The organism is Novosphingobium sp. NFX11, from assembly GCF_057376415.1.
Window position 1 is genome coordinate 982,351 of record NZ_CP080385.1, and the last position, 55,999, is coordinate 1,038,349.

The 55,999-nt window shown below is 64.5% G+C and carries 49 protein-coding genes and 12 pseudogenes (2 of these 61 running past the window's edge); 27 read left to right on the forward strand and 34 right to left on the reverse strand.

Features of this window, described 5'->3' with window-relative positions; genetic code table 11:
• The 3 genes and pseudogenes from KZO24_RS22235 to KZO24_RS22245 form a co-directional block, all read right to left on the reverse strand.
• Positions 1–1,031 (reverse strand): annotated as a pseudogene (locus KZO24_RS22235) (RNA ligase RtcB family protein); it reaches 69 nt to the left of the window's first position.
• Positions 1,006–1,515 (reverse strand): hypothetical protein, encoded by a 510-nt coding sequence (locus tag KZO24_RS22240; RefSeq protein WP_486487230.1) that lies wholly within the window; start codon positions 1,513–1,515, stop codon positions 1,006–1,008. Before KZO24_RS22240 ends, KZO24_RS22235 begins: the two are co-directional and overlap by 26 nt.
• Positions 1,508–1,630, reverse strand: coding sequence for a hypothetical protein (locus tag KZO24_RS22245; RefSeq protein ID WP_271182279.1), 123 nt, complete (start codon positions 1,628–1,630; stop codon positions 1,508–1,510). The genes KZO24_RS22240 and KZO24_RS22245 overlap by 8 nt, the downstream gene beginning before the upstream one ends.
• A gap of 488 nt (positions 1,631–2,118) precedes the next feature.
• Here KZO24_RS22245 and KZO24_RS22250 point away from each other — a divergent pair, with 488 nt between their 5' ends.
• Both KZO24_RS22250 and KZO24_RS22255 read left to right on the forward strand, forming a co-directional pair.
• Positions 2,119–4,074 carry a hypothetical protein gene (locus KZO24_RS22250; protein ID WP_486487231.1) on the forward strand — a complete coding sequence of 652 codons (1,956 nt, stop codon included), beginning with the start codon at positions 2,119–2,121 and terminating at the stop codon, positions 4,072–4,074.
• Positions 4,068–4,607 carry a hypothetical protein gene (locus KZO24_RS22255; protein WP_486487232.1) on the forward strand — a complete coding sequence of 180 codons (540 nt, stop codon included), beginning with the start codon at positions 4,068–4,070 and terminating at the stop codon, positions 4,605–4,607. Before KZO24_RS22250 ends, KZO24_RS22255 begins: the two co-directional genes overlap by 7 nt.
• A 349-nt stretch (positions 4,608–4,956) precedes the next feature.
• On the opposite strand, the gene KZO24_RS22260 is transcribed toward KZO24_RS22255, so the two are convergent.
• Entirely contained in the window at positions 4,957–5,568 is a 612-nt protein-coding gene (locus KZO24_RS22260) for a glutathione S-transferase family protein (protein ID WP_486487233.1), read from the reverse strand.
• A gap of 104 nt (positions 5,569–5,672) precedes the next feature.
• Here KZO24_RS22260 and KZO24_RS22265 point away from each other — a divergent pair, with 104 nt between their 5' ends.
• Positions 5,673–6,377 (forward strand): helix-turn-helix transcriptional regulator, encoded by a 705-nt coding sequence (locus KZO24_RS22265; RefSeq protein WP_271182282.1) that lies wholly within the window; start codon positions 5,673–5,675, stop codon positions 6,375–6,377.
• Between the two features lie 261 nt (positions 6,378–6,638).
• On the opposite strand, the gene KZO24_RS22270 is transcribed toward KZO24_RS22265, so the two are convergent.
• Positions 6,639–7,733, reverse strand: coding sequence for an endonuclease/exonuclease/phosphatase family protein (locus KZO24_RS22270; RefSeq protein ID WP_309298980.1), 1,095 nt, complete (start codon positions 7,731–7,733; stop codon positions 6,639–6,641).
• A 300-nt stretch (positions 7,734–8,033) separates the two neighbouring features.
• Here KZO24_RS22270 and KZO24_RS22275 point away from each other — a divergent pair.
• Positions 8,034–8,396: pseudogene (locus tag KZO24_RS22275) on the forward strand (transposase); the annotation flags it as partial.
• Here KZO24_RS22275 and KZO24_RS22280 read toward each other — a convergent pair.
• The 8 genes and pseudogenes from KZO24_RS22280 to KZO24_RS22315 form a co-directional block, all read right to left on the reverse strand.
• On the reverse strand, positions 8,351–8,614 hold the full coding sequence (locus KZO24_RS22280; RefSeq protein ID WP_309298981.1) for a helix-turn-helix domain-containing protein: 264 nt from the start codon (positions 8,612–8,614) through the stop codon (positions 8,351–8,353). The pseudogene KZO24_RS22275 and the gene KZO24_RS22280 sit on opposite strands and share 46 nt — an antisense overlap.
• A 53-nt stretch (positions 8,615–8,667) precedes the next feature.
• A complete protein-coding gene (locus KZO24_RS22285; protein WP_271182284.1) occupies positions 8,668–9,447 on the reverse strand; it encodes an SDR family NAD(P)-dependent oxidoreductase in 780 nt (259 codons plus the stop codon).
• Complete coding sequence (locus tag KZO24_RS22290; protein WP_271182285.1) at positions 9,447–10,514, reverse strand: nuclear transport factor 2 family protein; 1,068 nt, start codon at positions 10,512–10,514, stop codon at positions 9,447–9,449. Before KZO24_RS22290 ends, KZO24_RS22285 begins: the two co-directional genes overlap by 1 nt.
• Positions 10,511–11,269: an SDR family oxidoreductase gene (locus KZO24_RS22295; RefSeq protein ID WP_271182286.1), complete on the reverse strand. Its 759-nt coding sequence runs from the start codon at positions 11,267–11,269 to the stop codon at positions 10,511–10,513. The genes KZO24_RS22290 and KZO24_RS22295 overlap by 4 nt, the downstream gene beginning before the upstream one ends.
• Positions 11,270–11,404: 135 nt before the next feature.
• A complete protein-coding gene (locus KZO24_RS22300; protein WP_271182287.1) occupies positions 11,405–13,681 on the reverse strand; it encodes a TonB-dependent receptor in 2,277 nt (758 codons plus the stop codon).
• Between the two features lie 134 nt (positions 13,682–13,815).
• On the reverse strand, positions 13,816–15,153 hold the full coding sequence (locus KZO24_RS22305) for an aromatic ring-hydroxylating oxygenase subunit alpha (protein WP_271182288.1): 1,338 nt from the start codon (positions 15,151–15,153) through the stop codon (positions 13,816–13,818).
• Positions 15,154–15,526: 373 nt separating this feature from the next.
• On the reverse strand, positions 15,527–16,210 hold the full coding sequence (locus KZO24_RS22310; protein ID WP_271182289.1) for a TetR/AcrR family transcriptional regulator: 684 nt from the start codon (positions 16,208–16,210) through the stop codon (positions 15,527–15,529).
• 444 nt (positions 16,211–16,654) lie between these two features.
• A pseudogene (locus KZO24_RS22315) lies at positions 16,655–18,288 on the reverse strand (family 43 glycosylhydrolase).
• A gap of 244 nt (positions 18,289–18,532) precedes the next feature.
• Between KZO24_RS22315 and KZO24_RS22320 the strand changes: the two are divergent.
• Positions 18,533–18,927: pseudogene (locus KZO24_RS22320) on the forward strand (IS5 family transposase); the annotation flags it as partial.
• 68 nt (positions 18,928–18,995) lie between these two features.
• Here KZO24_RS22320 and KZO24_RS22325 read toward each other — a convergent pair.
• From KZO24_RS22325 to KZO24_RS22335, 3 genes and pseudogenes are all read right to left on the reverse strand, one after another.
• Positions 18,996–19,316: pseudogene (locus tag KZO24_RS22325) on the reverse strand (FAD-dependent oxidoreductase); the annotation flags it as partial.
• Positions 19,309–19,664 (reverse strand): annotated as a pseudogene (locus tag KZO24_RS22330) (CoA transferase subunit A); the annotation flags it as partial. The pseudogenes KZO24_RS22330 and KZO24_RS22325, both read right to left, overlap by 8 nt.
• Before the next feature lie 65 nt (positions 19,665–19,729).
• A complete protein-coding gene (locus KZO24_RS22335; protein ID WP_271181306.1) occupies positions 19,730–20,944 on the reverse strand; it encodes a cytochrome P450 in 1,215 nt (404 codons plus the stop codon).
• A gap of 495 nt (positions 20,945–21,439) precedes the next feature.
• Here KZO24_RS22335 and KZO24_RS22340 point away from each other — a divergent pair.
• Positions 21,440–21,739 (forward strand): annotated as a pseudogene (locus KZO24_RS22340) (TonB-dependent receptor plug domain-containing protein); the annotation flags it as partial.
• A gap of 760 nt (positions 21,740–22,499) precedes the next feature.
• Positions 22,500–23,405: pseudogene (locus KZO24_RS22345) on the forward strand (TonB-dependent receptor); the annotation flags it as partial.
• 209 nt (positions 23,406–23,614) lie between these two features.
• Here the strand turns inward: KZO24_RS22345 and KZO24_RS22350 are convergent.
• A pseudogene (locus KZO24_RS22350) lies at positions 23,615–25,098 on the reverse strand (aldehyde dehydrogenase).
• Positions 25,099–25,201: 103 nt separating this feature from the next.
• Between KZO24_RS22350 and KZO24_RS22355 the strand changes: the two are divergent.
• Positions 25,202–25,945, forward strand: a complete 744-nt coding sequence (locus KZO24_RS22355; protein WP_486487234.1) for an SDR family NAD(P)-dependent oxidoreductase — start codon at positions 25,202–25,204, stop codon at positions 25,943–25,945.
• Positions 25,946–26,017: 72 nt separating this feature from the next.
• Here the strand turns inward: KZO24_RS22355 and KZO24_RS22360 are convergent, their stop codons facing one another.
• The 10 genes from KZO24_RS22360 to KZO24_RS22405 form a co-directional block, all read right to left on the reverse strand.
• Entirely contained in the window at positions 26,018–27,247 is a 1,230-nt protein-coding gene (locus tag KZO24_RS22360; RefSeq protein ID WP_486487235.1) for an aromatic ring-hydroxylating oxygenase subunit alpha, read from the reverse strand.
• 10 nt (positions 27,248–27,257) lie between these two features.
• Entirely contained in the window at positions 27,258–27,884 is a 627-nt protein-coding gene (locus tag KZO24_RS22365) for an acyl-CoA dehydrogenase family protein (RefSeq protein ID WP_486487236.1), read from the reverse strand.
• Positions 27,872–28,366: an acyl-CoA dehydrogenase family protein gene (locus KZO24_RS22370; RefSeq protein ID WP_486487237.1), complete on the reverse strand. Its 495-nt coding sequence runs from the start codon at positions 28,364–28,366 to the stop codon at positions 27,872–27,874. The genes KZO24_RS22365 and KZO24_RS22370 overlap by 13 nt, the downstream gene beginning before the upstream one ends.
• Positions 28,363–29,331, reverse strand: a complete 969-nt coding sequence (locus KZO24_RS22375) for an acyl-CoA dehydrogenase family protein (RefSeq protein ID WP_271181312.1) — start codon at positions 29,329–29,331, stop codon at positions 28,363–28,365. The genes KZO24_RS22370 and KZO24_RS22375 overlap by 4 nt, the downstream gene beginning before the upstream one ends.
• Before the next feature lie 11 nt (positions 29,332–29,342).
• A complete protein-coding gene (locus tag KZO24_RS22380; RefSeq protein ID WP_271181313.1) occupies positions 29,343–30,485 on the reverse strand; it encodes an acyl-CoA dehydrogenase family protein in 1,143 nt (380 codons plus the stop codon).
• Between the two features lie 33 nt (positions 30,486–30,518).
• Entirely contained in the window at positions 30,519–31,721 is a 1,203-nt protein-coding gene (locus KZO24_RS22385; protein ID WP_271181314.1) for an acyl-CoA dehydrogenase family protein, read from the reverse strand.
• A gap of 439 nt (positions 31,722–32,160) precedes the next feature.
• Positions 32,161–33,387 (reverse strand): acetyl-CoA C-acetyltransferase, encoded by a 1,227-nt coding sequence (locus KZO24_RS22390; protein ID WP_271181315.1) that lies wholly within the window; start codon positions 33,385–33,387, stop codon positions 32,161–32,163.
• Between the two features lie 12 nt (positions 33,388–33,399).
• A complete protein-coding gene (locus tag KZO24_RS22395; protein ID WP_271181316.1) occupies positions 33,400–34,173 on the reverse strand; it encodes an SDR family NAD(P)-dependent oxidoreductase in 774 nt (257 codons plus the stop codon).
• A 17-nt stretch (positions 34,174–34,190) separates the two neighbouring features.
• Complete coding sequence (locus KZO24_RS22400) at positions 34,191–34,967, reverse strand: SDR family oxidoreductase (protein WP_486487238.1); 777 nt, start codon at positions 34,965–34,967, stop codon at positions 34,191–34,193.
• A 98-nt stretch (positions 34,968–35,065) separates the two neighbouring features.
• Positions 35,066–35,533, reverse strand: a complete 468-nt coding sequence (locus KZO24_RS22405; RefSeq protein WP_486487239.1) for a PaaI family thioesterase — start codon at positions 35,531–35,533, stop codon at positions 35,066–35,068.
• Positions 35,534–35,625: 92 nt separating this feature from the next.
• On the opposite strand from KZO24_RS22405, the gene KZO24_RS22410 reads away from it, so the two are divergent.
• From KZO24_RS22410 to KZO24_RS22425, 4 genes and pseudogenes are all read left to right on the forward strand, one after another.
• Complete coding sequence (locus tag KZO24_RS22410) at positions 35,626–36,060, forward strand: Zn-ribbon domain-containing OB-fold protein (protein WP_271181319.1); 435 nt, start codon at positions 35,626–35,628, stop codon at positions 36,058–36,060.
• Positions 36,061–36,247: 187 nt separating this feature from the next.
• Positions 36,248–36,568 (forward strand): hypothetical protein, encoded by a 321-nt coding sequence (locus KZO24_RS22415; RefSeq protein ID WP_486487240.1) that lies wholly within the window; start codon positions 36,248–36,250, stop codon positions 36,566–36,568.
• On the forward strand, positions 36,568–37,275 hold the full coding sequence (locus tag KZO24_RS22420; protein ID WP_486487241.1) for a thiolase C-terminal domain-containing protein: 708 nt from the start codon (positions 36,568–36,570) through the stop codon (positions 37,273–37,275). The genes KZO24_RS22415 and KZO24_RS22420 overlap by 1 nt, the downstream gene beginning before the upstream one ends.
• Positions 37,275–37,460: pseudogene (locus KZO24_RS22425) on the forward strand (AMP-binding protein); the annotation flags it as partial. The gene KZO24_RS22420 and the pseudogene KZO24_RS22425, both read left to right, overlap by 1 nt.
• Before the next feature lie 8 nt (positions 37,461–37,468).
• On the opposite strand, the gene KZO24_RS22430 reads toward KZO24_RS22425, so the two are convergent.
• Positions 37,469–37,645: a hypothetical protein gene (locus KZO24_RS22430; protein ID WP_486487772.1), complete on the reverse strand. Its 177-nt coding sequence runs from the start codon at positions 37,643–37,645 to the stop codon at positions 37,469–37,471.
• Between KZO24_RS22430 and KZO24_RS22435 the strand changes: the two are divergent.
• Both KZO24_RS22435 and KZO24_RS22440 read left to right on the forward strand, forming a co-directional pair.
• Positions 37,637–37,852, forward strand: a pseudogene (locus tag KZO24_RS22435) (AMP-binding protein); the annotation flags it as partial. The gene KZO24_RS22430 and the pseudogene KZO24_RS22435 sit on opposite strands and share 9 nt — an antisense overlap.
• A gap of 41 nt (positions 37,853–37,893) precedes the next feature.
• Positions 37,894–38,787, forward strand: a complete 894-nt coding sequence (locus tag KZO24_RS22440) for a class I adenylate-forming enzyme family protein (RefSeq protein WP_486487242.1) — start codon at positions 37,894–37,896, stop codon at positions 38,785–38,787.
• A gap of 182 nt (positions 38,788–38,969) precedes the next feature.
• On the opposite strand, the gene KZO24_RS22445 is transcribed toward KZO24_RS22440, so the two are convergent.
• On the reverse strand, positions 38,970–39,530 hold the full coding sequence (locus KZO24_RS22445; protein WP_271181321.1) for a metallophosphoesterase family protein: 561 nt from the start codon (positions 39,528–39,530) through the stop codon (positions 38,970–38,972).
• Between the two features lie 85 nt (positions 39,531–39,615).
• Positions 39,616–41,131 (reverse strand): annotated as a pseudogene (locus tag KZO24_RS22450) (enoyl-CoA hydratase/isomerase family protein).
• Here KZO24_RS22450 and KZO24_RS22455 point away from each other — a divergent pair.
• From KZO24_RS22455 to KZO24_RS22475, 5 genes are all read left to right on the forward strand, one after another.
• Positions 41,112–42,083 (forward strand): NAD(P)H-dependent flavin oxidoreductase, encoded by a 972-nt coding sequence (locus KZO24_RS22455; RefSeq protein ID WP_271181323.1) that lies wholly within the window; start codon positions 41,112–41,114, stop codon positions 42,081–42,083. The pseudogene KZO24_RS22450 and the gene KZO24_RS22455 sit on opposite strands and share 20 nt — an antisense overlap.
• Positions 42,076–42,807 carry an enoyl-CoA hydratase/isomerase family protein gene (locus KZO24_RS22460; protein WP_271181324.1) on the forward strand — a complete coding sequence of 244 codons (732 nt, stop codon included), beginning with the start codon at positions 42,076–42,078 and terminating at the stop codon, positions 42,805–42,807. The genes KZO24_RS22455 and KZO24_RS22460 overlap by 8 nt, the downstream gene beginning before the upstream one ends.
• On the forward strand, positions 42,804–44,414 hold the full coding sequence (locus KZO24_RS22465) for a GMC family oxidoreductase (RefSeq protein ID WP_486487243.1): 1,611 nt from the start codon (positions 42,804–42,806) through the stop codon (positions 44,412–44,414). Before KZO24_RS22460 ends, KZO24_RS22465 begins: the two co-directional genes overlap by 4 nt.
• Positions 44,415–44,484: 70 nt before the next feature.
• The gene (locus KZO24_RS22470; RefSeq protein ID WP_486487244.1) at positions 44,485–44,748 is read left to right on the forward strand and encodes a helix-turn-helix domain-containing protein; all 264 of its coding nucleotides are present in this window, start codon (positions 44,485–44,487) and stop codon (positions 44,746–44,748) included.
• Between the two features lie 2 nt (positions 44,749–44,750).
• Positions 44,751–45,290 carry an IclR family transcriptional regulator domain-containing protein gene (locus KZO24_RS22475; protein WP_486487245.1) on the forward strand — a complete coding sequence of 180 codons (540 nt, stop codon included), beginning with the start codon at positions 44,751–44,753 and terminating at the stop codon, positions 45,288–45,290.
• A gap of 105 nt (positions 45,291–45,395) precedes the next feature.
• Here KZO24_RS22475 and KZO24_RS22480 read toward each other — a convergent pair whose 3' ends face one another.
• The 3 genes from KZO24_RS22480 to KZO24_RS22490 all read right to left on the reverse strand — a co-directional run bounded on the left by KZO24_RS22480 (position 45,396) and on the right by KZO24_RS22490 (position 48,657).
• A complete protein-coding gene (locus tag KZO24_RS22480; protein WP_271181327.1) occupies positions 45,396–46,199 on the reverse strand; it encodes an enoyl-CoA hydratase/isomerase family protein in 804 nt (267 codons plus the stop codon).
• A gap of 30 nt (positions 46,200–46,229) precedes the next feature.
• Positions 46,230–47,426: a cytochrome P450 gene (locus KZO24_RS22485; RefSeq protein WP_271181328.1), complete on the reverse strand. Its 1,197-nt coding sequence runs from the start codon at positions 47,424–47,426 to the stop codon at positions 46,230–46,232.
• 73 nt (positions 47,427–47,499) lie between these two features.
• Entirely contained in the window at positions 47,500–48,657 is a 1,158-nt protein-coding gene (locus tag KZO24_RS22490; protein WP_271181329.1) for an alpha-hydroxy acid oxidase, read from the reverse strand.
• A gap of 142 nt (positions 48,658–48,799) precedes the next feature.
• On the opposite strand from KZO24_RS22490, the gene KZO24_RS22495 reads away from it, so the two are divergent.
• The 8 genes from KZO24_RS22495 (at position 48,800) to fabI (ending at position 55,756) form a co-directional block, all read left to right on the forward strand.
• Complete coding sequence (locus KZO24_RS22495) at positions 48,800–50,143, forward strand: MFS transporter (RefSeq protein ID WP_486487246.1); 1,344 nt, start codon at positions 48,800–48,802, stop codon at positions 50,141–50,143.
• Positions 50,140–50,985 (forward strand): SDR family NAD(P)-dependent oxidoreductase, encoded by an 846-nt coding sequence (locus KZO24_RS22500; RefSeq protein ID WP_271181331.1) that lies wholly within the window; start codon positions 50,140–50,142, stop codon positions 50,983–50,985. Before KZO24_RS22495 ends, KZO24_RS22500 begins: the two co-directional genes overlap by 4 nt.
• A 159-nt stretch (positions 50,986–51,144) precedes the next feature.
• Positions 51,145–51,405: a mechanosensitive ion channel domain-containing protein gene (locus KZO24_RS22505; protein WP_486487247.1), complete on the forward strand. Its 261-nt coding sequence runs from the start codon at positions 51,145–51,147 to the stop codon at positions 51,403–51,405.
• Positions 51,406–51,431: 26 nt separating this feature from the next.
• Entirely contained in the window at positions 51,432–51,746 is a 315-nt protein-coding gene (locus KZO24_RS22510) for a mechanosensitive ion channel family protein (protein ID WP_430098931.1), read from the forward strand.
• Between the two features lie 75 nt (positions 51,747–51,821).
• Positions 51,822–52,940: an alpha/beta fold hydrolase gene (locus KZO24_RS22515; RefSeq protein ID WP_271181332.1), complete on the forward strand. Its 1,119-nt coding sequence runs from the start codon at positions 51,822–51,824 to the stop codon at positions 52,938–52,940.
• Positions 52,933–53,877, forward strand: coding sequence for a bifunctional enoyl-CoA hydratase/phosphate acetyltransferase (locus tag KZO24_RS22520; RefSeq protein WP_430098927.1), 945 nt, complete (start codon positions 52,933–52,935; stop codon positions 53,875–53,877). Before KZO24_RS22515 ends, KZO24_RS22520 begins: the two co-directional genes overlap by 8 nt.
• Positions 53,874–55,013 carry an acetate/propionate family kinase gene (locus KZO24_RS22525; protein WP_271181333.1) on the forward strand — a complete coding sequence of 380 codons (1,140 nt, stop codon included), beginning with the start codon at positions 53,874–53,876 and terminating at the stop codon, positions 55,011–55,013. Before KZO24_RS22520 ends, KZO24_RS22525 begins: the two co-directional genes overlap by 4 nt.
• Positions 55,010–55,756 (forward strand): enoyl-ACP reductase FabI, encoded by a 747-nt coding sequence (gene fabI / locus KZO24_RS22530; RefSeq protein ID WP_271181334.1) that lies wholly within the window; start codon positions 55,010–55,012, stop codon positions 55,754–55,756. Before KZO24_RS22525 ends, fabI begins: the two co-directional genes overlap by 4 nt.
• Before the next feature lie 17 nt (positions 55,757–55,773).
• Here fabI and KZO24_RS22535 read toward each other — a convergent pair whose 3' ends face one another.
• Positions 55,774–55,999, reverse strand: partial view of a hypothetical protein gene (locus KZO24_RS22535; RefSeq protein WP_370424472.1) — the final stretch only. The gene runs 452 nt beyond the window's last position; the window shows 226 of its 678 coding nt (coding positions 453–678); its start codon lies off the right edge, out of view — the gene reads right to left on this strand; it ends in the stop codon at positions 55,774–55,776.

Here is a 55,999-nt window from a genome sequence, read left to right on the forward strand (position 1 = left end):
CTCCAGATCGGCAATGACCATGCCGATATCCTTGTAGGCATCGGGAGCCTCTTCGAAGATCAACCTGCGATCCTCGCAGATCACATGACTGCCAAGGGCGGTGCGCTGCATGTCCGCGACGTTGAAACGGCGCGAAAGGCGGGCGTGGGCATCCTTGCGGCTCCACTTGCGGCCCGCGCCATGGGCCAGCGAATGGAGAGCCTTGTCGGCGTCGTCCACTATGGGTTCCACCAGATAACTGAAATCTCCTCGCGAGCCGGGGATGGTGACCAACCCCCGATCAGCAGGCGCAGCCCCTTACGGTGCAGCCACCCGCCTTGATGCGGCGTCACACTGTTATGGCAAATGTCCAGCACTGACCGGCCGTCGATGCCAAGACTTTCGCAAAAGCGCCGGGCGATGATCTGACGGTTCACAATCGCCCATCCCAGCGCGGCGTCATGCTCGGCAAGGTAGGCCGCGGCCTCCGGGCTGTCTGCAGGTATTCCATGGCTGATTTCCGGCTGTCGATGCGCTTGCAGGACGGCTTGCCCAAGGCCCCGCGAACCGCTGTGCACCATCATCCAGACCCTGTCGCGCCGCAAGCCAAGAACCGCGAAGCGCGTCTCGTGCTCCACCGTCTCGATCCGTTGGAATTCAACGAAATGGTTGCCCCCGCCAATGGTGCCCAGCGCAGGACTGGCCAGTTCGGGCGGCAATCCAGCCTCCTTCAAGGCTTCTTCGCCATCGCCCGACCAAGGAGCGTCCAACCCTTGCAGTTTGCGCGCCGCGCTGCCGAGCCGGAACTTACGCAATGGCGAAGTGGTCTCCCACAAGGTCATGCCGCAGCCGATGTCGCTGCCCACGAGATGGGGCCAGATGCGATCCGGTGACCAGAAGGCCGCCCCCACGGCAATGCCATTGCCTGCGTGGAGATCGGGAAGGCCGACAACGCGGGCCATACCCTCGTAATCTGCCGTTGCCTGGAGCTGGTCGAGTGACAGCGGATCGAACCGCGACGGATCGTTAGAGATCAGGGAGATCGGAGTCATTGCGCGCCTCCCTGGTCGTCGACCATTCCAGAGGTGAACATCGCCTCAAGTGCGGCCATGTCCTTGAGAACCCCGTCACGCGGATCGACGAACAGCTCGCGACCTGGGAACCACTCGTCCCGCCCCCGAGAACCTGCCCCTCGAACATCCACTCACCATAACGCCGGATAGAAATGCGGGTCAGCACGAAATCCTCGACATGTTCGCGCACGTGCATCTTGACCGTGCTACCCGTGTCGAGCTTGGCGCAGATCTCGCTGAAGACCGCGTCCCACCGGCGCCCGCGCTGACGCCGCAGGTAACGTACCAAGGGGGCGAGATTCTCGTTCAATGACTTGGTGTAGCGCGCACCGATGTGGGCATGGCGCTTGAGCCCGATATGGCGTGCGTCGGCGTGAGCCATCCTTTTCAATATGGGAGAAGCGGCGTGGCTCGCCCCCAAGCGGGAGCGCTCGACGATCACCTTGAACATGTCATCACGCATAAAAAGCCTCCCCGACGAGAGGTGCGACAACGACGGAAATTCTGGAAAAATCAGCGGCGCGAAGGCCGCGAAAAGCAATCAGGCGAGCGGTGTCGCCCTTGAGGCAGTTGCCCATGCAATCTGTTCCTGAACACAGGGAAATGAGAAGTTGTTTTCGTCGCGGTCAAATGCTGCGCGCATGGTCTTCTCCTTTCCTCATTCAAAAACAGGCCAGTGCTGGCTGGCGTCCATTTATTGGAGATTGTCGATAGGCGCAAGGCCCACATTCCATCGCGACCGTGGCCCGCTGCCGAAAGCGTTGTTCACCGATCTTCGGCCGCAAAAGTGCCGAGTTCCATTTCTAAGATGCAGCCCCACCGGTATTCGGATTCCGCCCACCAACTCTGGTCGCTCGCGGACGCGCAGCGTTCAAGCCCTCGGGAGAATACTGTCAAAACGTGATGCTGATGTTCAGTTCGCTCGTGGCAACATCGAAGCTTTCGAACTGTGATCTCGACATCGTATTGTGTCGCGTTAGTCTGTACGAACTGAATCATGGGATAAGATGGGCGGGGTAAATTGCAGAGATCAAATTCAAAATCAGGTCTCAGCCTGCTCGCTTTGATGTTTGCCATCGGCTTGTCTTCATCTGGAATCGCGCAAGACGATGCGAGCGTGGAAGTCGTCTCTGAGGAAGTGATGACCGGGTATGCCGGTCTCGACACATCCAAGAATCTTTTCGCAACCGATGATAAGACGCTTCGCAAAGGACTCCTGGCGTCGAAGAAGGATATTGCCAGAGGTATTCGAGCAACTGCACCGGATGCATTTCGCAATTGGACGAGTGCACTGCTCGCTTCGCTTAGCCGAAATGATCTTGATGCCGCCAGCCATGAAATGGCGCAGCGTTTCGGACTGCCCGATGGCCCCGTACGCCAGTTGCTGCGTAGCTGGGCTCTGGTGTGGACGCATAAGTATGAATTCTTTGGAGATGAGCCCGCTGACGTTCGCAACCGCGCGCGCCTGATCGCCGGGATCAATAAGGCGCTTGATCAGGCCGACCACGATCCCCTCTTGGTGCAATTCGCAGCTTTTACCCTCGACGAAGCCAATGTCTGTGACAACAGCCTCCTCACGCTGCCCGGCACCGGCGCGGACCGACCCGAAACCTTGCGTTCGATTGCCGCCATAACCGGTTGCAGCGGGCCGTTGCTGGAAACGATCCGAACTGATCCCATGCACAGGGTCGCCGATCTCGCCCTATTGGATAGCCTACTTCAGAAGCAAACCGCATTGACATTATGGCTTCTGCGGCCTGAGATCAAACAGCACCTCGCACAGCCCGATCAGCGCATGTTCACGCTGGCGCTTACGCGCGACGCGATTGCAGATGCGTTTGCGCGAGGCTCCAACGCACGCGGGCTTGCGCTATACGACGCGCTTGATCCAGCAGGGCGCCGAGCGATGCAGGATGACACGCAAGCAGGATTCACCGCCATGATCGATGGCATTCCCGTAATCTTCGTCCCTGCCAGCGACGTTAGCCTGACCACAAGCCTTGCTGCCGCGCTGTACTTGGCGGATCGCAAGGATGAGGCTCGCGTGCTCATCGATGCCGACCCCAAGCTACCGGTCCAACGCAGGCTGGTTGATTGTCTTTTTGCGGCCCAGACCGCAAAGGATGCAAGTAAGGCCGCGGAGGGCTGCGGAGAAAGTGGAAATGTCCACGGACGTGATCCGGACATCGACGATCTGATCTTGTCATGGGCTATCAATGGACAGCAAAGCGATCCTTATCCCATGCTGGAGACCGGTTTCAGCACGAGTGGTTCCAATGCGAATGCGCCGCTTGCCAGCCTCTATTGCAGGTTGTTCGACGTCAACGTGGCCGGCAGCGTCTGTGCCGATGCGAAGCGTTCGGTCGCCTATGATCTGAAACCCTCGTCGTATGGAGACGATGAGGAAGTCGCGGCTCGAAATGCGCTAAAGGCGCTCGATCTGCCCGAATGGGATTCTATAGCCACACTAATCGAAGACGAACGCACCGCCAGCCTTGCAGCCTTCGACACTGGCGACACCAATGTCGCCTACATGGAGCGACCACCGATCGAGCCAATCTATCCGGCGTTCGCTCAGCATAAACTGCCGTCACAACTGATCACTGCCCGCTCCGACGAAAGAGTGGCCGAAGCAGGGAAAAGCAAGTGGCCCAAAGGTTGGGCGGCATTGCCCCGGGGATTCGAGCCCGTGCGCTGGGAGAGTGATAGAACCCGTGCCGTTGCTATCAGCCAGTCGGGTGCTTTCGATCGCGGCGGTGAAGTTGGCGGCGGCGGGTACTGGGTACACCTGAGTAACGATGCCGGCAAGACATGGGGAGAGGCACTCTACACCGGGCTTTCCGTCCGTTTCCCCTACGTGATAGCGCCGGCATCCAAGCTGCCACTGCTGACGGGCGATCACCTTCAGATCGAAGTCACGTACGCATTGCTGGATACCTCCAGCATTTCCTATCCCCCGTGGGGCTGCGCACCTTGCGAAAAGAGGCGAACCTATGGCTGGATATTCCAATCGGAATGCTGAGCAAAGACAGTAATGGCGACGGTATTTCCGATCTGGTCTCCGCTCATTTGGGCGTGGACGGGCCCGTAGATGAAGCTCCCTTCATGTTAGGCTCGGATGTGGCCTCCTGCAAAAAGGACGCTACTGATCCGGTAGCAACGGTACGTCGAAAAGTTCTCCTGATGCTCACCGGCATCGATGAGGCGGCGATCCGCGAGCCAATCGACCGTAGTCCCGATGCACCGTTGCTTTCCGGGATCACGCGCGTTTCCACTGGCGAGAAATGGCCGCTGTTCGTCAAAGGGCGTCCCGCTGACTTGGCTTGCATGCCCCCCTTGCCGATGCCCGTACTGGTCTACGGTGGGAAAGGCGAAGAGGCCCTGCAACGGCGCTCGCCCGACTTCCGTCTAATCGAATTGCCCGCACTGGTCATGAACCGGGAGAAGTCGCGAGGCTACGCGATTTGGTCGACCGGTTGGACCGGCGGCACAATTTTGTTCTGGCTTGACGGCAATGAGTGGCACTTTGAGGCCATTTCAAGCTGGATCACGTGACGTTGCGAAGGAACCTGATCCGCAAGATTTTTAGGATACAAATGGCGATCTTGGCCAAACACTCTCTCGGTGCTGATTGGTAATTTCATTGTCTCCTGCGCTCCCGACCCTTTCAGCCGTTCTGCCGTTCTGCCGTTCTGCTTTCCCACTCTGGATGCCGAAAAGTGGCCGTAATGGACCGGAGGATGCCCGGATGCTAACTCCGGATCGTCGTCATTCGCTTGGGTTTAGCGCACCTCGCGAGTGATCGTCCTCTTCTGGTTGATGAACGCGAAGCCCGATCTGTAGGAGACGTAAACCGGTTCCGGCCCCCGCCACGCTGGGGGAGCCGGATGGCATCTGTTCTTAATCAGGCTGCAGCCTGCAGCCCCGATTGATCGTCCAGTTTCGCGCCCCGCATGGCCGCCGGGCGGTTTCGGCAACGCTCGACATAGGTATCAAGCGTATCGTCGGCCGGAAAGGCGCGACGACCGAAGGATAGCGCGCTGCCGATGAGCACGTCAGCCACAGTGAAATCGACACCCATCACATAGGGCCCTTGCGCCAGTGCGGTGCGCAACCGCGCCCGCACGGCGTCACGATTTCGCTGCGCCTGCGGTGCTCCTTGGAGAGTGCCCGACAGGCCTGCGAACAGCGCCTGCTCAAACTCTGTCGCATACCAAGCGATCCAGCCAAGGTATTCGCCGCGGCGCGGATCACCGATCGCCGGCGCGAGTGCCGCCTGTTCAAACGCGTCGGCCAGATAGAGCGCTATCGCCACGGCCTCTGTGATCAGCGCGCCGTCATGGACGATCGCTGGCACGCGCTTGTCGGGATGCGGGTTCGCCGGGTCGGGCAGCCCTTCGCCGGTCATGGGGCGGAAGATCGAGACCGGCCGGATTTCGTAAGCAGCTCCCAACTCCTCCAGCAGCCAGATGATCCGGGATGACCGCGATTGCGGAGCGTGGAACAGGGTAATCATAGATGTCTCCTCGACAAGCTTTCGCCCCGACACCGAGTGCGACGAGGCATTTCCCCTTGTATGGCCTCCTTACTGACAGCATTCTGTCAGCAGGAGGCCAGGGCATGCGCAGAGCAGACAGATTGTTCCAGATCATCCAGATTTTGCGCCGCTCGTCCGGTCCGGTGACGTCGGGCGAGATCGCCTGCGAACTGGAGGTATCGCAGCGAACGATCTACCGTGACATTGCGGACCTGATCGCCCAGCGGGTGCCTGTGCAGGGTGAGGCAGGCTTCGGCTATATCCTCGACGACGGCTTCGACATGCCGCCGCTGATGCTGACGCCGGACGAAATCGAAGCGGCCGTGCTCGGTGCACAATGGGTCGCTGGGCGGGGCGATCCGGCGCTGGCGAACGCAGCGCGCGATCTGATCGCCAAGATTACCAGCGTCGTGCCTGCGCGGCTTCGCCCGATCATCGCCCATCCCGCGATCGGAACACGGCCCATTGCAGCCCCGACACCGGACCGCATCGATCTGGCGCAAACCCGCTTATGGATCAGGGACGGTCGCAAGATCGAGATCGACTACCTCGACCAGCACGGCGCCAACACGGTGCGCATGATCTGGCCAATCATCCTGGGCTTTCTTGACGACACCCGCATGCTCGCAGCCTGGTGCGAGCTGCGTCAGGATTTCCGCCACTTTCGCGCTGATCGCATAATGGCGGCCAGATTTGTCGACGAACGCTACGACAGTCGGCCTGGAACGCTCCGCCAGCGGTGGAAACGGGATATGGAGAAGAGGCGAAATCTCGAGGGTAAAAGTTGAACCCTTCGAATGGCGTCACTCGCGACGCCCAGCTCTCATTCTGTCGTCGAACAAATCCCGCCTTTCAGATCACAAACTTCGTGACCCGACTGCAGAACGTCCATTATTCCAGCGGTGTCCGTCCTGATCAGCCTCTTATCGCGCGAGCCAAATGATGCAGTAACTGCAGGCGGCACTTTTAGCGCTATGCGTGATCGATGCTGCCATCACAGAGGGATCTCCCTCCAGTTCGCCGATCGCTTCATTTCAGCATCTCCGCTTTTAAGCATCAGGCTGGCTCCCGGCGAAGCATGTACTTGAAATCGCGAGATCCTTGATGTCATCCTTCCATGACAGTTCATACGTGACGAGGAAGCCGTCATGGTCAGATAGGCTCGGTCCGCTTGGCCCTCCATCGAACATCGCTTCGACCCGAACAGGTCGTATAGATACTGCATCGCCATTCCAGAAAAACTGCAAATCCTGCGTATCCATCCATGGTTCGTCACCGTCCCATGACATGCGTACATCGCAGCCAGATTGCGGATCCGCACAGACACGATGGACCAGTCTTAAGTCCTGATATCGTGAGAAACCTTCCCAGCGCGGCTCGGAATGACGCATGTTAAAGTCGCCGCCAAAGATCAACGGGAAGGCATCGTCATGTGTATTGTTGATGAATTGCGAAGCCTCCTGCGCCTGACGATCATGGGCTTCAAGGTTCCGCTCTGCAGGAGCCCCCGAGGCCCCGCGTGAATTCATATGCGTGTCGTAAATATCGATGGGGGTCGGAACGCCCGGGATCGAAATCTGCGCCAGCATGATCCCCTTGTTCGCCAGGCAGTCCAATCCCGCGCACGAGCGACGCCCATACGCCTGCTTGCGCACTTGGGTGATCGGATATCGTGAAGCCACGGCGAGCCCGCTCCCGGACAGATGGATGCCTATCTCCCCTCGCTTGATATGGGATCGACCCGGTAAAGGCTCCTTGTTGGAATTGCCTGGAGCCGAGGTGCGATGCGGACCAGAGGCAATTGCAGGATAACCGCTGTCGGCAATCGCACGCTTGGCCGCCCCGCTGAACATTTCCTGGAACAGGACGACGTCAGGCGCTCGACCTTCGGTCCGCAACTCGGCCAACCGCTGGGCTATCTTACGCAAGTATATCGCTCGGCCAGACCGGGCCGGAAAACCCAAGCCCTCGATATTGTACGTCAGGACGGACAGAGTGGTAGACTTCCTGTCATCATCAATTGTCTGCAAGACGGGCGCGCTTGTCGATGAGCAGGAAAGTTCCCGGTATGGCGAGGGAGTAGCGCATGCGGCAAGACTCGCTGCTGCGAAGATTGTGAGCGGCATTCGTGATACGGCCAGCATGCTACCCCCGGGCTTTCCGCAAAAACAAGCGCCAATTCATCGCGAGATCATCATAGCGCCATTCGCGAGTCAACGAAGGCGGGAAGGCCAAACACACGCTGAAAACTGTGAGTAAAGCATGAGCGCCCCTTCCCCCCGACCGTTCCGCCGAAGATTTCTCATTCCTAGGCTCAGGAGCTATTAAAATATCTGCAGAGCAGAGGATCGGTTGATTCAATCGTGGCGTGAGGAGGCATTGCCCTGATGCTCGACGCCTTGCCTCAGGCCAAAGCCCTGCTCGGCGACTGAGGCTATGATGCCGACTGGTTCCGCAAGGCGCTCGCGGAGCGCGACATCACCGCCTGCGTCCCGTCAAAGAGGAACCGAAAGGTCCCGATAACACACGATGCCGTGCTCTATCGCCAACGCCGCAGAATCGAGAACATGTTCGCCAGGCTCCCGGATTGGCGCCGCATCCATACCCGCTACGACCAATGCGCGCGCACCATCATGCCCGCCATCTGCATTGCCGCAACCATCATCTTCTGGATCAATCAATCAGTCCTGAGCCTAGATAGCCGTCGCAAAGTCCTCGTCTTTTCATGTCGCGGCATACCGATTGCTCAGTCATCCCACCATCAGTGCTTCTCAGGTCCCAGACATCCTAAACTGCATGCCCTATAGATGGCATGTCGCCGATTGACCGCATCCAATTTGGTGCAAGCATTGCGCATGTGAAATCGTACCGTGGAATGACTGATATGCAACGCTTCCGCGATACCGTCATCCGTGTTGCCCTTCGCACATAGCATGAGTACGTCATGCTCACGCGGCGATAGGGCGGGCGTTGCGCGAATGAGTTTCGACTCCATAGATTGCCTCCTCCATTCAATCAGAGACATTCTTATCCGTCCGTCCAACCAGGCCTTTTGAACCAACGACAACCACCCTGGTGTCACGCCGCGGCGTATCCTCCATCGACGTGGATCGCATCGCCGTGGATATAGCGGGCCGCTGGCGATGCAAGGAAGGCCACGGCCTCTGCCACTTCGACAGGTTCCACGAACCGGCCAAGCGGATTGGAGGCCGCCACCCCGGCCCGCAGCGTCTCGACAGGTGTGCCGCCGGTGATGCGCGAATAAGTGGCAAGAATATCATCCATCATCGCGGATTCAACGACGCCCGGATGCACGGAATTGACTCGGATCGGGTGCTTCAACGCGGCGAATTCCACCGCCGCGACCCGTGTGAGCATCCGCGCCGCTGCCTTGCTGACGCAATAGGCCGCGCTGAATGCCGAAGGGCGATCCGACGCGCCCGAGCACAAGTTGACGATCGCCGCGCCGCCCTCACGGCGCCCGCCACTGCGCGCCAGCAGTGCAGAGGCCAATTTGAGGCCCAAGAACACGCCTTCCACGTTCACTTGCTGGCAACGGCGCCAGTCCTCCAGCGTCATCGCGTCGATGCGCTCCATCGGTGCGATCCCGGCGTTGTTGACGAGGATGTCCAGCGCGCCGTGGCGGCTTTCGATGGCGGCAAGCGTCTGCGTCCAGCTGCCCTCGCTGGTAACATCCAGCGGCAGGAAGCCGTCGGCAGCCCCTTCCGGCGCGCGCAGGTCGGACCGTAGTACCGTGGCGCCGCGCGCCTCCAGCAGCGTGCATACGGCGGAACCGATATCGCCGTTTGCGCCGGTTACCAGCGCGATGGCGCCGTCCAGCCGAATCTTGTCCATCATCAGGCCTTTGCGAAAGAGTAGACGGGGTCGGCCGAGCCACGCGTTCCATGCAGGTCCAGTGCGGCGTACATGCCGCCGGTCATATCCCGCGTGCTGGGTTCGGCGCGCAGCCAGTCGAGCACGAATGTCCGTTCGGCAATGCGCCATTGCCCGTCGCGCCGCTCGAACCGGTCGATGTATCGCCCGCCGGTCAACGTATCGGTCTTATCTTCCCCGCGCGAAGTGGACACCGCGATGACATAAGTTTCACCCACCGCGCCATCGCCTTCCACTTTGATCCACTGGTTGGCGATGGAGTGAAATGTTTGCTCGTAATCCGCTTCTACCACAGCGCAGATTTCCGTCGCGAACGTCGGCCCGTCACCGTTGAAGGCGCCGCTGACGACAGTGCTGTCGGGATGGAAGACCGTGCCCAGCAAAGCGGCATCAGCGCGATCAACGCCACGACAATAAGCCATCGTCAGGTCCGCGATCTGCTGACGCGAGATCACCGCGTCGATAGTGCTGTCATCATACGTCATCGTTCCCACTCCTCTCGTGGTGATTTTAGCGGTCGCTTGGGCAAGCAGGGCGATACCGGGATCGGCGCTGCCGTGGCCGCCTGAAGGGACATGGTTCTCAAGCGGCCCCAGTCCGGGGATCGCCAGCCCTCCGGTCCAGTTGATGCTGGTGTCCAGCACATATGTCCGATCATTCATCCGCCACTGCCCGTCGCGCCGCTCATGCCGGTCCAGATAGCGACCGCAGATCAGGTGTTGCGTGGCCGGTCCATCTTCGCCCGCGCTGGAGGCGTAAGCCATGATGTAGCTTTCGGACCACGCCCGATCGCCCTCCACTTCCGTCCACATCTGCGCGGTGCGGTGCAAGGTGACCGGCCCGGCCTTCTGTGCCCCGCACAGGATCGTGACAAACTCCGAGGCCGGACCTGCATAGAAGCGGTAGTCCACGGTTCCGTCGGGGTGGTAGCAGTCCGCCAGCAGCCCGGCATCGGCACGGTCCACGCCCCGGCTGTGCTGGGCGAGGACGTTGGCGATGGCCTGCCGGTCCGCGATCTGCGCAATGTTCATCCCACCGTCTCCCCGTTGTCGATAACGATATGGGTGCCGGTGATCTGGCGCGATTCCTCGGACGCGAGGAACAAGACGAGGTTCGCCACATCCTCCGGGCGGCCCTGACCATGGGCCTGCACCTGATCGAGCCCGGCATTGTCCTGCGGCAATTGATCCAGCGCCTGCCGCGTCATCGGCGTATCATGGGCGCCCGGCGCGATGGCGTTGCAGCGGATCGCGTAGCCCTGTTCCTGGCAATGTACGGCCACGCTGCGGGTGAGCGCGATGATGCCCGCCTTGGCCGCGCTGTAGGCGGGGATCGCGCTGATCCCCTTGAGCGCGGCGACCGAGGCGACGTTGATTATGGAGCCTCCCCAAGGACCATTGGCGCCCTTGGTCATGTGCGGGATGGCGCTCTTGCAGCCAAGGAAGCAGCCCTCGACCATGACCTGCATCTGCAGGCGGAAGGTGTCGAGATCGCATTCCTCGACATTGCCGAAGCGCACCAGCCCTGCATTGTTCACCAGCACGTCGAGCCTGCCGAAGCGGGCGACGGTCTGGGCCACCACGCCCTGCCACTGCGCCTCGTCGCGCACGTCGTGTTCGAGGAACAGGGCGTCCGGGATCGAAGCGGCGACCTCGCGGCCGAGGTCGGCCTGCAGGTCGGTAATGACGACTTTCGCGCCTTCCGCCGCCAGCAGCCGGGCGTCGGCGGCGCCGAGGCCGGAGGCTCCGCCGGTGATAAGGGCGACTTTGCCGGATACGCGGTTCATGGGATCTCCCAATTCGTCGTCCCGGACTTGATCCGGGACCGGTGACTGTCTTCAGGCTCGGACTGGCCGGGCCCCGCCGATAGGTGGGTTGTTCCCGGCCAGCGGTCCCGGGGCGAGCCCGGGACGACGGCATTCTCAGAACTCGAAACTGACCGAACCGCCCCACTGGCGCGGCGGTGCGTAGCCTGCGAGGCCCGCGTAGCCGGGGCTGTCGAACACCGTCGACATGTAGCGCGAATCCAGCAGGTTGGTCGCCCACAGACCCACCGACCAGGCACCGCCGTCCGGCTTGTAGGTCAGCGAGGCATCGACGAGATGCGTGGGCTGGATCTTCGAGCGCGGCGTATCGAGGATCGCGGTGTAGTACTTGGAACTGGTGTAGGTGTAGCTCACGTCGCTGACGAGGTCGGCGCCGTTACCCAGCGGGATCACGAAGTTAGCGCCGAAGCTGGCGTTCCACTTGGGCGCATTCTGCAGGCGGTAGCCTTCCAGATCGAGCACCTGCCCGGAGAGCGGGTCGGCATAGAGGAACTGCTTGTACTTGGCATCGAGGTAAGCCAGCGAGGCGCGCAGCGTCATGCCCTCCACCGGCACCGCCGTGGTTTCCAGTTCGAAGCCCTTGATCTCGGACTTGCCGGCATTGAGAATGCGGTTGCCCTGCGTGTTGGTCGTATCGTCGAAGTAGATCTGCGCGACCTGCATGTCGCGGTAATTGGTGTAGAACGCCGCCAGGTTCACGCGCAGGTGCCGGTCGAGGAAGTCGGCCTTGATGCCCGCTTCGAAAGTATCGACCTTTTCCGGATTGTAGGGCGTATCGCCGTCCGCCGGGACGCCGACGCGCGCGGTGAAGCCGCCCGACTTGAAGCCCCGCGCCCAGCTGGCGTAGAGCAGCGCGTCGTCGGCCACTTCATAGTCCGCGCCGAGTTTCCAGCCGACGTTGTTCCAGCTCTTCTTGCCGCCCACGGTGAAGCTACCGATGACGGTGTTGCCGATCCCGGTATAGTTCGAGCCCGCCGGATCGCCGATCGAGGTGATGAGGCTGGGCGTCGATTCCGTCTGCTCGTGCGAATAGCGGATGCCCGCCTGCAGCTTGAGCCTGTCAGTCGCCTGCCAGTAGCCCTGCGCGAAGCCGGAGACCGAATAGTTGTCCTGATCCTGCAGGTTGATCTGCAGCAGGCCGGGCGCGGCGAACTGCAGGCGATAGGCCTGGATATGGTCGTAGTGGTTCTTGAGGTAGAAGCCGCCGACGAGGACGTTCAGCGTGTCGGTCAGTTCAAGGTTGGTGCGCAGTTCCTGGCTGAACTGCCAGCCCTCGGTGCGGCGGTAGGTGTCGTTGAGGAACAGCGGGGTGCCGTCCTGATCGGTGAACTCGCGCAGCGTGAAGTGCTTGTAACCAGTGATCGCGGTCCAGTCGCCCAGGCCGGTGTTGCGCCAGTTCATGGTAAACGTGCCGCTGTAGGTATCCATGTTGGAGGTATCGGGAACCGAGTTGTTGGCGCCGTAGTACTTGTCGGGCGCGGTGCAGCTTCCGGCGGTGGCGCAGGGGCTGACGTACATGCCGCCGGTGCCGGGGCCTGCCGTGCCCGGTGCGGTGTAGAGCGCCTCGCCCGGCCGCGCGCCGTTGATGACGATGGGCGAGCCGTTGCGGGCGTTGACGTATTCGCCCTGCAGCGTCGCGTCGAAGTTGGAACCGGGCGTGAACTTCAGATAGGCGCGCACCGCGTCGAGGTTCTTGCGGCCCATGTCAGAGCCGTCCACGACGTTGGTCACCCAGCCCTTGCGCTGCGTGTGAATGCCCGCGACCTTGAGCGACAGCACGTCCTTCACCAGCGGCGCCTCGATCGAGCCGGTCAGGTCCATGCGGTTGTAGTTGCCGTAGACCGCCTTGACGTGGCCGCCGAAATCGCCGGTCGGCTGCTTGGTGACGACGTTGATGACACCGCCCGTGGTGTTGGCGCCGAACAGCGTGCCCTGCGGCCCGCGCAATACCTCGATGCGGTCGACGTCGTAGAGGTCGAGTAGCGCGCCCATCGAGAAGAACTGCGGCACCCCGTCGACGACGATCGACACGGTGTTGCCCGCATAAGGGTCAGGCTCGATCACGCCGATGCCGCGCACGGTGAAGACCGCGCTCTGCGGGGTATTGGCGAAGTTGTCGATCTGGACGTTGGGGATCTGGCCCTGCAGCGCCTGCAGCGAAGTGCCCTGCGTCGATGCCAGCGCCTCGCCGCCGACGGCGGTGATCGAGATCGGCACGTCCTGCAGGTTCTCGGACTTCTTCTGCGCGGTGACGACGATCTCCTGGATGCCGCCGGACTGCGTTTCGGCGTCCTGCGCAAAGACCGTCTGCGGCACGAGAAGCGCGGCGGCGCCAAGTGCGAGGCGTGAGCTTGCGTTGAGCCAGATGTTCATTTCGTTCTCCCCTTCGTGTTTGTGGTGCGCGTCAGCGCATCCCGCGCGCGCAAGAGCGCGGGGCTTTCGTCCGGCATTCCGGTGCGAAAGAATGGGGCCGCCCCGGCAAGGGAGCGGCCCGGGGTGGAAGGGCGCTAGCGCCGCCCCTCCAGGTAATCGTTCAGCACTTCATGGAAGAAGCGCACCCGCGTCTCCTGCGCGGCCAGATAGGCGTCGGTGTACCCGCGAGAATACATGCCCTTCTGCTGGCCTTCCGCCAGAAGCATGTCCTGATAAACGATCTGATCCTTGATCTCGGGCACGCCGCGGCCGTTGTCGAAAGCGCGGTGCTGCATCTCCGCCTCGCGCAGCGGCTGAGGGCCGGCCATGACCGATTCCACCATGGTCTGTCCCTCGACCGGGAAGGCCATGCACCACAGATCGAACGTGCACTTGTTCGGGTCGGTGGGGTGCGGCTCGGTGCGGAAGAAAATCAGGTTGTCCGGCAGGAAGCTGATGGTGACGTTGGGGAACATCACCGTGTGCGGGCTGTCGGTGATCTCCTCGTCGTCCATGTGCTCGTAGTGGACGTAGCCGCGCTCCTTCCACAGTCGCTTCTTGGCGGCCTTGAGGTCCAGCCAGCCCTGCATCGCCTTGGTTTCGTAATCCGGATAGGCGGCGGGATCGATATCCCACGCCTGCAGGATCATGTCGAAGGGATGCGGCACGCCGTCGGGGAGACGGTCCGACAGCGAGGGACGCATCGGCTGCACCGTACGGCCATGCCCATTCGCCCACATCTCGTGCCGCGCGGTATCGACGTCCTGGTCGATCCATGGCGGCACCTGCGGATGCGCGGTGCGGGTGTGATAGCTTTCCGAGAAGTTGTCGGTGGCGAACTTCCAGTTGGTTTCGAGGTCGATCTTCATCCAGAACACGCGCACCGCAGTGTCCATCGGATAGTTCTTGTAGAGATCGGGCATCGGCGCGAGGTAATCGAGAAGCTCCGGCGCCTCGTCGTCCATCGTGTACCACACGAAGCCGCCCCAGGTGGCGCAGCGCAGTTCCTTGAGCTTTAGCTTGCCGCAAGGATTGCCCTGCGGGAAGTCCTGCGGGTCCTGCGCGTAGTTCAGCACGCCGTCCTTACCCCAGACCCAGCCATGGTACGGGCACTGGAACGAGTCCTGCGAGCTGGCATCCCACACCAGCCGCATGCCGCGGTGGCGGCACGAGTTGTAGAACGCCTTGATCGAGCCGTCGTCTTGGCGGACGCAGAAGACGGACTCGTTCATGAAGTTGTGCACCACGTAGTCGCCCGGCTCTTCCAGTTCGGCCGTGCGGCCAGCGACATGCCAGATGCGGGTCCACATGTGGTCCCATTCGCGCTTCATGAACTCGACCGAGGTGTAGCGCTCGCCGGTGATCGGGTCGCCGCGAAGATTGTCGGCATCGCGTCCGTCGATCATCATTGCGTCAATGTCTTGCTTTCCCATCTGCCATCCTTCTCGAAGAAGCATGACCGCCTGAACTGCTCACCCTTTTTATCAGGTGGTACAAGTCTCGTCGGTCGCTTTCATCGAAGCCCATCGCCCGTCTTTAGCGGATCATTTTTGATGATCTGGATGCAGAATATCAAAACTGGTCATTCGACCAACCTAGTATATCTGTCAGGCTCATCATCCGACGCCGCCATCGGACTCTATGGGAACGTGTCAGTGCGGAATTTCTACAGCCTATCCCTCACCGTCTAAGCCGTAGACCGCCTTCGCCAGTAGCCAACTTTGCGCAACTTGAATGTCAGCAACACCGGAAATCGGAAAAATCTGAACGCGATTGCGATAAATTATCGAGATGGGTCGTCCAGCTTCAGGCGCATACCTCAAGCCTATCCAGATACTCCAATCCACCTGTAAAGAAGCAAAGCGCAGGCGCCGCCATCTCCTCGAGGCGGTCCACAGAATGATGGTTATCACTCAAATCGTCCAGAAACCCAGGATCTTGCACCATGAATATTAGAGCGGCCTCTATAAGATAAACTCCGGCAAGGAGGTTTCTCTCGGAAATACCCGGCCGCTGACGTTGGATTCGATCCGTGAGCATCTCTGAGATTACGCCAAGTTTAGCCAAAATCGGACGCAATTCCGGCATGCGGTATGCGCTCATCAAATGCGATGTCATGACTATGTAATTGCGCAGCGGACTATCTACCGAAGCGGCAGCCTGCATAAATGGAAGGATGAACGCAGAGACGATCTCTTCCGGTTCGACACATTCGGCCCCCTCTTCCGCATCGGTGATACCAGCAGCTATCGTTTCCCGCAGTAGCCCAAGCTTTCGGTCGAGCGCTGCTTCGAGAATTAGATGCTTATTGCCGTAATGATAATGTAGCACTCCTATTCGTACACCGGCCTCCGAGGCGATATGTCGCAATGATGTGCCCAGATAGCCGTTGCGAGCAAACAGGATTTCGCAGGCATCCAGAATCTGGCTTCGAGTGGCATCTCCTTTAGCGGAGACTGGAGCACGATTTGGATTGACCGGTTTTTTCATCTTTGGGTCGCTCCAATCTGTACATCCATCAACCGGCGATTCATTGATCTTTCGGACTTTCAATCAATTATTTGCACGAAGCAGACCTCATCTCGGTGCGAATCTGCGAGCTTGTACGAATTGGACCTTTCGAAAATTTTATCGTTGAGCGCACGCTTCCATCTAATTCTGCACCCCCGGGCGAAGCTGGAAATGACAAGATTGCTTCACGCCTTAAAAACTACAGCCGACCCTTGCTTCCGTTCAGCCGACGATTGCCCGTCCTCAGGTACGGAACGGTAACTATTCCGGCGGGTGTCGACCAAATTAAAGCCATTCAGAAGCGAAGATGTAGGCTGGTCTTATTTCTAGGTTCCACTGTTCGACAGACTTGAACCTGCCGGACGGCTACCTGCAAATTTCAGACATGCCCGTGCTCTTTCCGTTCGGCGCGGGGGTGATCGACTACCGTAGAGCACAATACCGGAATGCACGAAAAATCACATGACCCTGACCTGCCGCGAAAAGCGCCGGCCTCAGACTGAGCAGATTATCGACAGTGTTGGCATTGTAACCCGAGACGTAGCTGCGCACGCCGTGGCGGGTCCATGCCTTGCCATCGAGACTGTAGTAGAAAGTTACGACCTGATTCTGGTTGGTAATGCGCATATGTATGCGCCGCGCTGAAGGCGCGGGTTCGGACCAGTAGGACGCCTTGCCCCCGCGATAGGTCGTCATGCGCTTGCCGTCGATGCCCATGCCGAGGAACAGGCGGTCATCAAAGAACAACAGCAGGCCTCCTTGCGCCTCGCCGGATAATTCCAGTTCGACTTGGATCTCGTAGGCGCGGTCACCGACCTGTTGCGTGAGCGGAGAACTGTCGGCGGGACCCGTGCCTTTGCCAGCGAGTGTCAACTGGCCGTCAGCTATGCGCACCCGTTCCGCCTCATCGGGTGCGCTGGCATAGAGGCTCCACAGACGACCTAGGGACCCCGTCTTGAACGGGTCGGAGTGCGCCATGCCGTGAACTTGCACTGGTCCGACTGGCTTCGGCAGCGGTTTCGAGAGGTCTCCCCGGTTGCCTGGAACCAACCGTCCTGCGTCCATTCAATCGGTTCGAGCAATGTCTGGCGCCCGAGCGTGTGGTATCCGTCCTCGTAACCGTGGTAGACCATAAACCAATCCCTGCCGCGCCCTTCGATGCAGGTGGCGTGGCCCCGTGACCACCAAGGTTCGTCCTCGGATTGCGTGCGTACGATTGGATTGTGCGGGCAATGCTCCCAAGGGCCATGGATCGAGCGTGAGCGGGCGACAACGATCATGTGTCCAGTGGCAGGGCCGCTGGTTCCACCCACCGCGTTGACGAGATAAAACCAGTCGCTGCGCCGGAACAGTTTAGGTCCTTCAGGCGACCAGGCTTCGGTAATCCAGTTATCTGGATAGTGCCAGGCTTCGTAGGCTGTCTCGACGGGGCCCGCCGTTGCAAGACCGTTTGCAGCAAGACGGACGCGTTTTCCTTCATTGAAGAAAAGGTATCGGTGCCCGTCTTCGCCGACAACGTGACCCGGATCGATCAGCCCGCCGATGCCGAGATCGATGGGCTCACTCCAAGGCCCTTCCATGGAACTTGCATAGATGACGTAGATGTTCGCGAAGCTAGCAAGCGGTGGCGACCAAGTCGCCTTCATGAAAGGAATGTAAATGAAGTAGCGGTCGCCGTGCTTCGCGATGTCTACTGCGAAGACGGTACCGATGGGGCGGTGGAGCGCGGGGCCCAGCGGACGCCAGTTCACTAAGTCGCGCGAATGCCAGATCAGCAGGCCCGGTGCAGCATCGAATGACGAGTGCGTCATGTAGTAGTTGTCCCCGTCCTTGAGGATCGACGGGTCGGGATAGTCACCCGCCAGCACAGGGTTGAGGAACCGGCCGTCTCCGAGATCCGCCTTGCGCTGACCTTCAATGCCGGGCCGCCACTGCGGAACGGCGGCCTCGCAGGGCATGCCCTCATCAGTAGGTATTGCAGCCCTCGCGCTACTTATGCTTGACGATAGGACGGTGCCTGCAAGTGCCAATTTGATCGCATCGCGGCGGGATTCCATACGCCTTCTCCGATTATTAGAATCATATTTCTAATAATCGGAGAAGGCGTATGCACAAGAAAATGTTTGCGCATCTAGTGTCTGCTATCTCCGACAAGCCGTTCAAAAGTTGACGGAGGACAGTGTTTCAAGCCCTACCCATAACAGCCACTCTAGGCTCAGGGCCTACTAAATTGGTTGCGAGGATGGGATAGGTTGGTTCAATGGTTGCGTGAGAGACGTCGCCATGAGTGATCTGCTCTGACTGTCGGAGGCGCAGAAGCGCCGGATCGAGCCGTATTTCCCGCTGTCGCACGGCGTGCCACGGGTCGATGATCGTCGGATCATCAGTGGCATTATCTTCGTGATCAGGAATGGCCTGCGGTGGCGCGATGTGCCCGCTGACTATGGACCTCCCAAGACGATCTATAACCGCTTCATCCGGTGGAGCAGGCTTGGCGTATTCGACAAGATTCTCGCGGCTCTTTCGGCCAAAGGCGGCAAGCCCGACCAGTCGATGATCGACGCGACCCATCTCAAGGCGCATCATACGGCAGCTAGCGTGCTCAAAAAGGGGTTGTTCCCGGACGTATCGGACGCACCAAAGGCAGTCTGAACTCGAAGCTCCATGCCGTCTGCGACGGTCAGGGAAGACCGCTGGTCATGCGTGATCAGTAGGGCTGGGGAACACAAAATCTTCCAAGGATACACCTCTCAGTTCCGCCATTGCCCATGTTGATCCCCGCCGTCTGCAGCTTGAGATCGTAGTGGTTCGACCAGAACCACGAAAACGCCTTGTAGGGCTTCTCGTCACCGCGGATCGCTTTGGCCACCCAGGTCGCCATGTCGTTGGCGTTCTGAACCGATTCCACCCGCACCACCGTGCCGCGCGCATAATCGCAGGCGAAGGCGGCGCAGTCGCCGATGGCATAGATGTCCGGCAGCGAAGTGCGGTACAATTCGTGCACGTCCACGCCGTTCGCGCCCGATGCACCCGCTACGACAAGCGGGCAGACCGCCGGCACGATGCCGATGCCCACGATCAGCGCGCCATGCCTTCACGATCGACAGGTCAGAGCGCAGCCAGTTTCGCGCACGTGTTCCTCGCCCTCGAAGACCTCGACGGGCTTGCCTCCGCCCGCACGAATGCGTTCCATCAGCGTACCCTGCGGATTTAGATTCAGTGCCAGTTCGCCCGAAAGGTATTGGTGCTCGAACAGCTTGTTCTCTCCCACGTAAGAAGAGATCATCTTGCGCACTTGGCGGCTCTCCAGCAGCATCCACAGGCCGAAGCCAGCCGCGCCTGCAGTTGGATCCTTAACGCCCGCCTTGCGTATTTCCGGGATCAGGCTGTCCGGGTTCCCCGAAAGGCCAAACCCGCCTGACATGATGGTCATCCCGTCAAACAACAGCCTTTCGAGTGCTGCAGCGGGGCTTTAGTAGAGCTGCATAGACACTGCGCTCAATCCCATTCCAACCGGATGTCGGAGAGCGCAGCCACACCACCGGTGCGGATCTGCGGCTCGGTTCCCGGCTTGCGGCGGAAGCGCGGAATGCGGCGCGTCCATTCCTCGACGAGGATACGCATCTCGGTGCGGGCGAGGAAGTTGCCGACACAGGTATGCGGCCCGGTCGAGAAGGCGATGTGCTTGCGCCCCTCGCGGTCGACGTCGAAAGTCTCGGGAGAGGCATTGACGCGCTCGTCCATCCCGGCGGCCGGGAGCGAGCATACCACCATGTCCTCCACCATGAACTGCGCGCCGAACATCTCGACGTCCTTCTTCACGATGCGCGGCTGCTGCACGATCGAGAAACGGCGCAGCGATTCCTCGACGAAGCTGGTAACATCGCCCGGGTTGGCATGGAGACGCTCCTGCACGTCGGGGCGCTGCGCCAGGTTGTTGAACGCGAAGCCCAGCGTGTTGGCCACGGTGTCGAGCCCGGCGATGAACAGCAGGAAGCCGATCGAGTGCAGTTCGTCGGTGGTCAGCTTGCGGCCGCGCACTTCTTCCTGGAGCAGCTTGCTGAACAGATCGTCGCCTGGCTGGGTGCGGCGCAGTTCGAAGTACTCGGCGACGATGCCGATGATCTGCTCCTGCACCTTGACGCGGTCCGCCGCGACGATGTCGGGGCGGAAGAATTCGTGGACGATGGCGCGGAATTCCTCGAAGCGTTCGAGCGGCCAGCCGACCAGCTGCATGAACACCGAGACCGGGAAGGCCGCGCCCACTTCCTCGCCGAATTCGCATTCGCCCCGGTCGATCACCTCGTCGATCAGGCGGTTCGCCCATTCGCGGATGCCCGGCTCCATCGCACGGATCTGCGCGGGGCCGAAATGGCGCATCAGCACCATCCGGAACGGAAGGTGCTGCGGCGGATCGAGGTTGAGCGGGATCATCACGTTGTCGCTGTAGATGCGCGGAATCTCCAGCACGCGGTTGGAGAAGTGCTCGGTGTCCGACAGCACCTTCGACATCATGTCGAGGCGGGTCACCATCCAGAAGCCGCCGTTGCGCGGGGAATAGAACACGTCCGGCGCGGTCTGGTGCAGTTCATGCAGACCGAGCCCCATGTCCTGCCGACTCAGGATGCGGCTGTCGCCGGTGTAATCGTAATCGAACACCTGATCCGCGCGGACATGCGCGGGAACCGACGCCAGCAACTGGGTATCGACCATTTCCAACCTCTCCAAAGGCGGTCGCCCGGCGTTCGCGCCTGAGCGGCACGGTTCCTGCCGGACCACCATTTCGTCCGTTATTCGCACATATGTATCAATTAAGCACATAAACCAGAGCGGTCAATCTCTTTCCCGCAGGCCGATATGCACCGGCGCGCGGGACCAGACCCTCATGAAATCTTCTCCAGCCACCAGTCGCAAGCTGATTGACAGCGCCAATGCCCTTTCGTAATGTTGATTTAACGAACACATGGTCGTTTATCGAACATAAGATTTGAGAGGGAGAGTTCAGTGTCACATCAATCGATTACCCGTGGGTCGTCGCGCCTGCGCGCCGCGCTGGTCGTCGGCACCGCGATCGGCGGGACGCTCGTGGCAGTGCCGCAGGCCGCATGGGCTCAGGACGCCGCTGCGCAGCCGCAGGACGCCGCATCGCAGACCAGCCCCAACGAGATCGTCGTCACCGCGCAGAAGCGCGCCGAGGCGCTGCAGGACGTGCCGATCTCGATCGCGGCGGTCACCAGCCAGCAACTGGCGCAGAGCGGCATCGAGCAGGTGCTCGATCTGCCGCAGGCAGTGCCGTCGCTGCGCGTCAACTATGCGGGTACGTTCGTGCTGCCGACCATTCGCGGCGTCGGCTCGGTCGTCGCCCTGCCCGGCCTGACGCAGAACATCGCGACGTACGTGGACGGCTACTATGTGCCGACGCCCAGTTCGAGCAACTTCGACCTTGTCAGCGTGGAAAGCGTCAACGTCCTCAAGGGCCCGCAAGGCACGCTGTTCGGCGCCAACGCCACCGGCGGCGCGATCCAGATCAACACCCGCGACCCCGAGTACAAGCCTTCGGCGCTGATCCGCTTCGGCTACGGCTCGTACAACACCGTCTCCAGCGCGGTCTACGCCACCACCGGGATCGGCGACAAGTTCGCGGTCAACGTCGCGGCGAACTATGAATACAGCGACGGTTACGTCACCAACATCGTCACCGACGACGACAAGGTGGCCAAGTACCACAAGTACTCGGTGCGTACGAAGGCGCTGTTCGAGCCGACCGACGGCATCAAGTTCGTGGCTGCCTACCAGCACAGCTATTCGAACGACCCCATCTCGCAGATGGTCGTGGCGCGGGACGGTGTCTCGGCGGGCAATGCCTATCCGGGCACCGTGTTCAGCTACGACAGCCCCAAGCGCGTCGCGCTCGACATGCCGGGCTATGCGCGCTTCAAGCAGGACTCGTTCAGCCTGAAGAGCGAATTCGACCTCGGCTTCGCCACGCTGACCTCGTACACCCAGTACCGCAAGGACGGTGTCGATCAGGGCCTCGACTACGATGCCTCGTCCGCGCCCAACAACTTCTCGTACTGGAGCGTGCGCGACAAGACCTTCACGCAGGAAGTCAACCTGGCGTCGGGCGGTTCGGGTCCGCTCAACTGGGTCGTCGGTGCGTTCTACCTGAACTACAAGGACGCCTACGACTACAACACTTACGTCTACGCGCTCGAACAGGGCGTCGACGTGTTCCAGTCGCGCAACAAGACCGAGATCCTACGCAGGGTTTGCCGAAGTCACCTATCAGCCGGTGGAGAAGCTGTTCCTCACCGGCGGCGTGCGCTACACCAAGGACAAGCCGCAGGTGGCCTACAACCTGCAGGCCTATGGCCTCACCGGTGCCGGCGACGCCAAGTTCGACAACACCTCGTTCCGCGCCGTCGCGCGGTATCAGTTGACGCCGCGCTCGAACGTCTATGCCTCGTTCTCGCAGGGCTACCGTTCAGGCGGCCTGCCCGGCTCGGCCTTCTCGACCGTCCCGGTCCAGCCCGAGACGATCAATGCCTGGGAAGTGGGCTACAAGACCGCCGAGGGGCCGCTGCGCTTCAACGTCGCGGGCTTCTACTATGATTACAAGGACATCCAGGTCACCAGCTACGGCGCGGGCGGCCAGTCGCTGACGGTGAACGCCGCCAAGGCGCGCATCTACGGCATCGACGCCGACGTGACTTACACTATCACGCCGGACTTCTCGGTCACGCTCGCAGGCACCTGGACCGACGCCAAGTACAAGGACTTCCCGAACGCGCTGGGCCGCGACTTCGACACGCTCGAAGCGTTCAACGTCGACGCATCCGGCTTCCGGGTGGAACGCACGCCCAAGTTCGCGGGCAGCTTCTCCGCCAACTACGGCTTCGACCTTGCGGGCGGGCGCCTCGTGCTGAACGGCAACGTGTTCCACTCGGGCAAGTACTACTACGACCCGGCGCACCAGCTGGATCAGCCTGCCTATACGCTGGTCAACCTCAAGGCGACCTGGACCGATCCGTCGGACCATGTGGACTTCTCGATCTTCGGGAAGAACGTGTTCAACGAGAAGTACTTCGTCGCCAGCTTCATCGACCCCTCGTCTGCGCGTGCGCGCTTCGGTGATCCGGCGACCTTCGGCGGCTCGGTCACCTATCGTTATTGATCGCTCATCAGAGGACATGCAAAGGCCGGGCGGTCCATCCGCCCGGCCTTTTTGCGTTCACAGCGTGAACGACTAGCCTCAAATCGTCATTGCGAGCGCAGCGAAGCAATCCAGCGCCGCGTAAACCGCGTGGATTCCTTCGCTGCGCTCGCAATGACGAACGGTGGTTTATTAGCAGCGGGGTGGGCAGTCAGCCGCCCACCCCTATATCAGGCCGCCGGAAGATGGCTCGGCCGGTCGGCCAGCAGGATGGTCTTGGTTTCGAGGAACGGGTGCAGCCCCTCGACGCCGCCCTCGCGCCCGACGCCGGACTGCTTGAAGCCGCCGAACGCCATCATGAAATCGACGAGATGGCCGTTGTGCCCGACCGTCCCGGTCCGCACCTGCCGCGCCACCGCATAAGCGCGGTCGACATCGTTGGTGAACACCGCACCGTTGAGACCGAACCTGGAATCGTTGGCGATGCGCACTGCATCCGCCTCGTCGCGCGCCGGGATCACCGAGACGACCGGCCCGAAGATCTCCTCCTGCGCAATGGTCGACTGGTTATCTACGCCCGCGAACACGGTCGGCTCGATGAAGAAGCCCAGGTTGAGATGCGCCGGGCGCCCTCCCCGGCGGCAACGCGGAAACCGGCGGCCTTGCCCTGCGCGATGTAGCCCTCCACCCGGTCGCGCTGCACGCGCGTGGCAACGGGGCCCATGCCGCTGGCCGGATCGAAGGGATCGCCGACGACGACCTTCGAGAACGCCGCGCCCAGCGCGTCGGCCATGGCGTCCGCGCGGTTGCCGGGCACGACGATGCGGGTCAGCGCGGCGCAGACCTGCCCGCTCATGTCCACCATGCGTTCGGCCAGCGCATTGGCGGCGGTCTCGATGTCGTAGTCGTCGAGCACGATCGCGGCCGACTTGCCGCCCAGTTCCATCGTATAGCGCGCCATGCGCCCGCCAAGGATTCCGGCGATGTTGCGGCCCGTGGCGCTGGACCCGGTGAAGCTGATCTTGTCCACGTCCGGATTGCGCACCAGCGCCTCCGATGCGACGCGATCGGCGATGACGACGTTGATGACGCCCTTCGGCAGCCCGGCGGCAGCGGCGACTTCCGCCATCAGCAGCGCATGGCCGGGCGCCTCGGGCGATCCCTTGATGACCACCGTGCAACCCGCGATCAGCGCCGGGGCGACCTTGAAGGCGGTAATCATAATCGGCCCGTTCCACGGCACGATCGCACCCACCACGCCCACCGGCTCGCGCACCAGCAGGCCCACCTTGGCGCCCGAGAAGGTGCGGTGCTCCTCCTCGAACGGGTAGGTCTCGGCCAGCCCCGCATAATATTTGAAGACATGCCCCGCGCCCGGCGCATAAGCACTGGCGAGCGAATGCAGGATGCCCATCTCGCTTGGCCAGATCGCGGCGATGTCGGCGGCGCGGCGCTTCAGTTCGGCGGCCATCGCGTTCATGTACCCGGCGCGCTCGGCATGGCTCATGCGCGGCCACGGCCCATTATCGAACGCCTCGCGCGCGGCGGCGACGGCGCGGTCGACATCGTTCGCCTGCGCGCTGGCGACGCGCATGTAGAGGTCTTCGGTCGCGGGAGAGACGACGTCGATCATCTCGCTGCCCGAAGCATCGACCCAGGCGCCGTCGATGTAGAGCTTGCCGGGGTGCTCCAGCGGGGGTGAAAGTCGCGTCATTTCAGGCCTTCCTCTAGATAAATAAGGTCGATTATCGCCCTTGCGTTCTATTATCGCCTAAACTACCAAAGCCACAGGATAGATCAAGCGAATGGAGAGACGTGTGGGCGAAAGGCGTTCGGCAATCGTGACGGGCGGTGCGAGCGGCATCGGCAAGGCCTGCGTGCACCAGTTGATAGCGCAAGGCTGGGCGGTGACCATCGCCGACCGCAACCCCGATGGTGAAGCGCAGGTCGAGGCGATCCGCGCGGCCGGAGGCACCGCGCAGTTCGTCGCCACAGACGTCTCGCGCGAGGAGGACGTGCGTGCCCTCCTTGCGGCGGCGACCGGGGCTTACGGACAGCTTCACGGCGCGATCAACTGCGCGGGCGTGGTCGGCATGTCGAAGCCGGTGCATGAGATCGCGGTCGAGGACTACGACCGCATCCTCGCGATCAATTTGCGCGGCATGTTCCTGTGCATCAAGCATCAGGTCGCCGCCATGCTGCCTTACCGCGACGGTTCGATCGTGGCGGTGTCGTCGGCGGCGGCGCTCAAGGGGCTGCCGTGGAGTTCGGACTACTGTTCGTCCAAGGCGGGAATCGACGGACTGGTGCGCGGCGCGGCGATGGACTGCGCGGAGCACAACGTGCGCATCAACGCGGTGCTCCCGGGCGCCACGATCACGCCGCTGGCGATGAGTTCGAGCAACGCCAACCCGGCGCTCGCCAAGACCCGCACGCGGCCGATGGAGCGCATGGCCGAACCGTCCGAGATCGCAGCGGCGGCGGTGTTTCTCGTGGGGCCGGGCGGCAGCTTCGTGACCGGCATTTCGATGCCGGTGGACGGGGGAATGGTAATCGCGTGAGGGCGAGCGGTGGGCATGCCCACCGCCGCCCACCTCGTCATTGCGAGCGAAGCGAAGCAACCCAGGGCAGCACTACGCCGCCCTGGGTTGCTTCGCTTCGCTCGCAATGACGAAAGGTGGACAGGAAGCTTTACCCCTCCCCAGCCGCTCCGAAACCGCATCCTGGAACATGCGGATCTGCACTTCCATACCGCCGAGGTTGACCTCCTTGATCGCGCCCGAGGCAATGCCTTCGTGGCACATCGCGGCAGCCCAGTAGTCCTCCTCGCCGAACACGCGCGCCATCAGCTCCATCGAGCGGCGCAGGCGGCCTTCCGCCTTCTCGGTCTCAGGCTTTTCGATCGCCAGCATGTAATAGTCGACGGCGCTTTCGCCGACCGCGATCGGGCGCACCACGCCAAGGCTGATGTAGCCGGGGCTGACGACGATGATGCCGTTGGGAAAGCCGATGTAGCTGAACACCATCATCCGCCGCATCTCGTCATGGCTGCGCGAGACGAGCGCGGGATCGAAGTTGCTGCGATGCGCGGCGTTGCGGATGTGCAGGCCGATGCGGTCGATCTGGTTCTCGGAATCGACCGAGAACTGCGCCAGCGAATCCTTGTGAAGGCGGGTGACGTGGTAGCTGTCGAGCATGGAATCCATGACCAGCTTCCAGTTCGCCTTCACCGGGAACGTCGCGTAGTCGTAGAGGTAGGCCCCGCCCATCTCCAGCGCGTCGAGATCCTGCGCCAGTTCACCGGTCACGCCCGAGAAGTCCGGCGCATTATCCGCGTCCAGCCCCACCCAGATCAGCCCGCCCGCCTCGACCGAAGGTAGTTCTAGCAGACCGAGATCGGCCTTCGACAGCCCCGGGAACGTCTCCGAACGCGGCAGGCCGATCAGCGCGCCGTCGAGGTTGTAGGTCCAGGCGTGGTACGGACACACCAGGCGCGGCGCCTTCTGCGTGCCCTCGACAGTGCACAGCTTCATGCCGCGGTGGCGGCACACGTTGGCAAAGGCCTTGACCTCTCCCGCCTTGTTGCGCGTCAGCAGCACCGGCATGCCCGCCAGCGTCAGCTGGTGGAAGGTGCCTGGCCCCGAGAGCAACGCAGACGGCGCGGCGATGGTCGGCCCGGCGCGGAAGATGCGCCGCACTTCCGCCTCGTAGCGCGCCGGGTCGATGTAGACATCGGCGGGGATGGTGTCGCGCACTTCAGGGTACTTGCAGTCGGACAGCGCGGGCATGGCCGAGAGCAGGCGGAACTGGCCGTCGGTGATCCGTCCGGCCACTTGCGGTTCCTGGGTCTGGGTTTCGCTCATGTCAGGTCTCTCAGGCTTGCAACAGAGGCGCCGGTTCGGCGCGGGCGGGAGCGTCGTGCGGCGCGAATGCGAGGCGGGCGACGCGCTCCTTGTGATAGGTGGGGCTGCCGTAAAGCTGTTCGTTCAGCTTGGCGCGCTTGAGGAACAGGTGGCAGGGGTGCTCCCAGGTGAAGCCGATGCCGCCATGCAGTTGCACCGCATCCTCGGCGAACCCGGCGGCGATCTCGACGGCATAGGCCCGCGCGCCCGAGGCGGCGGCGCCAGCGTCACCCGCCTCCACCTGCGCGGCGGCGTGGCGCACCAGCGCGGTGGCGGCTTCCAGCTTCGCCTTCCAGTCCGCCATCCGCGCCTTGAGCGCCTGGAACGAGCCGATCGCCCGCCCGAACTGCTCGCGCGTCTTGAGGTAGTCCAGCGTGATCTCGAACAGCCCGCCGGCAAGCCCCACCGCATCGGCCGCGGTCGCGATGGCGGCGTGGTCCTCCAGCGCCGACCATTCGACGGCGGAAAGAGGCAGCACAGTGCAGCCCACCAGAGAGACGGCGGCGAATTCCACCTCGGCGCTGCTGCGGGTGAGGTCCACCAGCGGCCGCGCGGCGACATGCACGCCCTCGGCCACTACCGGGATCAAGGCGAGCACGAGGTCAGGCCCGGCACGCACCGGCACCGCGAGCAGATCGGCGACATCGGCGAACGGTACGTTCCGCAGCGAGCCGGAGACCTTGCCCCCTCCTGCGTCAGCGCGCTATGCGATGCGGGCAGCGCCAGTGCGGCAAGGCAGGTGCCCTCAGCGATGGCAGCAAGGTGGCCCTCACGATCCGCTGCGTCAGGATGCGCCCCCAGCAGGCCCGCCACTGCCAGCGTGGAGAGCGCCGGGACCGAGGCCAGCTCGCGTCCCAGTTCCTCGTAGAGCACCGCCAGATGCGCGATACCGAGGCCCAGCCCGCCGTCGTCCTCCGGCACGCCGAGCGCCAGCCAGCCAAGCTGCGCCATCTGCGCCCACAGCGCATGGTCCAGCCCACGCCCTTCCTCGCCGGGGATCGCCCAGCTGTCGCCGCGATGGTCGGCAAGGACTTCGCGGACGCTGTCGCGCAGTTCGTTCGGTTCGATGGTGTCGCTCATGACCGGGCCATGCTCAGATGCCGTTCCTCAGGTTCGCTCAATCCATCATCCCACCGCGCCGCCGCGATGGCCAGCGCCGCCCGGGTCGGACCGCCCGCCTCGGCCTGAAGCGCGCGGGCGCGGTAGATCCAGAAGTGCAGCAGATGCTCGTTGGTCATGCCCATGCCGCCGTTGAACTGGTGGAGGTCGAACAGCAGTTCCTTCAGCCCCGACTGCGCGTGGCAGGCGGCGACTTGCGCATCGCTGGCCGTCCCGCTCCACGCCGCGCGCATCGCAAGGTAATACGCTGCCTTGGCATAGCCGTGGCGCTGCACAAGCCGGTGCTGGACCGACTGGAACGCGCCGATCGGCCGTCCGAAAGCCTTGCGGGTGCGCACGTAGTCCACGGTGAAGTCGATCGCGGCGCTCGCGGCCCCGGCGATCTCGGCGGCGAGGCCCACGCGCCACCACTTGCGCATCGCCTCGCCCGCTCCGACGAAGCGCCGCGCGTCGTCCAGTACGGGCGGCGCGGCGAAGCGGCCATAGGGATAGGCGAGGATCGTCTCCACCGGCTCTACAACGCCGTCGGCCAGATCGAGAACCAGCACATCCGCGCCATCCTCGATCAGCAGCATGCGCGCGATCGGCAGGTTGCGGATCGCGAGGTGCAGCCCGTCACGCCGCGCCAGCGCCACCGGGCCGGAAAGCTCCAGCCCCGGACAGGCGATCGGGGCGACGAGGCCGCGCCCGATCGTCTCGACCGCGCCGATCACCCGCGCCGTCTCGTAGACCACCAGCGCGCCCTCCAGCCCGCCGATTTCGCGCGCCGCATCGAGGAAGCCCATGTCCTCCAGTTGCGCCTGCAGGTCCGTATCGCACCAGTGGCTGTCGAACCGCGCGGACTGCGGGATCTGCGAATGGTCCTCCAGAATGGCCTGCAAGGCCGAGACCAGCGCGTGCTGGTCTTCCGACAGTTCAAAATCCATGATGCCTGTGCCTACCCCCGCGGGAGCCCGAGGCCGCGCTGGGCCACGAGGTCCATCTGTATCTCGTTGGTGCCGCCGGTGATCCCCGCCGGAATGTTGATGCGGTAGTAATCCTCCAGCAGCAGGTCGCCGCCGGTCAGCGCTTCGGGCGCATATTCGGCGATGAAGTCCATCATCTCGTTCACCGCCGCCAGCGCGATGACCCGCGCGAGGTTGGAATCGGTGCTCGGCGGCGCCCGCTTCACGCGCTGGTCGACGACGAGATAGGTCAGCATCCGCGCGGATTCGAACTGGGCGACCAGCCGCCCGGCCCGCGCCCGCACCACCGGATCGTCGTCCCACCGCCCTTCGGCCTTGAGCCGTTCCACCACCCGATCGAGCGCATCCAGCCCGGTGTGATAGCGCGGCACGCCCACACGCTCGAACGCGAGGGCGTGGCTGACGATCTCCCACGCCTGCCCCTCGGCGCCGACTCGGTTCTCCACCGGCACGCGCACGTCGGTGAAGTAGACTTCGTTGAGGTGCCCGAACTTGATGACGCCCGGATAGCTGGTGACGGAGATGCCTGGGGTGTCCATCGGCACCAGCAGGATGGTGATGTCCTTCTTGCCCGGCCCGGTCCGCGTCAGCAGGAAGCACCAGTCCGCGCGCCGCGCATAGGACGTCCAGATCTTCGAGCCGTTGACGACGTAGTGATCGCCGTCAAGCTCCGCCCGGGTGCGCAGTGCGGCAAGGTCGGTGCCCGCGTTCGGCTCGGAAAAGCCCTGGCACCAGATCACCTTGCCGCCGGCGATGCCCTTCACGTGGCGCTCCTTCTGCGCCTCGGTGCCGTAGCGCATCAGCGTCGGGCCGATCCAGTTGACGTTCATGTACTGCGCGCCGCGCGGCTCGCCCGCCGCCTTCATTTCCTCGCCGAGGATGAAGTGGTTCCAGTCGGGACTGTCGGAGCCGCCGAACTCGCGCGGCCAGTGCGGCACCAGCAGGCCGCGCTCGGCGAGGCCAGCGCAGAACTCGCGCGAGAAATCGACCTGGAGGTCAGACGCATAGCTCTGCGGCACGTAGACCTCGTCCCAGTCCTCGGGCAGCAGTTCGTCCAGCGCCTGGCGCACGCGGCGGCGGTAGTCTTCCTGCTCGGGGGTCCATCCGAATTCCATCTGCGTGTGTGTCTTTCGCCTCTCGAGTACAGGTCAGGCCGCCGCCGGTTCCCGGGGAAGCCCCAGGCCGCGTTCGGCGATGATGTTGCGCTGGATCTCCGAGCTGCCGCCCGAGATCGTCCACGCCCACGAATAGAGATAGTCCTGCATCCAGTAGCCGGTCTCGTTGGGGCCACCCATGAGCACGTCCTCCAGATGCTGCGACTCGATCCCGCGGATCGAGGCGCCCAAGCGGGTGAAGTCGCGCAGCAGGTCCGAATAGTAGAGCTTGACGATCGAGGGCGCGACGCCGAGCGCCTCGCCGCGCAGCACCGCGCCGAGCTGGTTGTTGACCAGCACCCGCAGCGCCTCGATCCGCACATGGATGTCGACGAGACGGCGGCGGGTCTCCGCGTCGTCGTAAGGTACGCCGTCAGGACCGGGAACCCGCGCATCGGCAAGCAGCAGCGCGAAGCCCTGCTTCATCCGCTCGGCCAGTTCGAGGATCGACAACCCGCGCTCGGACGAAAGCGTGGACTGCGCCACTTTCCAGCCCTCGTTCTCCGGCCCGACGAGATTCTCGGCCGGGATGCGCACGTCGTCGAGGAATATCTCGTTGAAATGCGACGCGCCGGTCATCTGCTTGATCGGACGCAAGGTGATGCCCGGCGTCTTCATGTCGAGGATGAAGTACGAAATCCCGCGCGACTTGGACGCCGCCGGATCGGTGCGCGCCAGCAGCAGGCAGAACTGCGCGTGGTGCGCGTTCGACGACCAGGTCTTCTGCCCGTTGACGACGTAATGGTCCCCGTCGCGCACCGCGCGGGTGCGCAGCGAGGCGAGGTCGGAACCGGCGTTCGGCTCGGAGAAGCCCTGGCACCAGATTTCCTTGCCCGAGAGCACGGCAGGCAGGTGCCGCTCGCGCTGGGCGTGCGTGCCCCAGTGCAGGAGCGTGCCGGGGACGTGGTGCAGCGCGACGAAGTAATGGATCAGGCGCGGCGCGCCCGCGCGGGCGATCTCTTCGTAAAGGACGATCTGCTGCGCGAAGCTGAAGCCGCTGCCGCCCCATTCTGCGGGCCAGTGCGGCGCTCCGTAGCCCGCCGCCATGAGCTTGCCGAACCACCATTCCTGGAACGCGACGTGATCCGCCTCGCTGGCGCCGAGCATGCGGCGGCGCCAGTCGGACGGCAGGTTCGCCGCCAGCCAGCCGCGCACTTCGGCGCGGAACGGCTCAAGTCTTTGCAGTTCTTCCAGCATGAGCGCTGCGACGTCCTCCCCAGACCCCCGCGCAAGCATTGAAGCGCATTCGCTTCACTTCGCGCCAAGGGCATATCGTGCGAATAACGCCCCGATGTTCCATATAGAACCATTGAGCCACTTACATGAGCCTGTCAACTACAGGCACCCTGAAAAGGCAAATATTGTGCGTTTATCGTTCTTATGGTCGATTTACGCACAATATGGTTGCTCTGCACACCCGGTAGGCGCTGCCACGTAACTTCGCGGCGCGCACGGCATCGCCATCCTGCCTGAAGCTGGAAAGATGAAGTTTGGTTGCCGGCAAATTCCTCCCCGAGCTTGTCTCGGGGAGGGGGACCGCCCGCGCTAGCGGGTGGTGGAGGGGAGACGCCGGGCAAATCCCCTTCGTCACCGCCTTCAGCGGCGCCACCTCCCCGAGACAAGCTCGGAGAGGAAATCAGATGCGCTCGATCACGACCGCCGGGGCAAGTCCACCCGCCGCGCACATGGTGACGAGGCCGACGGTCTTGTCCTGCCGCTCCAGTTCGTCGAGCAGCGTGCCCGCAAGGATCGCGCCGGTCGCGCCGATCGGATGGCCGAGCGCCATGGCGCCGCCGTTGACGTTGACGACCTCCGGATCCAGGCCAAGGTCGCGGGTGAACTTGAGCGGGACGACCGCGAAGGCTTCGTTGACTTCGAACAGGTCGACATCGCCCACTTCCATGCCCGCCAGCGCCAGCGCCTTGCGCGCGGCGGGGACCGGGCCGTTGAGCATCAGCGTCGGATCGTCGCCCACTGTCGCGCTGGCGCGAATGCGCGCGCGCGGCTTCAGGCCATGCGCTCTGGCATAGTCCGGCGAGACGACGAGCAGCGCGCCCGCGCCGTCCACTACGCCCGAACTCGTCGCGGCGGTGTGCATGTAGTGGATCGCGGCATCGGGATAGGCCCCGCGCACGAGATCGCCGTAAGTCGTGCCCTCGGCGTCGATGGCGCGGTCGAAGAAGGGTTCGAAGGCGGCCTTGAGGTTCGCCAGCCCCTCGGCGGTGGTCTGCGGGCGGGGGTACTGCTCGCGGTCGAGCAGGACTTCACCATCCTCGCCCCGGACTGCGATCAGCGAGCGGTCGAAACGGCCTTCGCGGATCGCCCGGTCGGCGCGCTGCTGGCTGGCGAGTGCGACCGCGTCGAGCTCCTCGCGGGTGAAGCCTTCCAGCGTGGCGATCAGGTCGGCGCAGATGCCCTGGTGCGGCTGCGGGATGCGCTTGCGCAGGCCCATGTTGCCCGAATCGAGCATGAATTCGCGCGACAGGGTACGGGCATGCGACATCTGCTCGACACCGCCGCCGATCACCACCTGCTGCGCGCCGGACTGCACGCCCATGGCGGCCAGCGTCAGCGCGGTCAGGCCCGAGCCGCAGAACCGGTCGAGCGAGAAGCCCGGCACCGTCGCCGGAAACCCTGCATCGAGCACGGCCATCCGCGCGAGGTTGAGGCCCTGCTTGCCCTGCTGGGTGTTGACCCCGGCGATAACGTCGTCGATCGCCGCCGGATCGATGCCGGTGCGCTCGACCAGTGCGGTCAGGAGCTGCGAGTAGAGCTGCTGCGGGTGCAGCGAGGCCAGCGCGCCTTCGGTCTTGCCGAGCCCGCGCGGGGTGCGCACCGCATCGATGATCCAGGCTTCCGTCATCATCTCTCTCCGTTACATCCGTATCGCGCCGTCGAGCCGTACGTGCTCGCCGTTGAAGTAGGCGTTGCGGCACATCTCAACCGCGAGGCTGGCGAATTCCGCCGGGAGGCCCATGCGGCGCGGGAACGGCACGCTGTCGCCCAGCTGCTGGCGCAGTTCGGGGCGGGCGGTGGCGAACAGCGGGGTATCCATGATGCCCGGCAAGATGGTGTTCACGCGGATGCCCTCGCGCCGAAGATCGCGCGCGATCGGCAAGGTAAGCCCGACGATCCCCGCCTTGGAAGAGGCATAGGCCGCCTGCCCCGCCTGCCCGTCGGTCGCCGCGACCGAGGCGGTGTTGACGATCACCCCGCGCTCCCCGTCGGCATTGGCCGGGTCCAGCGTCAGCATGCCCGCCGCCGAAGCGGTGATGCAGCGGAAGGTGCCGACGAGGTTGAGCATCACGATGCGCTCGAACTCGGCAATCGGGAACGTGCTGATCTCCCCGGTGTCGCGGGCGCGCTGCACGGTCTTGAAGGTGTTGCCGCGCCCGGCGCAGTTGACCAGCACCCGCTCCTGTCCCAGCGCGCCGCGCGAAGCGGCGAAGCCGGCGGCGACGCTTTCGTCGCTGGTGATGTCGACTTGTGCGAACGCGCCGCCCAGTTCGGCGGCCAGTGCCTCGCCCTTCTCGGCGTTGAGGTCGAAGATCGCGACCCGGGCGCCCTGCGCCGCCAGGGCGCGGGCGGTGGCTTCGCCGAGGCCGCTCGCCCCGCCGGTCACCACCGCGGTCAGTCCGTTCAGTTCCATGGCATTCCTTCTCTCGTTCAGTCCTGTGCGGCGAAGGCCGCGGCGATGGCGTCGATGTCGGGCGGTCGGCGCAGCGACATGCCGCCATCGGTGTGGATGGTCTCCCCGGTGATCCAGCCCGGCGCGGTACAGAGCCACGCGACCGCGTCGGCCACGTCCTGCGGTCCGGCGACGCGGCCGAGCGGCACTTCATGCGCAACCACGGCCCCGGCGCGCGGATGATCGACGAGGTAGCGCGCCGCCGGTGTGGAGATCGGCCCCGGACACACCGCGTTCACCCTGATACGGCGGTCGGCGAACTCGATCGCGGCGTATTTCACCAGCGTCTGCAATGCGGCCTTGGCGGCGCCATAGGCGAAGTAGCCTTTCCACGGATTGGTCGCCGCGATCGAACTCATCAGTACGATCGCGCCATCCTCCTTCATCCGCCGCGCGGTATGGCGCAGGAAATGCACGGCGGAATGGAAGTTGAGCTTCATGCAGTGCTCGAAGTCCTCAGGCCTCATGGTGTCGATCGTGCCCCGGATGCCCGCCCCGGCAACCAGCACCGCGCAGTCGAGCTGCCCTTCGCCCGCTGCCGTCGCGACGAAGGCCTCGACCTCGTTCTCCACGGTGGCATCGCACCGGGCGGGCGTGCCGGAAATCTGCGCCGCCAGCTTCGTCAGCCCCTCGATCTGCCGCGCGCCCACCGTGACGTGGCAGCCTTGCGCCGCCAGCGTCTCGGCGATGCACCAGCCGGTGCCGCCTTCCTCGGAGGCGCCCAGAACCGCCGCCCTTCGCTGTGCTTCGCTCATTGCCGCTCAGCCCGTCCCAAGATTATAGATAGTGCGTTATTCGCTCGTATGCTCGAATAACGTTCATTCAAGCAATTGCAAAGCACTTGTGGAAATTTTCACAGCGCGCGCTCCGAGGGATAAATCCGGTAGACCGCGCTCGCCCGCAGGATCATCGTCTCGCCGACATGGAGCGTGACGTGGGTGAACGCGAGGGTGGACGTCAGCCGGTCGATGCGCACAATGGCCTCGACCCACGCGCCCAGCGGGGCGGGCGCGAGGTAGTCGATGGAGAGATTGACCGTCGGCACCGAAGTGCGCGGCGGCCCGGTAAGGATGATCGCCTTGGCCATGACCACGTCCACGAACGTCGCCAGCATCCCGCCGTGGCAGGTCGGGCGCAAATTGCAGTGGACCGGCTCGACGCGGAAGCCGAAGCGCGGCGGAACGGTGCGGTCCTCGCGCTCCCCATTGGCCTCCCATGCATAATAGAAGGTGGCGCTGTGATCGGTGAAGGGGCCGCCGTTGTCGGTCGGCAGCCACGGGCGATCATCGGGCAGGACGGAAGGTGCAGCGGGGATTGCCAAGTCGGACTCCTTGTCGTAAATCGCACTCTTGTTACATAGTCGTACAAATCGACATGCCGTTACGCAAGCCGCGACGGGCCACGGAGAGACGGATGGGGTACAGTTTCGAGCAGCATAAGATCATCGGCGCGATCGAGGCCGACGACGGATTCTGGCGCGCGCTGGAAGACGGCAAGCTGCAACTGCCGCGCTGCACCGGCTGCAAGGGCTGGACCTGGCCCGCACACCACCGCTGCGGCCAGTGCGGATCGTGGGACTTCGCCTGGACCGACGTCGAGCCGCAGGGCACCGTCTTCACCTACACCCGCAGCCGCTACGCCTTCGACCGCGTGCTGGAGCGCAAGGACGACGTGCCTTACGTGACGCTGGTGGTCGAACTGCCCGGTGCCGACGGCGCGCGGGTGATGGGCGTCCTCACCGGCGACGAGAGCGGCCTTGCCATCGGTGCGCAGGTGCGCGGCCACATCCGCCCGCCCAGCGCGAAGACCAAGCACTACCCCGCCATCGAATGGGAACTGGTGCGCTAGGCGCGCCCCTTCGAGCGACGGATCATGAGGACAATCGTGGAGAGCAAATCGTGAGCAGGATGCGCGGCGCGGCGGCAATCGTCGGGATCGGCCAGACCCCTATTACAAGCGCGGCACCTCGCCGGAACCCGAACTCAAGCTGGCGCTGCGGGCGATCACCGCCGCCGCCGAGGACGCCGGGATCGACGTGCGCGACATCGACGGCTTCGTCTCCTACGCCTCGGAACGCAGCGACGCGCCCAAGCTGATGCCGGCGCTGGGCACGCGCGAGTGCTCCTTCTCCTCGCTGGTCTGGTTCCACGGCGGCGCCCTTCCCGCCACGCTGAACCTCGCCGCGATGGCAATCCTATCCGGTCAGGCCGAGATCGTCGCCGTCTATCGCTCGATGGCCGAGACCAGCAGCCAGCGCCTGCGGGTGATGGTGGCGCAGAACGACACTTCGGCGCAGTATCTGGTGAACGGCCTCGATTCCCCGCGCAGATCCTTGCCCTGCGCGCGCAGCGGCTGATGGAGTACCACGGCGTCCCGCAATCCGCCCTGCTGGCGACGACGCAGGCCTCCTACTACCACGCGCACAACAACCCCCACGCCTATGGCCGCAACATCGAGATCACCGACGAGGTCTACGCCAATGCGCGGATGATCTCCGAACCCTATCGCCTGTTCGACTGCTCGCGCGAGAACGACGGCGCCGCCTGCGTCATCCTCGTCTCGGCCGAGCGGGCGAAGGACTTGAAGCAGAAGCCCGCCTACGTCCTCTCCGCACCGATGGGCACCATGGAGGGCGGCGGCGCGCTGGAGGAGAACTGGCGTCCCTACTATGCCACGGCGGGCCAGAAGGAACTGGCCGACCGCATGTGGCGGGAATCGGGCTATGGCCCGAAGGACGTCGACGTCGCGCAGGTCTACATGAACATGAACGCGATGGGCATCGGCTCGATGATCGACCACGGCTTCTTCAGCTTCGAGGAAGCGGGCGAATTCTGCACCCTCGACAACCTCATCGCGCCCACCGGCCGTCTGCCGATAAACACCTCGGGCGGCGACCTCGGCGAAGGGTTCATCCACGGCATGGGCCTGATCCCCGAGGCGGTGCGCCAGATCCGCGGCACCTCGACCAACCCGGTGCCGGATGCGAAGCTGTCGCTCGTCACCGGCGGCCCCGGCGACATCATGAGCAGCACCGCCCTGCTCGGCAGCGAGGAGACGCTCTGATGGCCGTCACGATCGAACGCGCGCTCAAATGGTGGGCCCGCGACAAGCCAGAAGCGCTGGCGCTGCATTACGACGGCGAGACGCTGACCTTCGGCGAACTCCACGCCTGGGCCTCGCGCATCGCCGCGTTCCTCGGCGAACAGGGCGTGCGGCCGGGCGACCGCGTCGCGATGGTGGCGAACAATGCGCTCGACTACGCGGTGCTGATCGTCGGCACCGTGCTGTCGGGCGCGATCGCCGCGCCCTCAGCTTCCGCGCCAGCGCGCGCGATCTGGCGAAGTCGTTCGGGATCACCCACCCGGCGCTCGTCTTCAGCGACGCCGACCGGGCGGGCGTGGTCGGCGAAGCGCTGGCACCGGGCATGCGCCACGTGCCCCTCGCCATCGTGCGCGAACTGCGCGGCGCGCCCGAACCCCACGCGCCCACTTTCGAGGCGCGCGCCGAAGACCCGCTGTTCATCATCGGCACCAGCGGCTCCACCGGCTTTCCCAAGGGCGTGATCTACAGCCACGGTGCGACGATGACTTACGCCGCCGAATTCGTGCTGATGCAGCCCGCGACCGGCCACGGCGGCGGCGCGCTGGTCACCGGCCCCTACAGTTCCGCGTCGGGCACGCTGTGCATGCTGCAGTTCCTTGCCGTGGGCGCGACGGTCTATTCCGAAAGCCGCTTCTCCCCGAGAGCGCGCTACGGCTGCTACGCGATCACCGGATCACCACGTTCCTCGCCTCCACCATCTTCTTCGAGCGCATCGCCGCGCTGCCGGAATTCGAAAGCGCGGACTTGTCCTCGATCGCCTTCGCGCAGATCAGCGGGGCGCGGGTGAACCCGGCCCTCCTCGAACGCTACCGCGACAAAGGCGTGGTGCTGCGGCAGGCCTACGGCTCCACCGAAGCGGGCGGCGCCTGGGCCGCGCGGGACGAGACGGTGGTGGCCGCACCCGAAAAGTGCGGCCCTGGCGCGATGTTCTCGCGCTTCAAGGTCGTGCGCGCGGACGGTTCGCCCGCCGATCCGGGCGAGGCCGGCGAGATCCTGATCGCAAGCGACGCGCTCGCCACCGGCTACTGGAACGATCCCGAGCAGACCGCCGCCACCTTCAGGGACGGCTGGCTGCACACCGGCGATCGCGGCATGCTGGATGCGCGCGGCAACCTCACCTTCATCGACCGGATCAAGGACATCATCATCACCGGCGGCCTCAACGTCTCGGCGATGGAAGTCGAAGGCGCGATCTGCGAGATGGCCGAGGTCGAGGAAGCGGTCGTCATGGCCGTGCCCGACGACGACTTCGGCGAGGCGCCGCTCGCCATCGTCCACGGCCCGGCGGCGGAGGGCATCGAACCGGCCGCCGTGATCCGCCACTGCCGCGAGGCGCTGGCGAGCTACAAGGTGCCGCGCTACGTCGCCATCGAGCCCGAACCGTTCCCGCGCCTGCCCTCGGGCAAGATCGACAAGACCACCGTGCGCGCGAAATACGCCGAGCGGCACAAGGTGCTGGAGAAGCTGCGGTAGGGGCGCAGGCACAGTTAAGCCCCCTCGCCTCCAACCCGCGTCGCCGCCGCAGCGTGCGGCGTCGGCGTGCGCCGTCCCCACCCCTCGTCATTGCGAGCGCAGCGAAGCAATCCAGAGCGGCCTCATACTGCCCTGGATTGCTTCGCTGCGCTCGCAATGACGAGGGACGCGCGGCATCACCATCAATCGAGATCGATGATCCGCGCCTCGCCCGTCGCGGTATCGAGCACCGCGCAGCTACGCACGAACCCGCGCGGCTCGGGGCGGCCCTCGCCGACCGAGCCGGGGTTTATCACCAGCGTTCCGCCCAGACGCCGCACCACCGGCACATGCGTGTGCCCGTAGATCAGCACGTCGGTTCCCTCCTCCTCGAACCCGGCGAAGCGCGGGTGCGCGGGGGTGACGTAGGCAAAGTCGCCCGCCCACGGCGTCGCATGAACGACACGTACCCTCAGGCCGCCCAGATCGAGGCGCAGTTCCTCCGGCCGCCCGGCCAGCCACGCTCCCGTCACCGCATCGATACGACCGCGCGCACCTTCGCCCGAAAGGAAGGCAAGGTCGTGGTTGCCAAGGATCGTCTCCGCGCCCAGCGCCTGCAGCAGAGCGACGGTGCGACTGCAGAACCGGCTCTGGTCGATCACGTCCCCGGCGCAGATCAGCCGGTCGATCGCGCCCATCCGCGCGGCCGCCATCGCCAGCGCATCGTGCTGGCAATGGACGTCCGAGACGATCCCGATCCTCACACCCCGCCGACGAATGCAGGGCCGCCGCGCCACAGCGGCCAGAGCCCGGTCTTCACCGCCGCAACGTCGATATCGGAGGCCCGCATCACCCGCCCCTCGGCGACGAGCGCCCGGGCTTCGGCCACCCCAGCCGTGACCAGCGCCTCGACGATTCCCGCGTCCACCGCGCCACCGCCCTCGCCGGGGATCGCCTCGGGTCCGAAGCCGTAGTCCCGCGCGGAGGCGACGATGTCGGCCATGTCCTGCCCTCGGCCAGCAGGCGATCGACCGCCCGCGCCAGCGCCGCCGAAAGCCGATCGGCCACACGCTCCGCGCCGGGCGTGACGAAGATCGCCTGCACGCCTTTGCTGCGCAGCATCGCCATGACGCCCAGCGCTACTTCCGGCGCGGTCCGGTCAGCGACGGCAATCTCCCACATCCCCTCGCCGATCGATAGTCCGACCACGTGCGAGAGGTCAGGTTCCGACGGCGCGTCGAGTCCAGCCGCGTCGCACAGGATCACCGCGTCCTGTCCCTCCGGCAGACCGAGCCGCAGCAGGCGGTCGTCCACCTCGCCCTGCAGCGTGACGCATGCCAGCGCGCGGGGCTTCACGGCTTCCGCTCCCGGCAGCTTCGCGGCGGCGCGCTCGGCGAAGAACAGGTGGCGCTGGGCCGCCGATTCCGGGCTGGCCGTCAGCGCGCGGGCAATATCGCGTTCGCGCACAATGCCTTCCTCGAAAGGCAGCGTCGCAGCGGCCTCGATCGCCTGCAACGCGCCCTCCGGCGCCTTCAGCCCCACGAACAATTCCGGGTTGCGAGCACGGAAGGCCGCGAAGATGCTTTCGATCTCAGCCGCATCGCCGTTCATCGCTACATCGCGCACCCGCCGCAGCGGACGGCCTTCGCGCAGCACCTGCTCGGCGAAGGCGACCGCCTGCTCCTCCAGCCTGCCCTCCTCCACCACCGCATCGATCAGGCCGAGTTCGAGCGCCTCCGCCGCGCCGACCTTGCGGCCCAGCGCGATCATCTCCACCGCCGCCTCGACGCCGACGATCCGCGGCACCCGCTGCGTCCCCCGCCCCCGGCAGCAGGCCGAGCGCCACTTCGGGCAGGCCCACCGTGGTCGAGGGCACCGCCACGCGGAAATGCGCCGCCAGCGCCAGCTCGAACCCGCCGCCCAGCGCCGTGCCGTGCATCGCCGCGATCACCGGTTTGCCGGACGCCTCGAACGCGGCCATGACATCGCCCAAGAGCGGCGGTTCGATCGGGCGGTTCAGTTCCTTGACGTCGGCCCCCGCGAAGAACGTCCGCCCCGCGCACAGGATGATCAGCGCCCGGATCGATCTGTTCGCAAGCACCTGATCGACGCCCTCGCACAGCGCCACGCGAACATGGTGGCTGAGCGCGTTGACCGGCGGATTGGCTACCGTAAGTACCGCTATGGTGCCGTTGTGTGCCGTTAGGTGCGCGGTCTGTGCCGTCGCTGCGCTCATTGTCGTCTCCCAAGTCGATGATCTGCTTGACGCTGATTGCCTCAAGACGACAAAAGGTGCAATAAGTGACCAATCGAGCGAATAACGCACGATAATCAAGGAGAGGGTCTTGACGCTGGCATCCGACATCCGTGCCCGCCTGGTGCTGCCGGCAATCTGCGCGCCGATGATGCTGGTCTCCGGACCGGAACTGGTCGGCGCCGCCGCCAAGGCCGGGATAATGGCCGGATTGCCGCGCCACAATGCCCGCACCCGCGAAGAATTCGCGCAGTGGCTGGAAGACCTCCACCGCGACCTCTCCATCCACCGCGAACGCCATCCCGAAGCGCGCATCGGCCCGGTCGCCGCCAACATCATCGCCAGCCGTCCCCTGGAGGAAACGCTCCCCGACATCCGCCTGTGCATCGCGCGCGGAATCACGCATTTCATCACCGCCCTCGGCAACCCCGCCGAGATCGCCAAGGCCATCCACGACCACGGCGGCACGATCCTGCACGACGTCACCAACTTGCGCTTCGCCGAAAAGGCCATCGCGGCGGGCGTCGACGGGCTGGTATGCATCGGCAGCGGCGGCGGCGGGCATTCGGGCACGCTCAACGCGCTGGCCTTCCTGCCGCGCGTCCGGGCGATGTGGGACGGGCTGATCGTGTTCGCGGGCGCCGTCTCCTCCGGCGCGGCGATCCGAGCCGCCGAAGTGCTGGGCGCGGATCTCGTCTACCTCGGCACGCGTTTCATCGCCACGCAGGAATCCAGCGCCCCGCCCGCGTACAAGGCGATGCTGGTCGAGCATGCCTCGGCCGACCTCGCCTATACCCCTGCGATCACCGGCGTCCCCGCCAACTGGCTGCGTCCCTCTCTGGAAAACCGGGGCATCGCGCCCGAGACACTCCCTCCCGCGACGCGCAGCTACGCGCATCTGCCCGAGGACATCCGCCCCTGGCGTGACTTGTGGAGTGCAGGCCAGGGCATCGACCTGATCGGCGACGTGCCCGATGTCGCCACCCTCGTCACACGCCTGCGCCGCGAATATGCCGAAGCCTGTGCGCTTCCCGACATGGCCAAGGCGGCCGCGCATGCCTGACCCCGAAGCGCCGATTCTGGTCAAAGATCGCGACGGCATCCGTCGCATAACACTCAACCGACCAGCCGCGCGCAACGCGATGACGCGCGCGATGCGCCGCGATTTCGCCGCTCTGATGGCCCGGACGGCCGAGGACACCGGAATCGGCGCCGTCATCCTGACCGGCGCGCAGGGCTGCTTCAGTGCCGGAGTGGACCTCAAGGACCGGCCGGACGGCGCCGCTCCGGTCAAGCCCGACCCGGCCGCCGCGTTGCGCTCGCTCGGCAAGCCTGTGATCGCCGCGATCGACGGGCCCTGCCTGACCGGCGCGCTGGAAATGGCGCTGTCCTGCACTATGGCGATCGCCACCCCAGCCGCGTGCTTTGCCGATACGCATTGCAAGGTCGGCTTCTTCCCGCGCTGGGGCGGCGCATCGCTGCTGGTGCGCGCCGTTGGCACTCAGCGCGCGGCACAGATGATGCTGACCGGAGAACCGATCGACGCTGCCACCGCGCTCGCCTGGGGGCTCGTCAACGAAGTGGTCGCGCCCGAAGCTCTGCTGCCCCGCGCCGAGGCGCTGGCGACGACGATGATGACCCGTGCAGCCGCGCAGCCGCTTACATTCGACCTTCACATGCAGTTCCTGCGCGATGCCGCGGCAGGAAAGGACACCATGCGCTCCGAAGCGAACATGCTCTCCCTGTTCGACGAAGTACGCCACGAGAGGACCATCACCACGTCATGACTACGCTCGACGGCTACGACTACATCATCGTCGGCGCAGGCTCTTCGGGCTGCGTCCTCGCCAACCGCCTGAGCGAAGACCCGAAAGTCCGCGTGCTGCTGCTGGAGGCGGGCGGCAGCGACAAGCACCCCTTCATCGCCATGCCGCGCGGCCTCGCCAAGATCATGGCGAACATGCGCTATATCTGGCCGTTCATGACCCGGCCCGAGCGCGGATCGAACGACACCGCCGAATTCTGGGCACGCGGCCGGGTTCTGGGCGGATCGAGTTCGGTCAACGGCATGGTCTACAATCGCGGAAGCGCGGCGGACTTCGACGAACTCGCCGCGCTGACCGGCCCGGAATGGAGCTGGCTCCACATCGGCGAGGCCTATCGCCGGATGGAAAACCATGAACTCGGCCCCGACGCGACGCGCGGCGATGCCGGGCCGCTGCGCATCTCGATGCCGGAAACGCACAACACGCTGACCGAAGCGGTACTGGACGCGGGCGCGACGATGGGCCTCGCCAAAGTCGAAGACGTCAACGATCCCGCCGACGTCCCGCGCATCGGCTATGCCCCGCGCACGATCTGGAAAGGCCGCCGCCAGAGCGCCGCGACCGCGTTCCTGCTGCCGGTGCTGAACCGCCCGAACCTGACGGTGGAAACGGGCGTCGTCGTCGATCGCGTACTGTTCGAAGGCAAGCGCACCGTGGGTGTGATCGCGCGCCGGAACGGGCAGGAACTGCGCTTCGCTGCCGGGCGCGAGGTGATCCTCAGCGCCGGTGCGCTCGCCAGCCCGGCAATCCTGCAGCGCTCGGGCATCGGCCCTGCCGCCCTGCTCGAACGGATCGGCGTGCCGGTGGTCCACGACAATCCGGCCGTGGGCGAAAACCTGTTCGAGCATCGCGGCGTCGTGTTCCAGTGGCGCGTGCCCGATGCGGTATCGCAGAACCGCGAGTTTAGAGCCCTCGGCCTCGTGCGCAGCGTCCTGTGCTATTACCTGAAGCGCAAGGGGCCGATGGCGGGCGGCGCCTACGACATGGGCGCCTGGCTCAAGTCCGACCCCGCCCTTGCGCGGCCGGACATGCAACTGCTGATCTCGCCGTTCACCTTTGATTTCAGCGCCGTGCCGATCAGGGTGGAAGATCAGGGCGGCCTCAATATCTGCGTCTACCCGATCCGCCCGAAGTCGCGCGGGAGTCTCGCCATCGCCTCGCGCGATCCCGAGGCACTGCCCGATATCGCGCCCTGCTACGTCACCCATGACGAGGACCGCGCGATGGTGGCGACGATCTTCGCGACCGCCCGCCGCTTCGTCGCGCAGGCACCGCTCGCCGCCTATATCGAGGCCGAGACCCGTCCCGGCCCCGAGCACGCCAGCGAGGAGGCGATCGAGGCGGCCTATCTCGCCACCGGTTACACCAATTACCACGCCTGCGGCACTTGCCGGATGGGCCGCGACGCTGCCTCTGCCATCGACCCGCAGCTGCGGGTGCGAGGCGTCGAGGGACTGCGCGTGGTTGACACCTCGATCTTCCCGTTCATGCCTGCCGGCAACACCAACGCGCCCGCGATGGTCGCCGGCTGGCGCGCCGCAGACCTGATCCTGGGTGGGGAAGAGTGATACGCGGGACTTGTCGAAAGTCCTCCAACCGTACAATAATCGCACAGTTGATTGGTAAAGGGTGACGTACATGGCGGGCGCCAACGCAGAAGAACTGGTCGAGGCGGGAACGGGCAAGAAGCCGGTACGCGACGTCGATCGGATGGGCGGCTTCGCCAAGGGTCTCGCCGTGATCGAGGCCTTCGGCAAGGGGCGCGACAGGTTGACGATCGCCGAAGTCGCGCGCCTGAGCGGGCTCGACCGTGCTTCGGCCCGCCGCTGCCTGCTGACGCTGGTGGAGCTGGACTATGCGGTCGCCGACGACCGCTATTTCGAACTGACCCCCGCATCCTGAAGTTGGGCCAGTCCTACCTCTCGGCCTCGCTGCCGCAACTGCTGCGCCCGGCACTGTCGCAACTGGCCAACCGCATCGGCGAGAGCTGTTCGGCCGCCGTACTCGACCATCACGAGATCGTCTACATCGCGCGCGATACGCAGCATCACATCGTCGGCACCGGCCTGCATCCGGGCAGCCGCCTGCCCGCCTACTGCACTTCGCTCGGCCGAGTGCTGCTGGCGGCGCTGCCGGTGGAGGCGGCGAAGAAGACCATCGAAAGCAGCGTGCGCCAGCCCCTCACCGGCCACACGCTGACTTCGGTGAAGGATATCATGGCCGAGATCGCGCGGGTGCGCGAGCAGGGCTATTCGATCATCGACCAGGAGGTTGCGCCCAATTCGCTGTCGATCGGCGTGCCGGTCATCAACAGCACCGGCAGCACGATCGCCGCGATCAACGTCGGCTTCCACGCTTCGCGCGGGAGCAAGGAGCGGATGGTCGAGGAAATCCTCCCCGCCATGCTCGACGTCCAGCGCTATCTGGCGGAGACCCTGCCCTGAAGGGCTGCCCCTAATTCGTCATTGCGAGCGTAGCGAAGCAACCCAGGGCGTATTGCTCGGCTCTGGATTGCTTCGCTACGCTCGCAATGACGATGTGGAAGGCTCCTAGCTTCCCTTGAACACCGGATCGCGCTTTTCCAGGAACGCGCGTGCGCCTTCCTTTTGGTCGTCGGTGAACAGCGTTAGCTGGTCGTAGGCGAGCGAGGTCTCGAACGCGCCTGCCGTCATCTGCTTGAGCAGCAGGTTGACCGACATTTTGCCGTAGGAAATCGCCAGCGGCGGCCCCGCCGCCAGACGGCGCGCATAGCCATCGACGAAATCGTCCAGTTCGGCATCGGGCACGCAGTAGTTGATGAGGCCGATCTCGGCCGCCTTCTCGGCGACGATCGCCTCGCCCAGCATCAGGTACTCCTTCGCCCGGTGGAAGCCGAGCAGCAGCGGGAAGAAGGCGACCCCGCCATCGCCCGGCGCTATGCCCATGCGCACGTGGGAATCGCAGAACTTCGCGCCTTCCGCCGCGATCACCATGTCGCAGGCGAGCGCGATGTTGACGCCCACGCCGTAAGCGGGCCCGCGCACCTTGGCGATGATCGGCTTTTCGGCATCGAGCATGTTCCAGAACAGGCGGCGCGCACTCTTCGTCGGCGGGCGGCCCTTCCGGCCCGTCTGGTTCTCGCCGTCCTGCATCGACAGGTCGGTGCCCGCGCAGAACGCGCCGCCCTCCCCGGTCAGGATCACCACGCGGATGTCATCATCGCGGTCGACATCGTCCCAGATGCGCTCGATCTCCTGGTGCATTGGGCGCGAGACGGCGTTCTTGCGGCGCGGATTGTTGAGCGTCAGCGTGCAGACGCCGTCGTTCTTGTCGATCTTGATCCACTGGTACTGGCTGGGATCGATGGCAGGCACGAAAATTCCCTTCTAATTACGAAAATGACGTCAACCCGCGCGCCGGTGGAAACGCATCGTCATCGACATGATGCCCTGCCCCAGCCCGCTTGAATAGGTGATCGGCGGCTCGGCCTCCAAAGCGAAGCCCTCGAAACGGTCGAGCAGTTCGGTAAAGGCCACGCGCATCTGGGCCTTGGCAACGAACGAGCCGACACAGCGATGCCGCCCCGCCCCGAAACCGACATGCATGTTGGGCTTGCGCCTGGCATCGATGCTTTCGGGGCAGGCGAACTTCGCCGGATCGCGATTGGCTGCGGCGAAGGCGACGAGCACGGAGTCCCCCACCTGCAGCGGCGTACCAGCCAGTTCGGTCGGCACCATGACCTCCCGCCGCAAATACGTGGAGGGCGAGGCGAAGCGCACGATCTCCTCGCTCACGGCGTCGATCGCGACCGGATCGGCGCGCAAGCGTGCGGCCTCGTCCGGGTTCTCGGCCAGCCACTTCATCATCGTCGCCAGCGCGATCGAGGTCGTGTCGAAGCCGCCGACGAGGATTTGGCGCACCATCGACATCTGCTCCGCCGCGCTAAGAGCCCGCCCCTCCACCTGCCCGCGCAAGATCGAGGCGACGACATCGTCATCCGCATCGCTCAGCGTCCAGCGGCGCTGCGCGATCACGTCCTCCGCGAAAATCCTGAGCCGCTCGGCCGCACCGGTCGGGGTGCCGGTGGCGACTTCGTGGTGGAGATCCTCGACCATCTGTTCCAGTTCGCCGGCATGGCTGCGGTCGATCCGCATGATGTCGAGCGCGACCACGATCGGCAGCGGCCGCGCGAAGACGCGCACGAAATCGAACGGCTCGTCATCGGGAATGCGTGCGATAAGGCCCCGCGCGATCTCGCCGATGGCGGGCTCCAGCGCGCGGGCATGCGGGCCGTCGAGCAGCGGCTGCATCAGCGCACGATATTCGCCATGAAGCGGCGGGTCGATCTCGGCCGGGATGTGAAAGCTGCGGATGCCGCCGGGCGGCGGCAGGGTAATGCCCTTGCCCGATCCAAAGACCGCGGGCGTCATCAGCACCTTCAGCGCATCCTCGTGCCGGGCAGCGACGTAGAACCCGCCATGGCGCGGCGAATGGACGAGCCCGTCGCGTTCGCGCAGACGGCTCCAGATGCACGGGCCGCGCTCATACGCATCGGCCGCGTGGATATCGAGATCGACGTCATCGCCCGGGCCTTGCGCCATCCCTATCTCCATATGGGCGATAATCGCCCTATTGTTTCTTATTCGACCATTGACAGCATTCGGGCCCTCCCTGTCAACCCGCTTCGTGCATGGCCGCACCGCCGTTCAGCCGGAGGACCGAGCCATCGACCTCGTCGAACCGCGACAGATCAAGGTTGGCCAATGTCGCCGAGAGGCTGCGACGGAACAGGTCGAGGATTTGCGCGACACCATGCTCCCCGCCTGCTGCGAGACCCCAGAGCCACGGCCTGCCGATCAGCGCGGCATTCGCCCCAAACGCGCGGGCACGCACGAGATCGGCGCCGCGCCGCAAGCCGCCGTCGAGCAGGATTTCGCAGCGCCCGCCCACCGCCTCGGCAATAGCGGGCAAGGCATCGAGCGTCGCTGCCGATCCGTCGAGCACCTTGCCGCCGTGGTTGGACACAACGATACCGTCGACCCCGCACTCCAGCGCCTTGAGCGCGTCACCCGGCCGCATCACGCCCTTGAGCACCAGCGGCCCCGACCAGCGCTTGCGCACCCACCGCAAGTCATCCCAGCCCAGCGGGGTCCGGGTCAGCAGTCGCCCGGCATCGGCGACACGCAGCATCGTGCCGTCGTCCCGCCGGGGCGCATTCGGCGCGGGCATGGCGAGGCCCCCGCGCAGGAGCGACCATAGCCAGCGCGGCCTGCCCAGCGCCGAAGGAGCGAAGCGCAGGATCGAGGCCGGATCGCCCGGATCGGGCAGCGGCGGTGCGATCCGGTCTGCGGGCGATACACCGGCGATGTCCGCCGTCACCACGAGGACGCGGCACCCCGCCTCGCGCGCCAGGTCGATGCAATAGCCTGCGCCGTCGCGGCCGCCGATCATGTAGAGCTGGAACCAGCAGTCCGGGTTCGCTGCCACCACGTCCCCGGCCGGCGCGCTCGCCCACGTGCTGATCGCGATAGGCAGGCCATGGCGTGCCGCCGCCCGCGCCGCGCCGAGTTCACCGTCGGCATGGACGATGCGCACGAACCCGGTTGGGGCGATGGCCAGGGGCATCGCGCATCTGCGGCCCAGAATGGTCGTCTCAAGATCGGGGCGGGTCGCGGTAGGGCAGGCGGCGGGCAGGAAATTCCACCGGGCGAACGCTGCCTCGTTGGCGCGCACGGTGGCCTCGTCCTCCTTGCCGCCGTCGATGTAGTGGAACACCGCCGGTGGCAGGCGCCGACGCGCGATTTCCCTTGCTTCCGCGACGCTTCGGAACATCCGGACTCTCTCCTCCGCTGCGCTCCGCCGGACCGGCAGCCGCGATCAATGTTTGATTATCGCTCATTTGTTCAATATAGAATCACTTCGAGCAAGCCAAAAAAGCGCCGAGCCGCGTCATCCGGGAGAGAATATGTCATCGATGCCTGAGGGCTCCCCAGCGCCTGCGGACCTGCCGCCAGCCAGCGCTCGCAGTTGGCTCGTCGCTGGCTTGCTCGCGTTCTGCTACACCATCGGCTACCTCGACCGGCAGGTCATCAGCCTGCTGATCGCGCCGATCCAGGCGGCGCTGCATATCGACGACACCCGGTTCGGACTGCTCCAGGGCGTCAGCTTCTCGCTCTTTTACGTCGCCGCGACGCTGCCGTTGGCCTGGCTGGCCGACCGCACGCGCCGTTCGCGGGTGATGAGCGGATGTGTCGCGGCCTGGAGCGTGATGACGATGGCCTGCGGTTTCGCGGGCACATTCGGGCAGATGATGGCCGCGCGCATCGGCGTGGCGGTAGGCGAGGCAGGCCTCACCCCCGCCGCGCTGGCAACGCTGTCCGACCGCTTCAATCGTCGCCAACTGGCGACAGCGACCTCGTTCTACACGCTCGCGCCTTTCATCGGCGGCGGCTTTGCGCTCGGCCTAGGCGGGGCGATCTATGCCTGGGCGGACGGTCTCGAACCCGGCTCGGTGCCGATCCTGAGCAGCATCAACGCATGGCAGGCGGTGTTCCTGATCGTCGGCGCGCTCGGCCTGATACCCGCAGCGCTGCTGCTCCTGATCGTGGACCGCAAGGCCGCTGCATCGCCGAAGGAAACCTCGCCCGGCTTCGGCGAGGTCTTCGCACTGTTCGGCCGGCACTGGCAGATTTTCGTGCTCTACCAGCTGGCTATGGCCGCGGTGATGATCCTGCTCGCGAGCTACATCAGCTGGCTCCCCGCCGCGATCATGCGCTCCAAAGGAATCGACGAGGCGGAAGTCGGGCGATTGTTCGGCCCCGTCTACCTCATATGCGGAGCGGCGGGGACGCTTTCGGCCGGGATGCTGGTATCCCGCCTCGCAAGACAGGATCCGGCGGGTACGGTTCTGCGAGTCATCCTGTGCGCACTCGCACTCGTCTGGCCTCTCGCCGCCTTCGGGCTGCTGACATCCTCGCTCTATCTCGAACTGACGCTGATGGGCGCGGCGCTGTTCCTCATTAGCTGCGTGACGAGCCTTTCCTCGCTTACCTTCCAGTACATCACCCCGCGCCACCTTCGCGCGCAGGTGATGGCGATCATGGCGATGACCGCCGCGTTGCTCGGCACGGGGCTGGGGCCGATTCTGTCCGGCTACATGAGCGATCGCCTGACCGGCTTTGCGCATCCGCTGTCGGCATCGCTGGCGATCATCGGCGCAATCGCCGTACCCGTCGCCTTCGCGCTGATGGCGCTATCGCTGCGGTATCACTCAAAAACGCGGCTCGACCTTCAGCTGCAAGCACCGGAGCACACATGACCAGACCTGTCGCTTGCATCATCGGCGCCGGTTCGGGGATCGGCCGGGCGACCGCCGAAGTCCTCCACCGCGAAGGCTATGACCTGATTCTCGCCGACCTGTCGACCGAAGGACTAGAGCCACTGCGCATCGCCTTCAATGCGCAAGTAGCTGCCCTGGACATAGCAGACAGGCACGCGCTTGGGCTTTTTGCGAACGGCCTGCCGGAGATCGACGCGCTGGTACTGACGGCGGGCCTCTCGCCAAGTATGGGAAGTTTCGAGCGCATACTTGCCGTGAATCTCACGGCGACCGCGGCCGCTGTCGAACTGCTGAGACAGCGCCTGCGGGCTGAAGGAGCCGCGATCCTCATAAGTTCGATGACCGCCCACACGGCACCGGTTGAAGACCCGCGCATTGCCGCTTTGCTCGACCAGCCCGAAAAACCAGATCTCGCCGCCCGGTTGAGTGAACTCATTGGTCCGGAAGCGGCATTGCCTGGGATGGCATACGCGCTTTCCAAGGCCGGGATTCTGCGCATGGCACGCCGGTTTGCGACACCGTTCGGTCGTCAGGGACACCGCATCTGCTCGATCTCGCCAGGATGCATTGACACGCCGATGGGGCGTCTGGAGATGGGCCGCAGCGAAACATCGCGAAACGCCTTGAAGGCCGCACCAATTCCTCGTTCAGGAACTTCCGAAGAAGTATCAGAGGCAATAGCCTTTTTGGTGTCTCGACGGGCCAGCTACATTACCGGGTGTGATCTTCAAGTTGATGGTGGCTGGGTGGGCGCGTCACTTGCGGATCCTCCGGGTTCATCCCTGAAAAGTGCTGTCGCGCTGGCTCGATTGAAAGATTGACAACCCTTACGAGACATTCAGAGGTCAATTTAGCGCTCTCAGGAGCAGGCCATCTGCTTTAGCAAGCTTGATCGATCATGGCGGTCATATCTTTCTCTAGCCCCTATGAACATTGGGCGTCATCTTCGCATGAAGAAATCACTGGGAACGACCAGTTCGATGACATCGCCCTTCACTTCTTCGGGTGGCCTCGGCAGCGGGGCGGCGCGCTTTGGCCTGCAGTCGGTCGTCGCGAACTTCGTCAGCGGTATTGTTCTGCTCATCGAAAGGCCGATCAAGGAAGGCGACTGGATCGAGATCGCAGGCTATTCCGGCCATGTCCGCAAGGTCGCATTCCGCTCGACGCACATCGAAACAGCCGATCACCACGAAGTAGCATCTCCAACAACGAACTGGTGGCTGGTAGCCTCAAGAAACTGACTTATGGCGACAGCGAGGGACGGATCGTGCTGCCGGTAGGCGTCGCTTATGGTTCCGAACCGGAAAAGGTGCGCAAGCTGCTCGCCGACATAGCGGTATCGCACGAAAAGGTACTGGGCGATCCGCCTCCTCGCGTCGTGATCGACACCTTGGGCGACAATGCGATCAACCTCAACCTGCTGTGCTTCTTGGGCGACGTGAACCAGCGCATGACCGTGCGATCCGACCTCTACTTCGCGATCATCAAGGCGTTGGACGAGGCCGGCATCTCCATTCCGTACCCTCAGCGCGAATTATGGCTTCACGACGCCCGGATGCCTCAGGCTGCAAAGGATTTGTGACCGACTGTCACATCCATTACCCTGCCGCCCGCTATCCGTTCCCGCATCTTGAGGTGAAGACTGGATGACGCATTCATGACCTTGCCCGTCGAAGCATCCGCCGATCACGAACACAGCGTCCCGTTCTTCTGGCCCTTTGCAGCGGCGCTGACGCTTGGCGAACAGGCCGTCGAGACGATGCAGCGCAACCTCGACTTCGCGGTCGAGGCGGGCCGCATCGAGCATCCGCCCGAGCCGGAATGGGCCACGGCAAACATCGTGCGCCTCGATCTGGCGACCATGCGGTTGCGGGAGTTCGGTGGAGAAGGCGCCAGCGGAACGCCGGTCCTGATCGACGCGCCCTTCGCCGGGCACAGTTCCACAATCGCCGACTACGCCGATGGCCAGAGCCTCGTGCAAACGCTGATGGCAAGCGGCATCTCCAACGTCTTCGCGACGGACTGGAAGCCCGCAACGGCGGAAATGCGCTACTTCGACATCGACACCTACCTCGAACAGCTCAACGTCGCAGTCGATGATCTTGGCGGAAAGGTCCATCTCATCGGGCTGTGCCAGGGTGGATGGCTCAGCACGATGATGGCCGCGCGGTTTCCGGGCAAGGTGAAGAGCCTGACCCTCGCCGGATCGCCCATCGATACCGACGCGGGACACGGACCGATCCGCGAGCTTGCCCATGCCATGCCGATGTCGGTCTATGAAAAAATGGTCGGCGCGGGCGGCGGCAACATGCCCGGCGATTTCATGCTGACGGGCTGGAAGAACATGCATCCCGACAAGCAGTACGTCGAGAAGTTCGAGGCGCTCTACCGCAACATCGAGGATCGCAACTACATCGCCCGCACCGAGAAATTCGCCAGCTGGTACGAGAACCCGCTGGACCTGCCGGGCCGCTACTACCTCCAGGCGATCAGCCAGCTGTTCAAGGAAAACCGGCTCGCCAACGGCACTTTTAGCGCGCTCGGGCGGACGTTGGACCTGAAGGACATAACCATCCCCACCTACCTGCTGGCGGGCGAAGAGGACGATATCACCACCTCCGAGCAGGTTTTCCGCGCCCGCGACCTGTTCGGCACGGACTCCGGTCTGATCGAGAGCAGGCTGGTTCCCGGCGGGCATATCGGGCTGTTCATGGGGCACCGCACGCTGGCCGATGCCTGGCCGGAGATCGCGCGCTGGATTCTCGCGCATGACTGAGGCCGCCATCACCCAATCGACCGAGCGGTTGCTGGCCCGATGTGGCGGATTTCCGCCGATTCCGACCGCCGTGGTCCATCCCGTCACCGCCGTCGCGATCGAGGCGGCGGCCGATGCGGCACGGCGCGGGCTCATCGCTCCGGTGCTGATCGGGCCGCGTTCGCGCATCGAGGAAGCCGTGCACCAGGCGGCACTCAAAGGCACTCAATGGCCCATCATCGATACCGAACACAGCCACGAAGCCGCCACACAGGCCGCGATGCTTGCCGGAACCGGCAAGGTGGCTGCCATCATGAAAGGCTCCCTCCACACCGACGAACTGCTCGGTGCGATCCTCAAACCCGAGGCCGGCCTGCGTACCGAACGGCGGCTGTCGCATGCCTACGTCATGAGCATCGCGAGTTACCCCAAGCCGTTCATCATCACCGATGCCGCCGTCAATATCGCACCCGACCTTCCCGCCAAGGCCGACATCGTACAGAGCGCGGTGGACTTGTGGCGGGTGCTGTTCGACGCGCAGGCGAAGCCCAGGGTCGCGGTGCTCGCCGCCGTCGAGACAGTGAACCCGCGCATGCAGGCGACGCTGGACGCCGCCGCGCTGTGCAAGATGGCCGACCGCGGGCAGATCGCCGACTGCGTGATCGACGGGCCGCTCGCCTTCGACAATGCCGTTTCGCCCGAGGCCGCGCGGGAGAAGGGCATCGTCTCCCCGGTCGCGGGCGAGGCCGACATCCTCGTCGTGCCGGACATCGAGGCGGGCAACATGCTGGCCAAGCAACTCAGCTTCCTCGGCGGGGCGGAAGCGGCCGGGATCGTGCTGGGCGCGCGGGTGCCGGTCATGCTGGCCAGCCGCGCCGACAGCGAGCGGGCACGCCTGCTCTCCTGCGCCATCGCCGTGCTGCTGGCGCAGGCGCGGACCTCGGGCGCGATCCTGTGATCGCGGCGCCGGTTACTCCCGCAATCGCCACCCTCAACACCGGATCGTCGAGCCTCAAGTTCCGTATCTTCGCGCGTGCCAGTCTCGACCTGCTGATGGCCGGCAAAGTCACGGGCATCGGCACCGACTGCCGCATGAACGCGAAAGTCACCGGGACCGGCGCACAGATCACGCATGAACTGCCCGGCGCCGACCAGGAGGCCGCCCTCGCCGCCGTGATCGCCTGCATCGATGCACATGACGACGACTGGCGCATCGACGCCTTCGCCCATCGCATCGTCCACGGCGGCGCGACCTTCACCGCGCCCGTCATCGTCACGCCCGAAGTCATGGCCGAACTGCAGACGCTCTGCCCGCTGGCCCCGCTGCACCAGCCCTACAACCTTGCCGGCATCGCCGCGTCCGGCCGCCTCGCGCCCAATGCGCAGGACATCGCCTGCTTCGACACCGCCTTCCATGCCGGACATTCCGAGGTGGTCCACAGCTTCGCCCTTCCGCAAGCGATGCGCGAGGCGGGCGTACGGCGCTACGGCTTCCACGGCATCTCCTGCGAATGGATCGCGCGCATGCTGGCCGAGCAGCGGCCGGACCTTGCCGCAGGCCGCGTCGTCGCCGCCCATCTGGGCAACGGCGCCAGCCTCTGCGCGCTTCGCGGCGGGCGCAGCCTCGACACCACGATGGGCATGAGCGCGCTCGACGGCCTGCCGATGGGCAGCCGCAGCGGCGCGCTGGATGCAGGCGCGGTGACATACATGATGCGCCGCTTCGGCCTCGACGCAGACGCGCTCGACCACATGCTCTACGAGGAGTCCGGTCTCAAGGGCTTGTCGGGCCTGACCAACGACGTCGCCACGCTCGTCGCCAGCGACGATCCGCGCGCCGCCTTCGCGCTCGACTGCTTCACGTACCGCGTTGCGCAGTATGTCGGCGCGATGGCGGTGGCGATGGGCGGGATCGACGCGGTCGTCTTCACCGGCGGCATCGGCGAGAACGCACCGGGCCTGCGCGGCGCCGTCCTCGAACGCCTGGCCTTCCTCGGACCTGTCGAGAGCCTCGTCATCCCCGCCAACGAGGAGCGCATGATGGCGATCCATGCCCGTGCCTTGCTGGAGACCCAGTTGGAGTCAATGCCATGAAAGGCCTCATCGTCGGTCTTGCCAACGACCAGTCGCTCGCCTGGGGCTGCACCTCGGCACTGCGCGCTCAGGGCGCGACGCTCGCGCTGACTTACCTCAACGACAAGGCGCGCCCGCATGTCGAGCCACTGGCGCAGGCAGTGGAAGCGCCGATCTTCCTGCCTCTCGATGTGACGCGGCCCGAAGAGGTCGACGCCCTGTTCGATGCTATCGCGGCGGAATGGGGAAGCCTCGACTTCCTGCTCCATTCGATCGCCTTTGCGCCGAAGGAGGACTTGCAGGGCCGCGTGCTGGATTGCTCGGCCGAGGGTTTCGCGGCGGCCATGGACGTCTCGTGCCATTCGCTCATCCGCCTCGCCGCGCGCGCTGCGCCAATGATGACGAAAGGCGGCTCGATCCTGACAATGAGCTTCTACGGCTCGGAAAAGGTCATCCCCGGCTACGGCATCATGGGGCCGGTAAAGGCCGCGCTGGAGGCGAGCGTGCGCTACCTTGCCGCCGAACTCGGCCCTTCGGGCGTGCGCGTCAACGCGCTCTCCACCGGCCCGGTGCGGACCCGCGCCGCCTCGGGCCTGTCGCACTTCGACGATCTCATGGCGAAGGCCGCCGAGACCGCGCCGATGCACCAGCTAGTCACCATCGAGCAGGTGGGCGAGATGGCCGCATTCCTCCTCTCACCCCGCGCGCCGACGATCACCGGACAGACGATCTACGTCGATGCCGGATACAACGTTACCGGCTGAATCCCGATCGTCCGGGCTCACTCGCCATCGCGGGTGAGCGCCATTACGTCGATGAAACGCCCGCGCGCATCGAAGCGGCAGCGAAAGCGCTTGATGCCACTCCGCCCCTGATCGGCGGTGCCGTCGATCGTGCTGCCGCCGTTACGCCCGCGGATCAGACGCGCGGTGGCGATGTAGGCGGGCCTGACGCCATACTGCGCCGATGCCTCGCCGCGACAGTAAGCGGCCATGTTGCCCGGTGCG

Coding starts and splice junctions, on each gene's coding strand:
- KZO24_RS22240 (WP_486487230.1), bottom strand. CDS start 1,515: ATGCGTGATGACATGTTCAAGGTGATCGTCGAGCGCTCCCGCTTGGGG.
- KZO24_RS22245 (WP_271182279.1), bottom strand. CDS start 1,630: ATGGGCAACTGCCTCAAGGGCGACACCGCTCGCCTGATTGCTTTTCGC.
- KZO24_RS22250 (WP_486487231.1), top strand. CDS start 2,119: ATGTTTGCCATCGGCTTGTCTTCATCTGGAATCGCGCAAGACGATGCG.
- KZO24_RS22255 (WP_486487232.1), top strand. CDS start 4,068: ATGCTGAGCAAAGACAGTAATGGCGACGGTATTTCCGATCTGGTCTCC.
- KZO24_RS22260 (WP_486487233.1), bottom strand. CDS start 5,568: ATGATTACCCTGTTCCACGCTCCGCAATCGCGGTCATCCCGGATCATC.
- KZO24_RS22265 (WP_271182282.1), top strand. CDS start 5,673: ATGCGCAGAGCAGACAGATTGTTCCAGATCATCCAGATTTTGCGCCGC.
- KZO24_RS22270 (WP_309298980.1), bottom strand. CDS start 7,733: ATGCTGGCCGTATCACGAATGCCGCTCACAATCTTCGCAGCAGCGAGT.
- KZO24_RS22280 (WP_309298981.1), bottom strand. CDS start 8,614: ATGTCTCTGATTGAATGGAGGAGGCAATCTATGGAGTCGAAACTCATT.
- KZO24_RS22285 (WP_271182284.1), bottom strand. CDS start 9,447: ATGATGGACAAGATTCGGCTGGACGGCGCCATCGCGCTGGTAACCGGC.
- KZO24_RS22290 (WP_271182285.1), bottom strand. CDS start 10,514: ATGAACATTGCGCAGATCGCGGACCGGCAGGCCATCGCCAACGTCCTC.
- KZO24_RS22295 (WP_271182286.1), bottom strand. CDS start 11,269: ATGAACCGCGTATCCGGCAAAGTCGCCCTTATCACCGGCGGAGCCTCC.
- KZO24_RS22300 (WP_271182287.1), bottom strand. CDS start 13,681: ATGAACATCTGGCTCAACGCAAGCTCACGCCTCGCACTTGGCGCCGCC.
- KZO24_RS22305 (WP_271182288.1), bottom strand. CDS start 15,153: ATGGGAAAGCAAGACATTGACGCAATGATGATCGACGGACGCGATGCC.
- KZO24_RS22310 (WP_271182289.1), bottom strand. CDS start 16,210: ATGAAAAAACCGGTCAATCCAAATCGTGCTCCAGTCTCCGCTAAAGGA.
- KZO24_RS22335 (WP_271181306.1), bottom strand. CDS start 20,944: ATGGTCGATACCCAGTTGCTGGCGTCGGTTCCCGCGCATGTCCGCGCG.
- KZO24_RS22360 (WP_486487235.1), bottom strand. CDS start 27,247: ATGAGCGAAACCCAGACCCAGGAACCGCAAGTGGCCGGACGGATCACC.
- KZO24_RS22370 (WP_486487237.1), bottom strand. CDS start 28,366: ATGAGCGACACCATCGAACCGAACGAACTGCGCGACAGCGTCCGCGAA.
- KZO24_RS22375 (WP_271181312.1), bottom strand. CDS start 29,331: ATGGATTTTGAACTGTCGGAAGACCAGCACGCGCTGGTCTCGGCCTTG.
- KZO24_RS22380 (WP_271181313.1), bottom strand. CDS start 30,485: ATGGAATTCGGATGGACCCCCGAGCAGGAAGACTACCGCCGCCGCGTG.
- KZO24_RS22385 (WP_271181314.1), bottom strand. CDS start 31,721: ATGCTGGAAGAACTGCAAAGACTTGAGCCGTTCCGCGCCGAAGTGCGC.
- KZO24_RS22390 (WP_271181315.1), bottom strand. CDS start 33,387: ATGACGGAAGCCTGGATCATCGATGCGGTGCGCACCCCGCGCGGGCTC.
- KZO24_RS22395 (WP_271181316.1), bottom strand. CDS start 34,173: ATGGAACTGAACGGACTGACCGCGGTGGTGACCGGCGGGGCGAGCGGC.
- KZO24_RS22400 (WP_486487238.1), bottom strand. CDS start 34,967: ATGAGCGAAGCACAGCGAAGGGCGGCGGTTCTGGGCGCCTCCGAGGAA.
- KZO24_RS22410 (WP_271181319.1), top strand. CDS start 35,626: ATGGGGTACAGTTTCGAGCAGCATAAGATCATCGGCGCGATCGAGGCC.
- KZO24_RS22420 (WP_486487241.1), top strand. CDS start 36,568: ATGGAGTACCACGGCGTCCCGCAATCCGCCCTGCTGGCGACGACGCAG.
- KZO24_RS22460 (WP_271181324.1), top strand. CDS start 42,076: ATGCCTGACCCCGAAGCGCCGATTCTGGTCAAAGATCGCGACGGCATC.
- KZO24_RS22465 (WP_486487243.1), top strand. CDS start 42,804: ATGACTACGCTCGACGGCTACGACTACATCATCGTCGGCGCAGGCTCT.
- KZO24_RS22470 (WP_486487244.1), top strand. CDS start 44,485: ATGGCGGGCGCCAACGCAGAAGAACTGGTCGAGGCGGGAACGGGCAAG.
- KZO24_RS22485 (WP_271181328.1), bottom strand. CDS start 47,426: ATGGCGCAAGGCCCGGGCGATGACGTCGATCTCGATATCCACGCGGCC.
- KZO24_RS22490 (WP_271181329.1), bottom strand. CDS start 48,657: ATGTTCCGAAGCGTCGCGGAAGCAAGGGAAATCGCGCGTCGGCGCCTG.
- KZO24_RS22495 (WP_486487246.1), top strand. CDS start 48,800: ATGCCTGAGGGCTCCCCAGCGCCTGCGGACCTGCCGCCAGCCAGCGCT.
- KZO24_RS22500 (WP_271181331.1), top strand. CDS start 50,140: ATGACCAGACCTGTCGCTTGCATCATCGGCGCCGGTTCGGGGATCGGC.
- KZO24_RS22505 (WP_486487247.1), top strand. CDS start 51,145: ATGACATCGCCCTTCACTTCTTCGGGTGGCCTCGGCAGCGGGGCGGCG.
- KZO24_RS22515 (WP_271181332.1), top strand. CDS start 51,822: ATGACCTTGCCCGTCGAAGCATCCGCCGATCACGAACACAGCGTCCCG.
- KZO24_RS22520 (WP_430098927.1), top strand. CDS start 52,933: ATGACTGAGGCCGCCATCACCCAATCGACCGAGCGGTTGCTGGCCCGA.
- fabI (WP_271181334.1), top strand. CDS start 55,010: ATGAAAGGCCTCATCGTCGGTCTTGCCAACGACCAGTCGCTCGCCTGG.